Here is a 57671-nt window from a genome sequence, read left to right as displayed (position 1 = left end):
ACTGGACTGTGACAAGAGTCCCAGTCCAGTTTTAATTCGAAGATTAATTTTTTTTTGTATATAATTGGCAATTAATACCAGCCATTAGAACCACAGCAAGCAACAGTGTAACTGCCGCAACCGCCGCAAGAAGAGGTCCCACAACACCCACAACTTGAGAGAAGAACAGTAGAGCCAACAATTAACAACAAAAATACTATTTTTTTCATGATAGCATCCTTGCATAGATGATATAAGTTATACAGTTAGTGTTAATATTCAGCATGTTAATAATGATGTCTCACTTTCAGAGTAGTAGGTGAAAGCTATTTATTCAAGTTTTAAGACAATCAAGAAATTATTTTGTCACTATGTAATTACTGGAAACAGCTTTGTTGAATACATTTATATTTAGCTGCCACAATAGAGCTTGCTATAGAAAGAAGGCTCCTGCTGTGAGAATGACCTCACATTTTGCATATAATCCTATGGATAATTTTGCCTGTAATTCTGGGTAAGATTTCTGGATTAATCAGCGTTATATTATATGCTTATCTATAGGTGCTTGCTGTTAAAAGGATTTAAAGATGAAAACATCGCACTTAACTGCAGAGAAAATTATGGATACAGCTCTTTATTTAGCTGAAAGAAGTTCATGGGAGGATTTAAGATTATTCGATATTGCGCAGTTTTTAAATGTTAAATTGACGGATATTTATCCCCACTTTCGCGAAAAGAATGCGTTAATTCCTGCTTTTTTCGAACGTGCAGATAAAGCAATGCTGGAAGTAGCAGCAAAACCTGAAATTCTGAATCTCAGTAGCGAAGATCGCTTGGCACAAGTACTTATTTCATGGTTTAGCAGCATACAGAATCATCACCAGGTTGCGAAGGAGATGATCTGGGGACAATTAGAACCTGGTCATTTGCACGTCCAGCTAAGGGCGCTTTTGCGAGTTAGTAGAACGGTACAGTGGTGGCGAGAAGCAGCACAGCGCTCAACGGTTAATTTTCAACGTGCAATAGAAGAAACAGGCCTAACCGCCATTTATATCGCAACGTTAATGCATTGGTTATACGATAATTCAGAAAAAGCAGTGGAGACTAACCGTTTTCTTGAAAGGCAATTAAAAAGAGCCCATTGGTTTGCAGTATTTTGCAAAAAACTTTGTAAATGCAATAAGGTAGCTTCCTAGGATGTAGTCTAACAGTTCTTACTCGACTCAAAATAGTATAATAATTTTTTTTAACACGGCGGTCCTATCAAAAATGTGACGTCTTTCCGAACGCTGCGAGGAATCTCCTGTCAGTGGCATGATACTATTGGAATGCTACCATTAGGGTCATAGTGAAAGGAGGTGTTTCCGAAAGATAATTTTTTTTATCAATCCTTGGGTCTATAGCATAAAAATCCGGGTGTATCTTCTGACATCAAACTGCTTGTAAAAAACAAAACGTTTAAAGCTAGCGTTAGTCGATGCACTAATAAGGAATCTGCCGCTTAGCGAGAGACTTCTCGCTGCATTTGGAAAGAAGCCCCTTAATAATAGGGAAATTATACATTTTTTAACGTTATCAATTGTGATTTCCTATAATTGTTTGTATAATGTTCGGTTAATTAAATTTCGTAGGGGTGAGGTATGTCACTTTCTGTCGTGCAACAAGCTCTGACTTTCGATGATGTGTTGTTGGTTCCTGCCCACTCGACTGTTTTACCTAAAGAAGTTTCTTTAAAAACCTACCTGACTCGTGAAATAAAATTGAATCTTCCTCTTCTTTCTGCAGCCATGGATACAGTCACTGAGGCTCGCCTTGCCATTGCTTTAGCCCAAGAAGGGGGTATAGGAATTATTCATAAAAATATGAGTATTAGCGCTCAGGCTGAAGAAGTGCGAAAAGTGAAAAAATTTGAAAGTGGTATGGTTAAAGATCCTATTTCAGTTTCACCTCATATTACGGTTAAAGAATTACTTGAAGTCATGGCCAAGCATAACTTCTCTGGTATGCCTGTTGTTGATGGTGATTTGCTAGTGGGTATTGTGACCAGCAGAGACATTCGCTTTGAAACCAATTTTACTTTGCCTGTAAGTGCGGTAATGACACCAAAAGAACGCTTAGTTACTGTGAGGGAGGGGGCTGGAAGAGAAGAAGTCCGCAGCCTGTTGCATAAGCATCGTATTGAAAAACTGCTCGTAGTTAATGAAATGTTTAATTTGCGTGGCTTAATTACTGTTAAAGATATCCAAAAAGCTAAAGAAAATCCTTTTGCCTGTAAAGATGATGCTGAGCAATTACGTGTTGGTGCGGCTGTAGGGGTTGGTGAGGGTACAGATGAACGCGTGGCTGCTTTAGTTGAAGCTGGTGCTGATGTTCTTGTCGTAGATACTGCACATGGCCATTCACAAGGCGTGTTAAATCGTGTCGCCTGGATAAAGAAAAATTTTCCCGATGTACAGATTATTGGTGGTAATATTGCTACAGCTGCTGCAGCACTTGATCTCGTTGAAGCTGGTGTGGATGCGGTTAAAGTGGGAATTGGCCCAGGTTCAATTTGTACTACCCGTATTGTTACCGGAGTTGGCGTACCACAAATCACAGCAATAGCTAATGTGGCTGAAGGACTTAAAGGCCGAGCCCCTCGAATACCTGTGATTGCCGATGGAGGTATTCGATTTTCTGGCGATGTCTGCAAGGCATTAGCTGCTGGCGCTGATACGGTCATGTTGGGTGGAATGTTTGCAGGTACTGAAGAGTCCCCGGGCGAGATTGAACTTTACCAGGGAAGAACTTACAAAAGCTACCGTGGTATGGGTTCTATAGGAGCCATGTCACAAGCCCAAGGTTCAAGCGATCGTTATTTTCAGGATGCCAGTCAAGGCAGCGATAAATTAGTTCCCGAGGGAATAGAAGGGCGTGTGCCTTATAAAGGCCCGGTGCAGACGATTATTCATCAGTTAATGGGAGGATTACGATCCTGCATGGGATATACGGGATGCAATACGATAGAAATGTTGCATGATAAAGCAAAATTCGTCCAAGTCACGAGTGCTGGAATGCATGAGTCCCATGTGCATGATGTGAGTATTACTAAACAAGCTCCCAACTATCAAATTGACAATTAATTATGAGAAATATTAAACAAAAACCTTTAATTATTCTTGATTTCGGTTCGCAATACACGCAATTAATTGCAAGAAGGGTGAGGGAGATTGGGGTTTATTGCGAAATCCATCCTTATAATCTTGACGTTGAAATGCTACAAAGTTTAAATCCTTGTGGGGTTATCTTGTCTGGTGGACCTTCTACCGTAACTCATGAAGCAAATCCCAGAGCACCTGAATGGTTGTTTAAGTCAGGGTTACCGTTACTCGGAATTTGCTATGGCATGCAAACGATGGCTGTGCAGCTTGGTGGTGAAGTGCAGTCGTCTAATATTCGTGAATTTGGTTATGCTGAGTTGCGTTTACATAGCCATAGTCCTTTATTGGAGAATATTGAGGATAGAACAACAGACGCAGGTGAGGCCTTACTTGATGTATGGATGAGTCATGGTGATAAAGTGACTCGTTTACCTCCAGAGTTTGACGTAATTTGTGAAACTCGAAACGCTCCTATTGCAGGAATGGCACATAAATCTCAACATTGGTATGGTTTACAATTTCATCCTGAAGTGACTCATACATTACAAGGACTCCGTATTTTACAACGCTTTGTCGTTGATATTTGTCAGGCGCAAACAAATTGGACTGCAGATAACATCATTGAACAAGCGATTCAAACTATTCGCCAACAAATTGGCGAAGACAAAGTACTGCTTGGGCTTTCTGGTGGTGTGGACTCTTCCGTGGTAGCTGCATTGCTACACAAAGCTATTGGCGACCAACTGATTTGTGTATTTGTTGATACAGGCTTATTACGCTTAAATGAAGCAGAACAAGTCATGACCATGTTTAGTGAGCATATGGGAATACATATTATTACTGTTAACGCAGAGGGGAAATTTTTAAATGCATTAGCAGGTGTGGATTGCCCTGAGAAGAAAAGAAAAATTATTGGTCATACATTTATTGAGATATTTGACGAAGAAGCACTGCGTTTAACCGATATTAAATGGTTGGCGCAAGGAACGATTTATCCTGATGTTATTGAATCAGCAGCCACGCAAAACAACGGTGCTTCAATGGTTATCAAATCACACCATAATGTCGGTGGTCTGCCAGAAACATTGAAATTAAAATTATTAGAACCTATTCGTGAGTTATTTAAAGACGAGGTACGAAAGATTGGTCTTGAACTAGGCTTACCTTATGACATGGTTTATCGCCACCCATTTCCAGGCCCTGGATTGGGAGTGCGCATTTTAGGCGAGGTTAAAAAAGAGTACGCTGATATTTTGCGTCAGGCTGATGCTATTTTTATTGAGGAATTAAAGGAAACGGGTTTATATCATAAGGTAAGCCAGGCTTTTGCTGTTTTTTTACCCATTAAAAGCGTTGGAGTAATGGGAGATGGCCGTCGTTATGATTATGTGATTTGTCTCCGGGCTGTTGAAACTGTTGATTTTATGACAGCTCATTGGGCCCATTTGCCATGGGACTTTTTAGCTAACGTTTCCAATCGCATCATTAATGAGGTTGCTAATGTGTCTCGAGTCACCTATGACATATCTGGAAAACCACCTGCGACGATTGAATGGGAATAAATGACTCTTTTTGGATGGCGAAAGCCTATAAACTTGCATTAATTGCCAAAGAGCAAAATGAGGTTCCTGTTGGTGCTGTTCTAATCGATGCAAATAATAATCTACTAGGTAGTGGATGGAATCAAGTATTACAGAAAAATGACCCTTGCGCGCACGCTGAACTTATAGCAATCCGAGAAGCGGCAAAGAACTGCTGCAATTATCGCTTATTGAATACAACCCTCTATGTTACGCTGGAGCCCTGTGTTATGTGCGCAGGAGCTCTTGTTCATGCACGTGTAAAACGTATTGTTTTTGCAACACGCGATTTTAAAGCTGGAGCCGCAGGGTCAGTTTACAATTTATTACAGGGCTACCCTTTAAACCACCAGATTCACATTGATGAAGGCGTTATGCAGCAAGAATGCGCAAGCTTATTAACGGATTTTTTTAAAGAGAAACGAGAATAAGTATTAGATTACTTCTTCGCTAAATAATTCACAAATCAGCATTTGCTTTAATTTGGCTTTATCTTCTTTATCTAACAGCTGGCCTGTTTTTGTAGTAATAAAAAACATGTCTTCCACACGTTCACCAAAAGTTGCAATTTTAGCATTATGCAGGGTGATATTTAGAGTTAGGAAAACACGGCTGATAGTGGCAAGTAAGCCGGGGCGATCGGTGGTAATAAGAAATAGACGAGTGTGATGAAGTTGACTGTCATCACTAAAACTTATTTGAGGTCTTAAATTAAAATGAGCTTGAGTACGAGAAACTCGACGTCTTGTTATATTAGGTAAGTCTTTCGTATTTGCTAATTGTTTAATAAGTGCTTCTTGAATTGTAACAATGCGTTCTTCATCAAAAAAAGCTTGATGTTGCTCATCAAGAATAATGTAAGTGTCTAAGTCATAATTATTATCACAAGTTAAAATCGTTGCTTCTTGAATAGTTGTATAATAATTACTTAAAACTGTCGTTGTAATAGTAAAACGCTCATCCCTATGAGGCATATAAATAAATACCTCCGTGCCGCCTTGGCTGTGATGAGGCATAATAAGCACCAGGGGATATTTTTTACAATTGAAAATAGCTTTTGTATGCCTTGCGATAACTTCTGCAGGTTCATGTAAAAAATATTTGCTTTTGAAGTTAATCCATAATGCTTCAATATTTTCTTGAGAATAGCCTGCTTTAAGAAGGATGCTCATGGCCTGTTTTTTCCGAGAAATTATAACGGCGGTTTCATCAACCAAATCTTTTTCTTGTAGTGCTAACTTTGTTGCCTGGTATAATTCTTTTAATAGCGAATCTTTCCAGGTATTCCAAAGTTTTTGGTTTGTAGCACAAATGTCTGCAACGGTAAGTAAATAAAGATACTCAAGGTATTCTGCGTGAGGTAAGAGACTACAAAATTGTTGAATAGTTTTAGGATCATAAATGTCTTGTCGTTGTGCAGTCTGTGACATTAATAGATGATTTCGCACGAGCCATACTAATAATTCTCGCTCATGATTATTGAGGTTATGACGATAGGCGAATTGGCTGGCTTCCTCTGCACCTAATTCGGAATGATCGCCTCCTCGTCCTTTAGCTATATCATGGAAAAGTGCAGCTAAATAGAGAATTTCACGTTGTTTGATCGTAGGCATTAATTGTGCTGCCAAGGGGAATTGTTCTGCATATTCCGGTTTAAGGAAGCGAGCAAGGTTACGAATAACAAACAGCGTATGTTGGTCAACGGTATAGACATGAAATAAATCATATTGCATTTGACCGGTTACAGCAGCAAAACAATCCAGATAATGACCTAAAACCCCATAGCGATTCATGTGATGCAATGCTTCATAAGGATCTTCTGCTGTTTTGAAAATGGAAATAAAGCAACTGGTAGCAGTTTTTGAGGTACAAAATCTTTTATTAAATAAATAAAGATTTTGACGTATTAAACGAATTGTACTTGCGCGGACACCTTCAATATGAGGTTGTTTAGCTATCCATAAAAATAGTTCAAGTAAGGTGAGAGGTCTTTGGGAAAATAATTTCGAATGTTTCACCTCAATGTAATTATTTGCCAATTGAAAATTATTATCTAAGGGAGTAATTCGTTGTTTTTGATGGTAAACGATGGCTTCAGCAAACCATTGCAATAACATTTCGTTTAGTTCGCGAATCCGCTTAATAATTTTAAAGTAGGTTTTCATAAATTGTTCAATGGCTAAAGAATGCTCTTTATCCGTAAAACCGAACAATTTGGCTAATTTAACCTGATAATCAAACAATAATCGCTCTTCTTGTTTTTCGGCAAGCATATGCAAGGCAAAACGGACTCGCCAGAGAAAATGCTGACAAAGGATTAGTTCTTCATATTCTTTATCGGTAATAAAACCACTCCCAATTCCCTCGGCTAGTTTATTAATATTGAAATGACGCTTACCAATACTCACTAAAATATGCAGATCACGCAAGCCACCAGGACCATTCTTTACATTGGGCTCCAAATTGTAAGCAGTTTCTCCATATTTGGCATACCGTTGGGTTTGCTCCTCTTTTTTGGCAAAAAAATAAGTGGAACTGGGCCACATGTGTAAAGGATGAGTTTTATATAATAACTCCTCCATTAAAGCTCCGCGGCCGCCAATTAAATGCATATCGAGGATGCTTGAAATGACACTTAAATCGCTACTGGCGAGCTCTGCACACGCATCAACAGTAGTAATTTGGTGGCTAATATCCAGACCAATGTCCCAGCAGTCTTGAATAAAAGCTTGGGCACGTTGAGAGTGCATTTTAGAAATAGATTCTGAATGGAGTAAAAGCAAATCAATGTCTGAATGAAGTTGGAGTTCCCGACGTCCATAACCCCCTAAAGCCAATAGACAAAATTTATTACCAAGATGTAGACTGTTCTGATGAAAGAGAGTGAGAAGTATATTATCAATAAAATTAACCAGTTTATTGGTCACTGTGGTAATGCTGGCGTTCTGACAAAATTCCTTGCACAGATCTTCCTTGAACTGCTTAATTGATTGTTTTAAGGCACGATTATCGTTCTTCATTACGTAAAGTCAAAATTTCCACACCATCATCGGTTACTAATAAAGTATGTTCCCATTGTGCGGAAAGACTATGATCTTTAGTAACTACCGTCCAATTATCGGGAAGTAGTCGAGTATGATGTTTTCCCACATTGATCATAGGTTCAATAGTAAAGGTCATACCTGTTCTTAGAATTTCTCCTGTCCCGGGGACACCATAATGCAAGACTTGAGGATCTTCATGAAAAATCCGACCAATTCCATGTCCACAATATTCGCGAACAACGGAACAACGGTTTTTTTCAGCAAATTGCTGAATGGCATGACCAATATCACCTAAACGAACACCTGGTTTGACCATGTTAATGCCAATCCATAAACATTCATGAGCAACGCTAACTACATGTTTTGCCTTAATTGATGGCGAGCCGACAAAAAACATTTTGCTCGTGTCACCATGATAGTCATCTTTAATCACTGTGACATCAATATTAATAATATCACCATCTTTCAATGCTTTTTTACTGGGAATTCCATGACAAACAACATGATTGATAGAAGTGCAAATCGATTTAGGGAATCCGTTGTAGTTTAAAGGGGCAGGAATAGCTTTTTGTTCATTAACTATGTAGTCATGACAAATTGTATTTAGTTCGTCAGTAGTAACCCCTTCTTTAACGTAGGGGCCTATCATTTCTAGAACTTCAGCCGCAAGTTTGCCTGCGACACGCATTTTTTCAATTTCTTCCGGGGTTTTAATTGTTACTGCCATGGTTTAATCCGCAAAAGTATTAATAGTAACACAAGCGTTCTTAGTCGAACATAATTACAGAGATTCTATTAATTATAAAAGAAAAATAACAACTTCCCCATAAATGCTAAAGCAAATGTGAATTTAAATTTGTAAAACTATTTTAGAAACGCATCAGGAGCACATCAAATAAAAAAAGCCCCCACCAGGGGGCTTAAATATTAGCATTGATGGTGCATGCGTTTTTCTTCCCATTGTTGCATCATTTGCTTAAACTGTGACTTTTGTTGTGTATTAAGAAGGCTATAAATTTGTTGTTTTGCTTTAATTTTAGCTTTCATCATTTGTGCTAAAAGTTCTTTCTTTTGATCTATTAAGCTATTTAATTTTGAATCATCCATGGTATCAGATGTAACCAATTCATGAATTTGGCTGCGAATAGATTTCATTTGATCCCAGTTTGACTTTAAAGTTTCTTTCAATTGGCTTTTGATGGCATTGATTTTAGTTTGTTGAGTAGCATCAAGATTTAAGGAACTCATCATCTTATGCATACGATCAGCACAACCACAACCTGATGCCTTATCAGAAGAGCTTGTAGATGAGGTAGTCTGTGTTGATGTAGCTGAGTCTTGGCTTGTAGCTGTAGCGAAAGCAGCCTGACCCATGACAAATGATAAAACTAATGCGACTAGCGATAATCTTTTCATTTTACTATCCTTAGTTAAGTTATTATTAGAACCTTCCAGCACGATTATAGACACTGATTTTTATTTTTTCCTCAAAATCAGGTGCAAATATAATAAAAAAAAATGAAATAAAGTCAATGTCATTGCTGATTTAGCTGCATTGTGGTATAAATACCGCGCTTTTAACGACACACACGTTTCGTCACATGCGGTGGGGTCCCAAAAGGGTACTGTATGGGAAACGTGGAGGCTTAACCCTGGAGAAATTTATATGAACGTTAGTATGCGTGAACTTTTAGAAGCGGGGGCTCATTTTGGCCACAGAACCCGTTTTTGGAATCCAAAAATGGCTCAATACATCTTTGGATCAAGAAATAAGATTCATATCATCAACTTAGAAAAAACATTACCTATGCTGAATGATGTAGTGAACTACGTAGGTCGCTTAGCATCAAACAAAGCAAAGATTTTATTTGTTGGCACTAAGAGAGCAGCACAAGACAGCATTCGCGAACATGCAACGCGTTGTGGTATGCCTTATGTAGACCATCGCTGGTTGGGTGGTATGTTGACCAACTGGAAAACAGTTCGTCAATCAATTTTCCGTCTGAAAGAATTGAAAGAAATGCGAGATAAAGGCGCATTCAGCTTGATGATTAAAAAAGAAGCTTTAATGCTAACTCGTGAGTTGGAAAAATTAGAGCGTGGTTTAGGTGGTATCGAAGATATGGGCGGATTACCAGATGCCCTTTTTGTAGTTGACGTTGGTTTTGAACACATTGCTGTTGAAGAAGCTCGCCGCTTAAAAATTCCCGTCATTGGTATCGTTGATACAAACAATAGCCCAGATAACATTGATTACGTTATCCCTGGTAATGATGATTCTATGCGTGCAGTCGATATTTATGTTCGTTGTGTTGCAGATGCTATTCTTGATGCAAAACAAGGTAACACAGTCGGTGGTGTGCCATCAGATGCTGAATTTGTTGAAGTCCCTGCTAATAATAAAGAAGAAGAAAAAGCTGCAGGTGAGTAATTAACTTTTAAAGAGGAGGGGGGCGTTGATTTATTAACGTACCCCCTTTTTGCTATATGGAGGGGTAAATATGTCAATTAGTGCTGCATTAGTAATGCAATTACGTGAGCGCACAGGCGCCGGTATGATGGAATGTAAAAAATTCTTGATTGCTACAAACGGCGATATTGAACAGGCTATCATTGAAATGCGTAAAGCTGGACAAGCTAAAGCGGATAAGAAAGCTGATCGCGTAGCTGCAGAAGGTATTATTGTAATTGCTCGTTCCACAGATGGTCGTTCTGCTGTTATGCTGGAAATCAATAGCGAAACTGATTTCGTCGCCCGGGATGAGAACTTTACTAACTTTGCTGGCAAAGTCAGCGAAACAGCATTGGCTTCTTCTGTTAAGAGTATTGAAGAATTGTCAAATCAAAACTTGATTGGCAGCAACATAACGGTTGAACAAGCTAGACAAGAGTTAGTTTCTAAGATTGGTGAAAATATTAAACTTCGTCGTATTGAAAGAATGTCTACTGATGGCGTAGTTGGCCATTATTTGCATGGCACGCGTATTGGTGTCATCGTTAACATGAAAAATGGTGATGAAACATTGGCGAAAGATATCGCTATGCATATCGCTGCCAGCCGTCCAATGGTTGTCAATCGTGACCAGGTTTCAGCTGACGCAATTGAAAATGAGCGTGAAATCTTTACTGCTCAAGCGCGTGAAAGCGGTAAGCCACAAGAAATTATTGATAAAATGATTGAAGGTCGCATCAATAAGTTTGTTGATGAAGTGAGCTTATTAGGGCAACCTTATGTCAAAGATCCTAATAAGAAAGTAAGCCAATTGTTAAAAGAAAAAAATGCTGAAGTAATTTCTTTTACACGCTTTGAAGTTGGCGAAGGTATTGAGAAGAAAGAAGATAATTTCGTTGAAGAAGTAATGGCTCAGGTTCGTGATTAATGATGAATTCCAATCAATCGCAATTAAAATATAAACGTATCCTGCTTAAATACAGTGGTGAGGCGTTGATGGGAACGGCTCAGTCTGGAATAGATCCATCAATTCTTGATCGCATGGCTAAAGATGTAGCCGAACTGATAAGCATGGGTGTTGAAGTCGGTATTGTAATTGGCGGCGGCAATCTGTTTCGCGGTAAAGCTTTGTCGAAAGCAGGTCTTGGTCGCGTAACTGGTGATCATATGGGCATGCTTGCCACTGTTATGAATGCTTTGGCTTTGCGTGATGCTTTAGAGCGTATTGATTTGCCAGCACGCATTATGTCTGCAATCCCTATGTTAGGGGTTGTAGACCCTTACCATAGACGTAAGGCAATTACTCATCTGCGCAACGGACATGTAGTAATTTTTGCTGCTGGTACTGGAAATCCATTCTTCACTACTGATTCTGCTGCTTGTTTAAGAGCAATTGAAGTGGGTGCGGACGTTGTGTTGAAAGCCACTAAAGTGGATGGAATTTACTCAGCAGATCCACTTAAAAATCCAGACGCTATTCGTTATGATTATCTAACTTATAAGCAAGTTTTAAGTGAAGGACTTGAGGTAATGGACTCTACGGCCATTTGCTTATGCCAGGATCATGGTATGCCTTTACAGGTATTCGATATGGCAGCCCCAAATGCGCTAAAGAAAATTGTTCTCGGTGAAAGGGTTGGGACCATAGTAGGAGCAAACCATGATCAATGATATCAAGCAGGACGCTGAAAAGCGGATGAAGAAAACTATTGAAACTTTACAACATGATCTGACTAAAATTCGCACTGGGCGTGCTAATGTTAGTCTTTTAGATCATGTCCATGTTGATTATTACGGTAATTCTACACCATTGAATCAAGTCGCTAATGTTACCGTTAGTGATTCACGTACACTATTGGTAACTCCTTGGGAAAAATCAATGGTTGCTGCTGTCGAAAAGGCGATTCTAACCTCTGATTTAGGGTTAAATCCTGCAACTGCTGGAAATGCCATTCGTGTTCCTATGCCTCCTTTAACAGAAGAGCGACGCAAGGAAATGATTAAAGTTGTAAGGGGTGAAGGTGAGCAGGGACGTGTAGCGATTCGTAATATCCGTCGTGATGCAAATCACCAGCTTAAAGAATTAGTTAAATCTAAAGATATCTCTGAGGATGATGAGCGTCGTGCTGGAGATGTTATTCAAAAATTAACTGATAAATACATCGCTGACGTTGATGCGTTATTAGTTATCAAAGAAAAAGATTTAATGGAAATTTAATAAGTCGTGGAAGTCTTGATAAATCAAGACTTCCAATTTACCCGTAGTTACATCCATATTCCGCCGAGCTTACCTCACTATTTTTTCTTGTAGCCAATTTATCAGGTATTCTTGAGTTTCAGAGGGTGCTTGATCAATACTTTGCATGCAGACGAAGGTGACATTGCGCTTATTCTGTGCATGATTCAAGCGAGATTTTATTTTTTTTAAAGAATGACAAGCGCCATTGACCATTATAGTTTGATGATAATTTGAATCGTAGAGAACATGATTGTTCTTAATATCTAAATGAACCATGAGTGGAATACTGGATACCTGATCGGGATGACGGAAGGGATAGCGAATGTTTTTATGAAATAGTTCAGGATTTTGCGCGATGTAATCATTAAAAGTTTTTTTAATTAGAGGAAATGGGGCGTGAGGTAAAAGATAAAATTGCCTATTGCACCCAGCTAATTTCGCGCTATTTTCTTGCCAGGCTCTGTGGGGATTGTTTTGAGGTTTTTCTACGGTCTTTCCCAGCAAGAAAGATAGACGTTTTTTAATTAAATAGTGCCATTTCTGTTCAAGTTGAACCTTCCATTTTCCGCGCAGAATCATGCGATTATTTTTAAAAAAGTCATCGGGAGTAACATCACGAATGATAAAGAAATCATCGTTTAAATAGAGAAATTGATTAGATAATCCTTTTATCTGCCAGATTAACCATTCGATGCTGAGGCTATTAAATACAGGAGTGGTTGAGCCAAACTCAAGCAGCAAATCATTTTGGTCAATAATTTTAATTTTGCCTCCCAGTGCTGTGCCTTGCAAAGCCGCTACGGTAGGAGGTGTTTGCTGATTAGTGATTATGTAAATAGTTCGTAGCCAGGGAGCAAAGCGTCCTAATGCGTGCAAGCAATAATGAATTTCATTGTGCTGCTGAATACGTGTTGGTTCTACAGCAATATTTTGCTCAATTCCTTGTTGGTTACAGTATGCTTTTAATTTTTGTTGATATACGGGATCATAACCATCAACCCACGAAATAACCGCGTCAATAGGCTCCATTATTTATTCCAGTTAATCAAAAAATCGTTAATACTAGCCCTAAATTGTTTAAAATTAAAGTTAGATGAATATTCTTCTATTTTATGAAATTAAATTCTTAATGGAACATAATCAGGGAAACAAAATAAAATAATGATAATTCCCAATGTCATGGCAAATTTTCATACAACCCCTAGGAATCCTCAACGCAGTGAGGGGCTCTGCAGTGCAAATATTAGAGGTGCTAACTCTGAAAAGGCGGAAAATTTTAATAAAAGGTTAAGGCTATTGCTGTAAAATAATTCAAATATTTATCAGTTCGCCTCTAATATGCCATTCAAATTTTTTAATAAAGACTATCTCAAAACACCTCTTGGCATGAGTGGTACAATTAAAGTCATAAATAATTCTCCACGTATAGTGAAGGCTAATGAAATTCACCAATTACTGCAAGATAAAAATTGTCCATCCAGAAAAGGGGTGAAGGTTCTTCGCTTTTTGCTAAGAACAGATGGCGAGCTTGTGTTTGCTTTTGAAGGCTTTCCGTCCGGACCTGTTCCAGCTCACTGGCAAATGACAGAGGTTAATACTCCATGGGAGGCAAAATGTATAACGGCGGGTAATGCATTTTTTGATGAAAACAATGTTTTACAACGTATCAATCATAAAAGTGGAGATTTTAGGCCACCTTTTGACTCGTTGCAATTTGTTTTTCCGAAGCTGGTTAAAGATAAGCTCCCATTAGCTAACACCCTGGTGATTCAAGAGTTAGACAATGCGGGTGCTACAAAAAATAAGTATAAAGTTTCAAGGGAAGATATTTTCACTTTTTGGGGATTGCAATCGTCAATAGAACAGGAAAATATTGATTTAAAACTTTTAGAAGAGTTTCGTAATAAAAAATTAGCACTTAATAAAAAAAATCAATTTGGTACTGATTATAATGATTCTATTCTGAATTTTTACACAAAAGCAGTTGAAATACGAAAATCAGGCTCCTCCATAAAAGATATATCACAACAGTTAAAGCAGCTTGCACATGACCAGTTTCATCATCGGCACAGTACAAGACGTTTGATTGCGGATACATTAATGATAATTGGCTTTATGTTTGGCGGTTTAGGTTTATTGGTGGGGCTAAGTCGGGTAGCTACAGGTCGTTCTTTCTTTTTTAGTGGCGCAATGACAGCACGAGAAAAAGATTTTGCCCAAAACTGGCTTAATAAGGAGATTGCGCATAAAGGAGATGACGCGCAATTATTCAATTCTCTTATTTTGTCCGGCTCCTTATAATTTATAAAAAATTATACAAGAGGTGTTGGCTTTTTTTGCAAGAAAGAGAAACTTACCCGAAATAATAAAACTTCAAGAATCTTATCTGGCCTTACAAATATTAATTAGGTTCTCAATGTTTAACTTTAGCGACATATCCCCACTTAGCATCCCACAAGAGCTTTTTCAGCTTGTTGTGTTGCTTAAGAATATCTAATAAAGGATTTATTGATTCATGCTTGGTTGCAAATATAATAAGATTCGCTGATTTTTTAACAGGCACAGCTATAATAGAGTTTGGGAAATTTTTTTTAATAAGCTGAAAGATAGGCCACTGTTCATGAAGATTTGCCAAATTAACCGCTAATATCCCATCCGGTAGTAAAATACGCTTACAATGATTAAAAAATTCTTCAGTATTACAATGAGCAGGAAAGGTATCATCGGTAAACAAATCAATGAGAAGATGTTGAAAAAACCGATTGGTTTCCTGAACGAATAGTTGGGCATCTTGATGAATAATTTCGATATTAGATAGTTTATCAAGCATAAAAAAGCGGCGCGCAATATTAATGATATCGATACTGTATTCCACAACAGTAAGTTTAAGCTCTTTCTTGTATGAAAGTGCGTGAGCGGCTCCGGCACCGCCTAATCCAAACATGCAACAGTTAGTGGGCTTAAGCCTCACAAAAAGAGTGAGAGGATCAATATAGTAAAGGCCAGGTCGGTGTGGAAAATAACGATTTAACAGTGTTTGCAAAGCATTGCTATTAAACTTAAGCCAACGAAATAACAAATTTTGAAAGACCCGTATTCCCGTCGGAGACTTATAGATGCATTTACCATGAAACGTTTTCCACATAGCTAACCGCTTGTCTCTCGTTGGAAGGGATAAAGAGAATCTAACGCTAATAAACGGCTTAATTCATCTAAAGCAGTCAAACATTCATTCATAAATAATGGATCAGCTAAGTCATCAACATGAAGTTGGGTACGATAATGACGTGTAACCCAGGCTTCTAGATTAGCTAATAGTTTTTCATTAATCAGGATGCTTTGATGCATTGCCTGTAATTCGATTTCATTTAAAGGAACTCGCAAACGAAGGCATGCAGGACCTCCACCGTTACGCATACTTTGTTTAAGGTCGAGATAATGCACTGTTTTAATGGGGTTAGAATCGTCAGCAATAAGCTTATCAATCACTGATTTTGCATAATAATTTTGTTCGCATTCAGCAGGAGCAATTAACACCATTAATTTTTTACCCCCTTGATTGGGCAATGTGATGAGTTGGGAATTAAAAAGGTAGGTACTAACTGCTTCAGTGATGCTAAGTTGCTCGCGCTTAATTTCAATAATATTCAGAGGGAAATTCGCTTTTTCCTTTAGCTCTTGCAAAATCTCTGCCTGATTAATAAACGCATCCTCATGAATTAGTAATACCGATTCATTAGCAACACCGATGACATCATTATGAAAAACTCCTTGATCAATGGCTATGGGATTTTGACATGCAAAGACTACCTGCTCGGGCTTTAACAAATGATTTCTGGTAATCGCTTGGGATGCTTCCAAAGTTTGGCGTGCAGGATATTTGGATGGTCCGGTGTCATTGTGACCTCCCAAGGCTCGTCGGCCATAAACAAATAGATTAATTGCAGGACTTTCATGATTTGCACATAATCGGTTGTGATTAGCTGCGCCTTCATCGCCAATGATTGTCGTCCTGGGAAGTGGAATATGATGCTGGAAATAGTTGCTATCCTGAAATAAACGTTTTAACAAATAATACGAAAAATCTGCCTCCTGATGGCGATGCAGATTACTAATCAAGTTTGCAGCGGTGAAATGAATACGATTATCAATTGTATCAACACTTGCAGAAACTGTTGCTGCATTCGCAGCCCACATACTTGATGCGGAATAACAAGCGCTAAGTAGTTCGGGAGCATGACGATATACACTCTGGATTTGTTGAGCAGGGCTTCCCTTAAATCCCAACTGATAGAGTAAATGCAAATTAGGTCGTTGATGCGGGGGCAATAAAGCTTGTTTTATCCCTGCTTCATGCAATAGTCGCATTTTAGCAAGTCCTTGAAGCGCTGCGGCTTGTGGATTCGAAAGGCTCAAGGCATTCGTAGTTGAAGCAAGATTACCTGCCGATAAACCTGCATAATGGTGAGTAGGTCCAACTAAACCATCTAAATTTAATTCAAAAACTGCCATAATCTATTCCAATTGAATTCCTGGTACTAATTGCGCTGGTATGGCTAACTGAGACTGTTCCAAACTGGCAATAGGGTAAGCGCAGTAGTCTGCTGCAAAATAGGCGCTTGGGCGATGATTCCCGCTACATCCAACGCCACCAAAAGGCAAATTACTGACAGCACCCGTGGTGGGTCTATTCCAATTAATAAGCCCGGCACGGATTGTATGATAAAATTGCTGATAATTTTTTTCATTATTGCTTAGTAAGCCCGCAGCCAGACCGTAGCGAGTACTATTGGCCAAGGCTAATGCCTCATCGAAACTGTCATAACGATAAACCTGGCAGAGTGGAGCAAAAATTTCATCATCAGGTGCATTAATAACTTCAGTCATATCAATGATGCCCGGAGAGAGAAAACCTGTATTCTTTTCCAGTAGTGTCATCTTTAATAGAGATTGGCCACCCAGTTTAATTAATCCTTCCTGTGCCTTAAGGTGCATGAGAGCATGTTCATGGCTGATGACAGGGCCCATAAAGGGCTCAGGCTGTTGTGTGAAAGGAGCAATTTTAATTTGCTTACAGGCATTAATGAAATGCGCTAAAAAGGTGTCGCCTGCATTATTATTAGGGATAAAAACTCGTCTTGCACAGGTGCATCGCTGGCCAGAGGTTATCATGGTGGATAATAAAGTATGGTAGATTGCTGCATTAAGATTTTGAATTGTGTCAATGACCAATGGATTGTTTCCGCCCATCTCAAGAGCCAATATAACGTCAGGTCTGTCACTAAAGGATTGATGAATTTTTCTCCCGGCATGATAACTGCCGGTAAAATAGACCCCTTGTATATCGGTTGCTAATAAGGCTTGTCCACTGCTCACCCCTCCCTGAACACAATTAAGTACGCCCCGTGGTAAGCCACTCTCATGCCAGCACTGCATAATAAATTGTGCCACGGCAGGGGTTAATTCACTTGGTTTATAAATCACGGTATTGCCAGCTAAAAGAGCAGGTACGATATGACCATTACTTAAATGTGCAGGAAAATTAAAGGCGCCGAGCACTGCTACTACTCCATGAGGTTTGTAACGAAGCCAGGCTTTTGCATCAGCTGTATCAGACTGTTTTTCAGCGTTGCGCTCCTGATAGGCTTGAATAGAGATATTTATTTTGGCAATTACCGAATTAACTTCTGTTTTAGCTTCCCATAATGGTTTTCCTGTTTCTAAAGCAATGAGATAAGCCAGTTCATGCTGTTTGGCTTCGACTTCTTTCGCAAAATTCTGCAAATAAGTTACGCGATCAGCAAAACTTAGTGATGACCACCGAGGAAGAGCAAGATGTGCTGCTTCACAAGCTGCATTAACTTCCTCTATGGTTGCATGATTACCCTGCCAAACAAGACTATCATCCGCTGGATTTTTGGAAAAAAAAGCTTCTCCTTCTCCTTGTATCCAGTTACCGTCAATATAATGAATTGCTGTATTACTTTGATGGCTTTTTCTCATGTTTGGGCTCACTGTAAATGGTTTGTTCTTCAACCTGTAAAGGGGCTATGCGTACACAATCGCCACGTTTCACTTCTAGCAATTCAGCTGTTTTCCTGCTAATGATACAAGATTCCTGTTGTTCATTGAAAATTGCCTGGCTGATAGTGGCGCGAAAATCAAGTTTAGTGTTGGCCAACAGAAAACGTTTGGAACTTACTTCATCACTAATGCTTTTAACCGTCATAATGCGGCTGGTCACGATTGTGCGAATTTGATTACGCGGTGCTTCAATGGTAGGGCCGGCATCAAAAATATCGATATAAGAATTATAGCGAAAGCCTTCCCGCAATAAGATATTCATTGCAGGAACTGTGGATTGATGTGGTTTACCAATAACTGCTTGTGCTTCTGGAGCAAGAAGTTTCACGTAAATAGGATTTCTTGGCATTAAATCAGCAATAAACTGTTTGTTTGTTGAGATAGTTAAACGATCTGCTTCAGCAAAGGGCATATGAAAAAAATGCCTGCCTACATTATCCCAAAACGGTGAATGTCCCCATTCATCTGAGATTCCACGCATTTCTGCAATGACGATAGGTGCAAAACGATTTGGGTAATGTGCCATAAATAGAAACCGTGCACGTGACAATAACAAACCATTGCTACTATGTCGGTAACTGGGCTCTAAGAATAGAGTACAAATCTCACTTCTTCCCTGGTTATCATTGACGAGACTTAATACTTCATAATCACTACGAATATTAAGCGAATGGCTAATGCGCGTACGTTTGGAAACCTTGTAAGAATAAAAAGGTAAGTCGTGACCCGTAGCTGCCTCAATCCCCGATGTACCTACCACTTGGCCAGTTTCCAGATCTTCAAGAACAAATAAATAGTATTCGCTTATGGGATGATTAATCGTTTTTTGAAAAGAAGTGCAAGCCCAATGCAGCCGTTTGCGTAATAGCTCTTTATCCTTAGGTAGAGTAGTCATGCCGATCCCACAGTGTTCGGCTAAATGATGAATTGCATCGAGATCAGTGTCACGCGCACTGCGAAATAACATCATCGTTGTATTTCCTCAAGTCCACCTTGTGCCAAGTCAAAGAGTAGAAGAGCACTAAGTGCTGAACGTTCGACAAGGCTGTCTAATAAAATATATTCGTTGGGACTGTGAATGTTTCCACCCCGAACACCCAGGGTATCGATAACGGCCATGCCATGTTTCGCAAGATTATTGCCATCACAACAACCACCGCTGTCTTTCCAATTAATGGTTAAATTAAGCCGATGTCCTAATTTTTGGATTCGTGAAAATAGCTTTTGTGTTGCTGGGCAAACTCGTTTCACGGGTCGGCCGAAGGTTCCATGCAGGGTTAAAGAGTAATCTTCACGTTTCATTTGATTAATGATGCGATTCAATTGCTCTCTCACCCATGCTTCATCTTCAGGATGACCGATACGGACATCCATTTTAATAACTGCTTTGTCAGGGACGACATTTAATGCCCCGCCACCAGCGATTTTACCTATATTAATAGTCACATCGTCTCGTAATCCATTAAGTGCATGAATAGCAACAATAGCCTCCGCTAAATAAGAAATTGCATTCCGTCCTTGATAAAATGATCGTCCTGCATGTGCTGTTTTACCTGTAGCTACTAACGTTAGTTTGCCACTTCCACGGCGATTTTTTGCCAAAGTACCTTCGGGATCCATTGCTGGTTCATACAGAAGACCCGCTTGATAATTTTTAGCGATTGCCTCGTATAAAATACTGGATGCAGGAGAGCCAATTTCTTCATCCGCATTAATAACAACATCCCAACCTAATTCACGGGCGGCTGGCATTTCTTCAAAAGCTTGCAAAGCATGCAGTACAACGATTAAACCTCCCTTCATATCGGCCACACCAGGCCCATTAATATGGTTTTCATTAACATAAATTAATTGTTGAAAGGGATCGTTGACTGCATAAACTGTATCCATATGTCCTGCCAAGAGAATACGGCGTTTTAACTCGGGGCGTTTGCGAATTAAAAGAGCATCACCACATTGTTGCAATGAGGTTTCTCCTCTCATATTAATAGTATTAATGGTAGGAAATTGGTGGATTTGCATATCGTCAGCCAGAGGCTTAAATGTTTTTTCCAAGACCTTAAGCATAGTAGCTAAGCCTTGTAAATTTTCTGTACCTGAATTGATCTCACAAAATTGGTGTAATTGCTCTATCATGAGCTGTTTATGAGCATTCAAATAAGGTAGTAATCCATTTAAAGCTTGATCCATGTCGATATAACTCTTTTACAAAGCTTATGACATTAACGGAAAATTCCTGCCTTAGCAACCTTGTTACTACACTGGTGCGTAGGATGTTTAACTAATGGATCAAATGATATAAAAGAGAGTTTAATGGAACGCCTCAGCATCAGTTTCACTTTCGTCCTCAACAGGAGATGTTTTTACTTTCAAATGGTGAAGTTGTTCTTTCATATTATTTTGTATTTCTTTTCGTCGTTGAGATTGTGTCCCTGCTTTAAAAGTAGCGATCCCAGAATTTATCAATTCTTTTGAAAATCCTAAAGAGGGTAAAAATAAAATTGCACCAATTAAAGTTTTCATAATCCCAGCTAACATTTGTAGCTTGGGTGAATGAATGACAAGCTTATCTGCCAAAGCAGAATAAGCTTCTATGTTCTCTTCATTAGGGTTTAAGGTTATCTGGGGAGTACGTACCGCTGCCTCAAGTAATAATCGTTTTCCACTGACACCAATGTTTTTTTGTGACTTAATTTGCTCCAGAATATGAAGGCTCTTATTGATTAGCACTGCAGAAGGGTGCACTTCGTCAGGATAGTCAGCATTTGCCTTCCTTAGTTCTTGAATTCCTTGCTCAACCCTTAAATTTAATAAATCTTTAACGCGATGATGAGGGCAGTTAACGTCACGCCATTCAATAAGCCAAGCTTTATTTGTGTTTGTTTTAAGTTCGTCATAATTGGCATTTACATAATTATTAACCGCATTCCAAATAATTTTTAAGTGATGGTTCATACCGCGAGCTTTAACCATTGCAGGGGCTGCATGCAAAGCACATTCAAACTCTTCCCTCGTCATAGGGGCATTTATTTTAGGAGGTGTTTGTTCTTCAAATGATTTTAGTAGGTTGTAATAGGCTGAGGAAACACCGCCGCGGTCAATGGCATCTTTACAGGAAAAATTAATGCTCTGTGGTTGAAGCGCTTTAATAATATGATTAGTTAGCTCGAACTTAATAAAATGAAACCAGATAGCCTGTTTCTGAGCACTAGACATGGGTGTTCCTGGTGTAATACCCATGACCTTAAAACTCTTATCTAATAGTTTTTTGAGTTCGTCTTTTTCAATTTCCTTTGTGTACTCTCCATTGGCATTTTGAAATGCCAATTGCCGTACATTATCACTGATATAAAAATCTTTAATTGTTTGACCAGAGTTTGAATCCTGACTGGCAATCTTGAGAAACTCATCGTATACGACAGCATAGTCATGGCTGTCTCTGACTTTTCTATAGTGACCTCCAGACATTAAACCTTTATCTGCAGGCAAAGTAATAACTGCAATATTAGGATGCCGCTCTTCAAGCTGATGAAGTTTCCTTGTTAGCGCACTTTCTTTCCTGCCTTCTGCGTCTGTTCTGTCTAGACCAAGATTATTAAAATAGATATGAGTTATCTTAGAATCACTTGCTGCCCGCTCTGCTTTAACTTGTAACCATCTTTCAAATAGTGGGCTAACACGCTCAATGCCTTGATCACGCTGTCCTTGAGTACCAAAACGATATTCGCGAGGGCGAGAGTCATCCTGTGTATAACGATATTTACGCAGCGTTGCTAAGCTTGTGGTATGTTGTGGCTTAAAATTATCCGAGATCATGGCTGTAAAACGACCGAACAGTGAGCCGGCTTGTGCAGGAGATTGTGCGTATTTATTTATTTTCGTTCCCCTATCCTTTAATGCATTAGAAATAGAACCTTCAATTGCATTATTAACGGGAGTATGGCTTAGCGGAATATTCTTTATTACTTCAAAGGTTTCACTAAGGATGTCATTATCATTGTCATAGATAGAAAAAATAAAATCGTTCAGTTCTTTTAATTCAGGCAGGGGATCGCCTAAAGACTTTATATAAATTTGTAAAAAGCGCTCTGACTCGGAGATTTCTTGCGTATCAAGTGAAGCAAATTGTTCAATCTGGGCTTGTTTGCGAGCTAGCTCATATTTTGGAATATCATAAATTTTTTCAATATTAGTTTCTACTTCTGTGAAGAAATTCGTATAGACATCGGCATAAGCAAAATCAGGATTATAAGTGGTTTGATATTGTATTGTTTGCAGACTATTTGCTAAAGCAGGAGAGAGATTTGATAACACAATGTTGCTTAATTTTAATTGTTGTAAATAAGAGAAACAATTTTTATTATGTAAACTATCGCTAGTCATTTTTATTGTTTCTTCAATACCACGCGACATTATTGGCCCTCAATTTCTTTGTGTGCTTAATTTATGGTATAAGCCAGAATTTAATTATTGATTTTTAATTACCTATGGACAGACTTGTGCATTCATTAATAAAAAATACTCATCCTCAATGGCACCCTATATTAAGTAGTGCTTTGCAAATGGTCAATAAAGATTATTTGGTTAGTTTGCAGCAAAATCAGGATTGGTTGCCCGGTCTTAATAATTTATTTGCTGCATTTAGCTTGCCATTGCAAGATACGAAATATTTATTACTTGGCGAGTCGCCTTATCCCCGTCCTGAATCAGCCAATGGTTATGCATTTTGGGATAATTCGGTACAAAACTTGTGGAGTAAAACTGGCCTTAGTAAAGAGGTTAATCGGGCCACTTCATTAAGAAACTGGATTAAAATGCTCCTTGTGGCTCGGGGTGATTTAAAAAATGATTTGTCGCAACCAGCTATTGCCGCATTAGATACATCCCTTTTTTGCCAAACAGCGAGCGATTTTTTTACAACTTTAAAGAAAAAAGGTTTTTTATTATTGAATGCTTCTTTGGTTTTTAAAAAAGGGGAAGTACGTTTACACGCTCGTGCATGGAAGCCTTTTATGAATAGTTTGTTAGAGCAATTAGCAGCGCAGAATTCTTCTATAAAATTAATTTTATTTGGCAATATTGCCAAGGAAATTCCTCAGAACAAGATTTTTTCTTGCTTAATTGCAGAGCATCCTTACAATCTAAGTTTTATCAATAACCCACAAGTGTTGGAATTTTTTAAACCTTTGGACTTACTTAATCGCTATGAATAACAAATCAACAGTTGATCTGCAAGAAGTTGCAAAATTTTCGCAACATGCTGCGCATTGGTGGGATAAAGAAGGTCCTCTTAAAACCCTACATGATATTAATCCTTCTCGCCTTGAATTCATCACGCAAACCTGTGATTTAATGGATAAAAATGTTCTTGATGTAGGTTGTGGAGGCGGTGTTTTATCAGAAGCTATGGCAATGAAGGGCGCTCGTGTTACTGGGTTGGATGTAACAGTCGAGACACTAGAAGTCGCAAGAAATCATGCACAAACCAGTCAATTGGCTATTGATTATGTCTGCTGCCCGATTGAGGAGTATGAAATGACAGGGTTTGATGTAATTACTTGCATGGAAATGTTGGAGCACGTACCTGATCCACAGTTAATTATTACGCATTGTGCCCGTTTACTAAAACCTGGTGGTTACCTATTTCTTTCAACAATCAATAGAACACTTAAAGCGTATACAACAGCAATTTTAGCTGCTGAATATTTATTGGGGCTGTTGCCTAGGCAGACTCATGACTTTAACAAATTTATTAAACCAAGTGAATTAGCCAGCATGATAAGAGGTGCTGATATGGATTTATTAAATATTACAGGGATGACCTATAATCCATGGACCCGTACAGCCAAATTACATCACGCAGTTGATGTTAATTATTTGGTTTCTTGTTTTAAGTCTTGATTTTTCTTTTCGGCATAACGCTGTTGGTATCGCTGATGGGCATATTTTGCTTGTTCTTCAGTGACTACATCGACTTCATTACCAAAAAGATCAACGCGAGCAACGTTGGGTTTTTGACAATTTAAATAAGCAGGTGATGAACTGTAATAACTTAGAGCCTCTCTCAGCGCCTTTTTGCTGAAAGGTGGCGTGTCTAAGCGTTCGTAGAAATCAATAATCTCATCAAATATTCCAATTTGCAGTGGTTTAACCTGATTTCCCTTTTTGAAAAAAGCGCTAGGAAAATGCTCTATTAGCCAATCAATAATTTGCAATTTATCTTTTTTGACACTTTCAGGTTGCTGATTCATTGTAATCTCAGAAGGCAAATTAAGTGCAACTAAACTACCATAATTCATAGCTTTGGCAAGCGTGTTTAGTGATTTTAATAGTAAAAATTTAATTCAATAAGCAAAGTCCTTGCAAATATAATATTATTTAAAACAGATAATTGGATGCGCTGATTGTTCAATATGCCAATAGTATCTAGCGATTTAACTTATCTTAAGTAATTTTTGAGGGATTTCGAAATGGCAACTATCTCTAGAATAAGCAGGCGATATTTCATTTTATTTTTCTTTGCAATTAGTTTCAGCCACACTTGTGCTGCTTTGCAGAGTGCGCCGCCAAGATACGCTCCAGAAATTATATCAATCCTGCAATCCCATGCTTATATACAAGAACACAAAGCGCCACTTTATTGGAAGCTAAGTCCTTATTACATCCATCAACGTAATGATAGTTCTTGTTCTTTGGCCACAGCTGCGATGGTAATTAATGCTGCACTTTCCAATCAACTCTTTTCCAAAACAAAATTAGCAACCCAGGATGACATCTTGAATCGTGTAAAAGACAAGGATTGGGAAAAAGGAGTTCAAGTTGATGGAGATGGGGTTACATTAGAACAATTTAAATTGCTTCTAGCAAAAGCTTTTGAAGCTTATGGATTGCATGGTTTCACCATTCAATTGATTCATACACAAGATAGTAGCAAGTCAACCGAATCAGTACTGCATAAACATCTTATAGAGAGTGAAGCAGGACAGTCATTTATAATTGCTAATTTTAATCAGAAATTTTTCACCGGGGATGAAAGTGTCGGACATTTTGCCCCTATCGGTGCCTATGATATGGCAAAAAGACGTATTTTGATTATGGATCCCGACAGGACCTGGTACGAGCCCTATTGGGTTCCAGAAAAAACTCTGTTAGAAGCTATGGCGACTAAGGATATGGATGCTCAGCAGTACCGTGGTTATCTTGTTATTAAATTCAATGAAAATCGAAATCTTAAAGCTAGTCATTTAAGTTCAATTAGAAATCAAATGTCTTCTTACGAGAACAAAAAAGAATATTAGAGGACGATTTGGCTTGGGTTTTATCTTGTAGGAGTCCAAGAAATTTCTCAATCTATAGCGAGAAATTATCATGTTCAAAGTGTCTTAATAACTTGCATCTTTGATTAACTTATTGAAAAATAAGTATTTATTAAAACCGTGTAAGAAAAATATGCTCTCGTATTTAAAATAAGCACTCTTGCAGAGTAAAACGCCAATTGCTAAATTTTAATTATGACTTCAACGGATTTGGGGTCTGCTCAAAAGGATTTGTAATCATATGGAAATGATGGTCAGGGATGAAATATCAGGATAGGATATCTTGATTGGAAGACTGCTAAGCCAGGGCGATGCCCTGGCTTTATTTTTTATACAGTTACATAACCTGAGTGCGAGAGGTAGTAGCTGTCAGGATAATAGGCAAAAACCACGGAACCATTTTTAATGGTATTAATTACAGGTTTTGCCAGTGTTTTAGCGATTGAAGGACAACCCCAGCTTCGACCTGCACGGCCTGATTTTTTGATGAAGTCAGGTTCTACATACCATGCACCATGAATTACTACACGTCTATTATAGGCGTTATCATTAAAACCACGCTCCAAACCTTGTAAATTTAGAGAGTAACCTTTTGAGCCAATATAGGTATTGCGAGTAATATAAGTTCCCAGACTGCTTTCTTTGCTAGAAGTCTTATTGGAAAAATGATGAGGAATATTTCCGCCGGAATTTCTACCGTGGGCTACATAAGTGTTGTACAATAAGCGTTCTTTGCGAACATCAAATACCCACATACGTTGCTTATTTGAAGGCAAAGAATAATCAATAACGGTTAGAACGGGCTTTTTAACGGCACCTTTGTCGGCTGCTTTTTTATAAGCTGTTAGAGCGAGCTTTAAAACCCTTCTATTGAGTTGAGGTGCTTTTTGACTAAGGTGCTGCACCTCTTTGTTGACATCAAATCCAGTTTTAGCTGGAAGGGTTGTATGAGTCATACTGGTTGAAAAAAACGCGGCAGAAAGAAAGCTTAAAATTGTATTCATAACACTCCTTTTTTCTCTGTTTAACGCATGAAACGTGGTCTCAAAAAACTGGTAATTATATTTACAACTAAGGTAAATGTAAAATTAGACGAAAATTACTTGTTCATTTGGGGAAAATATTAATCAATTCAAAAGGTTAAAGATTAATGATAAGTTAATAATTGAATTAAAATTGAACATAAAGTGTAAAATTAGATTCAAAAAAGATGAAATTTAGTCAATTCACTGTTTAAAATTTATTCTTTTGTTACAAAATTAGATCTATTTTAAAGGCTAATTTTTCTAAATCACACGATAAAAAAAGGCTGATTTAAAGCGATTGTAGAGATAATTTTGGTCCTGATAGATTTCAATTCGCTATATTCTGAATTATCATCCTTTGATATTTTTTGACCTGTTACATTGGAGAATAACATGCTTGAGCGGTATTCAATACAACTTCCTCAGGGACCGCGTGCATTAATTAACAAAGCATATCGCGTTGATGAATTAACATTAATGACTGAGTTAATTGAAAAAGCTGCCTTAGACAATAGTCAGGTATCCTCTATAAAAAATAAAGCGACTGGTTTGGTTGAGCAAGTCCGTGCTGAGAGAAAAAAAAGCACAGGAATTGATTCGTTTCTTACGCAATACTCTCTCTCAAGTGATGAAGGTATAGCACTTATGTGTTTGGCGGAGGCATTACTGCGAGTGCCAGACAATGCAACAATTGATAGCTTAATCAAAGATAAGCTTAGCAATGCAGATTGGAAATCTCATCGTGGACAAAGTGAGTCTTTTTTTGTTAATGCCACAACCTGGGCATTAATGTTAACGGGTAAGGTCCTCACGCCTGAAAAAGCTGATTCGACTTTAAGTAAGGCATTATTTAAATTATTTAATCGTAGTGGTGAAGGCGTTGTGCGCAAAGCAGTGGATACTGCCATGCGTATTATGAGTAAACAATTCGTTACTGGTCGTACAATTAATGAAGCATTGTCGCGGGCAAAAAAGAAGGAAGCAAGAGGTTATCGTTATTCCTATGACATGCTTGGGGAAGCGGCCCTGACCGCTGCTGATGCCAATCGTTATTTTATTGCCTATAAGGATGCGATTGATGCAATTGGAGCAAGTGTTGATAAAAATGCTCATATTTATCAAAGACCTGGAATTTCTATTAAATTATCGGCTTTGTATCCACGATACCAAGAATCCCAACATGCGCGGGTTATGGAAGATTTACCTCCTAAATTATTGGAATTAGCACAGCTCGCTAAAAAATACGATATTGGATTGACAATCGATGCTGAAGAATCTGAGCGCCTAGAGCTTTCTCTAGACATTATTGAGCGAGTTTTCTGTGATGATAGCTTACATGGTTGGCACGGTTTTGGGATGGCGGTGCAATCATACCAAAAACGAGCATTTTATTTGCTGGATTGGGTTGCTAATTTGGCAAGAAGCAAACAACGTCGCATGATGGTCCGCCTGATCAAAGGTGCCTATTGGGATAGTGAGATTAAAAAAGCACAAATGCTCGGTTTGTCAGAATATCCTGTGTTTACTCGTAAGGTATTTACAGATGTATCTTTTCAAGCTTGTGCAAAAAAATTAATGACAATGACGGATGCTATTTATCCACAGTTTGCAACTCATAATGCTTATTCAGTTGCCATGATTTTAAATGTAGTGGGTGATTATAGGGATTTCGAATTCCAGTGTTTACATGGTATGGGCAATGAATTATATGAACAAATTGTTCCCGCAAACCGCTTAGGTATCCCTTGTCGTATTTATGCTCCTGTAGGTAGTCATGAGGATTTGTTACCCTATTTGGTACGTCGATTGTTAGAGAATGGTGCTAATTCTTCTTTTGTTAATCGTATTGTCGATGAAAAGGCTCCTATTAGTTCATTGGTCGAAGATCCGGTGAGTAAGGCGAATCATTTATTAGGTAAAATAAATCAGAATATTCCACTTCCAGCGTCTATTTTTTTACCAGAAAGAAAAAATTCAAGCGGTATTGATTTTTCTGATAGAGAGGTGGTTGCGAGACTGCAGCAACAATATAGCGAGATGGATTTGTCACGTTGGCAGGCTAAGCCACTATTAGCTGGTAAACAGGGTGGTGAAGTGGATAGAAGTGTTACTTCTCCGCAAAATTTTGATCGTCCTATTGGTCGGGTTAGTAATGCTACAGTAGAAGATGTTGATTGGGCTTTAATTCAGGCTGAGAAAGCTTTCTCTGCATGGAGTAACACGCCAGTTAGCGAACGCACAGCTTGCATCGAACGTTTTGCAGAGCTCTTAGAAGAGAATATGTCAGAGTTATTGGCCATGACCTGTCTTGAAGCTGGAAAAACCTGGAATGACGGCGTTGCTGAAATTCGTGAGGCCGTTGATTTCTGTCGCTATTATTCAATGATGGCCGATAAACTTATGGCGAAGCCAATGCGTCTCCATGGCTACACAGGTGAGTTAAATGAGCTCAGTTTACATGGCCGAGGGGTTATTGCCTGCATCAGTCCTTGGAATTTTCCTTTAGCAATTTTTACAGGACAAGTAGTTGCAGCCTTAGTGACAGGAAATTGTGTTGTTGCCAAACCTGCTGAGCAAACATCCATTATTGCCACGTTTGCTGTCCAGTTAATGCATCAAGCAGGGATTCCTGCTTCGGTTGTACAATTATTGCCGGGCAGTGGTGAAGTAGTAGGGGCTCACTTAGTTGCTGATCAACGTGTAAAAGGCGTAATTTTTACCGGGTCGACACAAACGGCCGCAAGTATTAATAGCACTTTGGCAACTCGTGGAGGAGAAATTATTCCTTTAATTGCTGAGACAGGTGGTCAGAATGCAATGATTGTGGACTCTTCTGCGTTATTAGAGCAAGTTACCGTAGACGTAATTACTTCCGCCTTTGGTAGCGCAGGTCAACGTTGTTCGGCTCTACGGGTTCTGTTTGTTCAAGAAGAAGTTTATCCTCGTATGATTACCCTGTTAAAAGGGGCAATGGCTGAGCTACAAGTTGGTGATCCTCGATGGTTAGCAACCGATTTAGGGCCTGTTATTGATGCTGATGCTTTGGCAGGATTAAGAGCTCATGTAGATACTATGCAAAAAGAACATGAAATTATCTATCAGTGCAAATTATCTGAAGAATGTAGCAATGGTTATTTCATGCCTCCTACTGCAATAGCTATTAAAAACATGTCTGCTCTTCAAAAAGAAGTGTTTGGTCCAGTTTTGCATGTAATTAGCTATAAGCGAAAAGCTTTAGACAGCGTTATTGAGCAAATTAATAATACGGGTTATGGCCTGACTTTAGGAATTCACAGTCGTATTAATCAAACTGTAGAATACATTCGTTCGCGTATTCATGCAGGAAACTGCTACGTGAATCGGAATATGATTGGTGCGGTGGTTGGATTGCAACCTTTCGGTGGAGAAGGACTTTCTGGAACTGGTCCTAAGGCTGGAGGCCCTTACTATTTATTGCGTCTATGCCATGAGCGTACCTATACCGTGGATACAACTGCAGCAGGTGGCAATGCAAGCTTAATGTCACTTCCTGAGGGTTATTAACCGGTATCATACTCTTGTGTTCCGCGCTTATGCGCGGAACCTACTTATTATTTGGATAGGCGCTTGTGCAGGTAGGAAGAGCTGTTGCTATTGTATCAATTAGGCGCTAAAGAGGCTTACAAGTGCAGAGGATTCGTAAGTCTTAAGCATTTGTCATCTTTTCTGAACAATTTATCGACTTTTTAATAGACATATTGTTTATATATGGTGTCATTCCCGCGTAGGCGGGAATCTATTTATCTATAAATTCTTAACTTGCAGGAGATGAATTCCCGGCTACACGGAATAACATTCAATTAGAAGGGTTAATTAAAGTTATTATTGATTTTGAGGAAGCCAGCATATTAATCTATATAATGATCTGGATGGGTTTTATCAAATACTTCTTCATGCTTTTTGGCAAACCACCAAGGTAAAACTACAAATAAGAATAAACCACCGATTAAAAAGCCTTCAAAGAAATAAATATTATCAATAGGAATTTGTGTTGGTGGAACAAAGCCAATGAGCATGGCTCCGATACAGCATAAGGTCCCAATGCCTGCAACCAGACACATTACTCCGTTTCCACCCGGTATCTTATAACTACGTGGTTGATTAGGTTTACTGTAGCGTAGTTTTATCGCAGCCGAGAACATAAACACATAAACTAATAAAGCCATTTGTGCACTTAAATCGCTAAGAATCCAATAGGCTGCATTAACTGAATCAAATAGAATAAAGACAGAACTTAAAAGGGAAAAGATAATTCCTTGAGTCATTAAGATAGCAACAGGGGCACCATGACGATTAACTTTAGAAAATATTTCTGGCAAAGAACCATCTTGGGCAGAAACCAGGAGACCTTTGGTCGGACCGATAATCCACGCCGATACGCCACTTAACCCACCAAGAATAATGAGAATTGCGATTATTGCAGTCATCCAGGGTGTCTGATAGGCAGCAAAAAATGTTGCATAAGCATCAATTAATCCTGAAACAACACTTAATTGTTGATTAGGGACCACAATAACAATCGCTAATGAACCTAACACAAGCGTTGCAAAGATAAGAATAGCTGAATAAAGAATGGCGCGGGGATAATCCCGTTGCGGATTTTTAACTTCTTCAGCATGCACGGCGGACATTTCCATGCCAAGCAACCCAAATAAAACAGCAGAAAAGAGTGATAAATTGCCAATTGAACTAAAGTCAGGCAGCCAGGTTGACGGCATGTCAACAGAAATCGGACGACCTTGAAGTAACCATATTGCTCCCAGAATACTAATACCAAGCATAGGTAAAATAGTTCCAAGAATCGCACCAATAGTGCTTACAATGCTGGAAACGCGCATACCAAAGCAGTTTAATAAAGTAAATATCCAAAACAGGCTCAGAGCTGTCCCTAATAAGTAAATTTTATTATTTGCTAATTGTGGAGCAAAAAGATAAGAGAGCGTTGCTGCAATAAAAGCGAGTATTGTGGGGTACCAAACTACATTGTAGATCCATTGCAGCCAGATGGTAATAAATCCGGCTCGTCGCCCAAATGCTTCACGAACCCAGACATATAATCCACCTGTGTTAGGGTATGCTGTTGCTAATTCGGCTGCAACCAGTGCCACAGGGATAAAAAAAGTAAAGGCTGCAACCAGGTAATAAGATACCAAGGGTAAACCTAATTTTGCACTCATTGGCAGTGTTCGCAAGCTATCAACGGCAATGACGTTGATCATAACCAGCGAAAAGACTGATAAAACTTTTTTGGGGTGCATGCGAAATCCTTAAGGGATGCTAGAGAAATTGATGGTGAATGACGGAAAGGCTTTATGAAAAATGCTAATTTTTTTACTAAAAATTATTTTTAACTCAGTCATTTACTATGCTTAACCTCTTTCATCATAATTTTAGCTTTTTCATATATCCTTGATGTCAGGCAGGGACAATCAAGCTAAATTGTAAGCGGCAAAATTTAGCAGTTTAACTATATAAAATCAATCAGTCTGGGATGTTGAAGAGAGCAAAATCAATAGCTTCCCAGCTCAAGACTGAGAAGCTATTGCAAGCTTACATTAGGTTGCGAAGTACATACTGTAAAATACCGCCATTACGGTAGTATTCCAGTTCATTCATAGTATCGATGCGGCAAAGCACATCTACTTTTTCCTGACTACCAGTTAATCGCTCAATAAGCATGGTTAATTTAGCACCAGGCCGTAAAGAGTCATTTACTTCAATGCTAATGCGTTCAGTACCGTCCAAGCCTAAAGTTAATCGACTAGTACCCTCCATAAACTGCAGTGGCAATACACCCATACCAATTAAATTAGAACGGTGTATACGTTCAAAGCTTTCAGTAATAACAGCTTTGACTCCCAGTAAATTAGTTCCTTTAGCTGCCCAATCCCGAGAAGAGCCCGTTCCATATTCCTTGCCAGCAATAATAACCAATTGCTCACCTTGTTCTTGATAAAGCATAGAGGCATCATAAATCGGCATCACTTCATTAGAGGGAATATGGCGTGTAATGCCACCCTCAATTCCTGGAGTCATTTCATTGCGAATACGAATGTTAGCGAAAGTACCTCGCATCATGACTTCATGGTTACCACGTCTTGAACCATAGGAGTTAAAATCAGCTTCACTGACTCCTTTTGATTTTAAATACAAACCGGCAGGGGAGTTTGTTTTAATGGAACCTGCAGGTGAAATATGATCCGTAGTAATCGAGTCACCCAACAACGCTAATACATAGGCTCTATTTATTGGTTTAATAGAGTCAGGTTTTCTTGAAAGATTGTCAAAGAAGGGTGGGTGTTGAATATAAGTAGAATCTTTATTCCAGCTGTAAGTTGAGTCGCTACCTGTTTGAATTGCTTGCCAGCTAGCGTCCCCTTTAAAAACTTCAGCATATTCTTTGCGGAACATTGTACCGCTTACTTTGGCCACTTCAAAAGCTACCTCAGCATTCGTTGGCCAGATATCTTTAAGGAATACATCGTTTCCATTGGGATCTTGACCAATAGGCTCCTTACTTAAATCAATGCAAGCAGTGCCGCATAATGCATAAGCGACAACTAATGGGGGTGAGGCTAACCAGTTAGCACGTACTTGGGGATGCACTCTGCCTTCAAAATTGCGGTTTCCAGAAAGTACAGAGCATACAACCAAATCGTTATCATTCACGCAGTCAGAAACGATATCAGGCAGCGGCCCAGAATTACCGATACAAGTCGTACAGCCATAGCCAACCAGATTAAATCCTAATTTATCAAGGTAAGGTTGCAAGCCCGCATGCTTTAAGTAGTCAGTTACTACTTTGGAGCCAGGAGCTAACGACGATTTAACCCAAGGCTTACGACTTAAACCTTTTTCAATTGCTTTTTTGGCAACTAAACCGGCCGCCATAAGAACACTTGGATTAGATGTGTTGGTGCAACTTGTTATCGCAGCAATAACGACATCACCATGACGCATTTCGTACTCATTATTTTTAACCGGGAATCTGTTTTCTTTCTCTAATCCTTTGCCAACGCTTGCTAAAAATGAATCGAAGGCTTCCGGGAGTGTTTGCAAATTCACTTTATCCTGGGGTCGTTTAGGACCTGCTAAAGAAGGTTCAACGGAAGTTAAATCGAGGCTTAATGTATCAGTGAACACAGGGTCCTCAATTGTACTGTCATACCATAAGCCTTGAGCTTTGCAGTAGGCTTCAACTAATGCAATTGTATGGGAATCACGGCCAGTTAATTCCAAGTAACGTAGGGTTTCTTTATCAACTGGAAAGAAACCACAAGTAGCACCGTACTCTGGTGCCATGTTAGAAATGGTAGCACGATCGGCTAATGGTAAATCGGCAAGACCAGGGCCATAAAACTCAACAAATTTACCAACTACACCTTTTTGACGAAGCATCTGCGTTACTGTTAAAACGAGATCCGTAGCGGTAATGCCTTCTCTCAGCTTTCCTGTTAACTTAAATCCGATTACCTCTGGAATTAACATGGAAACAGGTTGCCCTAACATGGCTGCCTCCGCTTCAATACCGCCAACTCCCCAACCTAATACGCCCAAGCCGTTGATCATTGTTGTATGCGAATCTGTACCGACCAGGGTATCTGGGTAAGCATAACGTTTACCGTTGACCTCGTTTGTCCAGACAGTTTTCCCTAAGTATTCTAAGTTGACTTGATGACAGATACCGGTGCCTGGAGGAACAACCTGGAAGTTGGCAAATGCTTTTTGTCCCCAGCGTAAAAATTCATAACGCTCTTTATTGCGTCTAATTTCAATTTCTGTATTAATTTCAAGTGCATCAGGACTGGCAAATTTATCGACCATAACTGAGTGGTCAATGACTAAATCAACAGGGGAAAGTGGAGAAATTTTCTCAGGATTGCCCCCCAGCTTTGCTAAAGCATCGCGCATTGCAGCTAAATCAACTACAGCGGGTACTCCAGTAAAATCCTGCATGAGAACTCGTGCGGGACGATAAGCAATTTCATGCTGCGAGGTTTTAGTCTTTAGCCATTCAGCAATTGCTTTTATATCAGCGGTTGTCACCGTAGTACCATCTTCAAAACGTAACAAATTTTCAAATAGTACTTTCAGAGAGTAGGGTAAACGATTAATTCCAGGGAAGTGATTTTTCTCTGCTTCTTTAAGACTGAAGTAATTATATGCTTTACCATCTACTGATAATTGAGATTCAGTTGAAAGACTGTTTTGACCAACTTTCATATGCACCAACTCCATTGAGTTTCAAAAACGCTAATAATAGCTGAAATAAAATAAGTTTTCATGAGGCGCAAATTCAAAATTTTATAAAAAAAGAAGAGGCACTACATGGAGTACCTCGCGAATGAGAATTATTATCATTTAGTTGGCGGATAACAGGCTTGCTTCTGACTCTATTGAAGGTGAATTTAAATCCTTTTGAGAAGTTAAATTTAAGTAGAGTTGATGAAACAATATATCTTCTTCTTTTTTTATTTTCATCTGATTGGGAAGTGTCTCGGCAGCTGCATAAAATCCAGTAGGAAGGAGAATCGAAATTGCAATTCCAAGGGCTATTAAACTAACGGGAATACTGAAAGGAAGCGTAATAAAACTTAAAACAAGCACGGCTAAACTGGTTTTCAAAAGAGCAGCATTAACTTCATCAAATAGCGTATAAGAGTAGCATCCATTTTCACCACCTACATGACAATAATAGGATGAGGTGTAGTAATGATCAATGAAGTCAGGAATATCACTGGGTGATTTAACGCAATTCATTAGTGTTTTAGCGAAAAGTGCATAACAAAGCAGAATGGATTCCTTTTCTGATGCGTGTTTTGACTGGATAATTTGCTGTTGGAAAATTGACTGTTTTTGCCTTATCAGTGTAATAATTTCTTCATCCGTAAAATAGTTAAGTGCATTTAAAAGTGCAGCATCAATTTGCTGCTTAGTTACTTTAGATTTTTGTCTAAAAAAAGTAAGCATAATCTTCATCCTTGATTAGTGTGCCTCAAATGAGATTATCATGCTCAAAAAAACGGACTATTAGTTTTACATCGGAGTAATAATTTTTAACGAAATAGTTAATCTAAGCGGGAACTAAAATAATATAAATACAGTATAACTGACGATGACAAAAGCAATTTTCTCGACATTTCTAATCTCGAATTCTTGATTAAAAATTTTTTATTTTTCCATTGAGTCATGTTTTTCTTGATTCTTTTTAAGCAAAACTTCTTGCTTTCTATATCATTTTTTTCTAGTTAAGGATAAAAAATTTAAGTGGAAAGGGTTGAGGATTGGGAGCATGAAGCGTATTTTGGAAATATAATCTAAAATTCTAAAAGCATCACAGCTTAATTTTAATTGGTATACATTTTGCAAGAAGCTGTCGATAACCAAGGAGTGTTTGATGCTTGATTTTATTCAATTAATGTCGATACAACAGAGTACGGAGATAAATAAAAAGTTGCAAATCGAGGAAATGGATCCCCAAGACCTTCAAGAAAATGCAACGTTTATAGCGCTCATGGCTGAATTTTTAGCGAATCAATCATCGGAAAATAATATTGAAATTACTCCAGTAGAATCTGCGAGTGAAGAGGTATTAAATAAAGAGTTAGAGAAGTTAGAGCTAGAAGTTCTTCCAATAGATATTTCAAATGAAATCCAGGCATTGCCGCTTGAGGCCCAAATTCAAACAGATGAAGGTACGTTTGCTGAGGAAGAAAAGGTTGATGATGATAGCCTTATCGAGAATAGTATGCCGCTTCTCTGGTTTAGCGCGACTTCTTTTGAACCACCCGCCAATATTACGAATATCACTGAAGCTGCTAATATCGTTGATTCACCTGTTAGTGACACAACAAGTACTGATTCCCTAACCACGAGTAACAAAAATAGTAATCCCGAGGTCAATGTAAATGCAGAGGTAATAATATCAACTCAGATTGACTCCACATTAAAGCAACTCAATATTGAAGATTCGAATGTTGTTGCGTTAGTCAATAAAAATATGAAAGAAAGTGATGCCAGAGTTAGTAATCAAGCTGCCATTAATGAAATAGGCCAAGACTCTCCCAAGTTAAAAATACCTCTGAAAATTATTGATACTTCTTTGGAGTCGCAAACTACTGAAGAAATAACAAGAGTACCTATAAAAGCAACAAACAACTTGCCAGAATCATTTGAAACTAAATCTTTACTTAATCAAATAACGAATGATAAAAATGGTACGACCACTATTAATTCACCCCAAACGCCAATGAACCAGGAGTATAAAGTAGTCACCACAAATGAAATTTCTCCGAAAATACTTAATTTGACGCAAAACATATCTAATCCGGATTGGAGCGATAACTTCAGCCAGCAAATTATGTGGCTTGGACAACAAAAAATTAAAACAGCAATTATAAAATTGAATCCTCAGGAATTAGGGCCTCTGGAGGTAAATATTAAGCTTGTGAAAGAGGCTGCTAGTGTCAATATAACAACTCATTCCAATCAAGTACGTGATTTAATTGAACAAACTATTCCTAGGCTTAAAGATATGTTGTCTGAGCAGGGAGTGAATCTCTCCCAAGTTAATATTGAGTCTAATGATCGTCAACGCTACGCTTCTTGGGAAAATAATGACCAACGGTTTAATAATAAAGAAGTGGGTGAGGAAGACATTGCGATAACACCTATAACCAGTCTTAAAAATAGAGGCATCGTTGATTATTTTGCATAAATTTCTTGACTAAAAATTTTTAACTATTCAATATGAATTAAACTCGTCAACAAGGATTGTTGCGTGTCAAAAAATAAACTTCTTGCCGATTGGATAAAAAAAAACAACTATCTTCTTAACCCTTTGGCCTCGCGTGAATGGGACGACCTTGTTGCTGAGAAAGAAGCGCAAATCGAAATAAAAAAAAGCAAAGGCCCCTTATTGTATTGTTACATTGAACAAAAATTTGCTTCTGATCATGCAAGAATAGTCGATGTTAAATTAAGAGAAGCATTTGCAAAACTTTCGATAGCGGATTTTTCAAATCCTTCTGGATTTGCTGAAAGAAAAAAGGCTAGCACAAGAGTAGAGAATTTTTTCAATGTTCGTAATGCATTAGCGTTTTTTATTAAAGACGATATTAAACAGCATGCTAAAAGAGATTCTCAGCTTAACGCCTTTCGTAGATGGATTACGGTTGCAGACCTCTTAAAAGAAAAGCATTGTTATGAAGGGTATTTTTTAGTCGTTAGTGTTCTGCTGCAGGTAGATATTGATTTTAAATATAACAAGGATTTACCCAAGTATTGCCGTAAAAAATTTGATAAGCAATGTATAACAATTTCTCCTACAAGTAATTTTGCCAATCTACGCCGAGAAATCAGCAACAATAATTCGGATAAAAAATTTACTCCAATTTGCATAAGATCTAAGGATATTACAGCATTAAATACTGTAATAAATGATAGTGATGATAGTGCGGTGAAACATTCCAAATATTCTTCTTATCAATTAAAACAAAAAATTTTAGTAGATATTCTTTGTGAACGAGAAAAACCTTTAACTAAGTTACCTCAAAATTTAAGTCAAAAATATGAAGGCATTGAAGAGCAATATAAGAAAGATATGGCTAAACAAAGTGAAGTGGAAGTTCCTGACGTTGTTAATGTTGCAGCAAAAGTTACAGGGGTTGCAAATGTCAAAGACAGTAAAACCGATAACGAGAATGTTGGCAGTGTATCAAATACAAGCAAAACGCCAACGGATTCAAATCTTTATCGTGACCTATTACCTTCATTTTGGCATCGTAAATGTTCTAAAAGAGAGTATTGGAAAAAGGCATTTGCTGCTCCTCATGACAGTCCTGCCGTGTCTAAACCTTGATAGAGATATAGAGTTACATAGCATACGCTTGTAAAATTTAGGTGAGATAGAAGTTAAGAAGAGACTAATAGCTTAATCCACAAGAAGTAAATAATACAGCTATTCAAGCAATGTTTGATAATCATGGGCCTATATACAACGTTTTACGCAACGAATGACCATACCATTCCAGGTGTTAACTAAACAGTTTCTTTGACATATGGTTCGATGCCCTAGATAAATGGTATTCCATCCAGTCCAATAAGCTCTAGGACGATGATAGTGTCTCCAAGGCCCCCAATAGCGACCTGGATATGTATCATAGACATAAAAATAAGCCAACTGAGTGGGTTGAAAATTTTTACTTACTGTGGATGGTTGTACTGTGGCTGCTTGCGCTGTGGTTGTATACCCTATAGCTATAAAAATCAGAAAAAAAGCAGTTAAAATGGGTAGTAGCTTAAATTCTTTAACGGAATAATTGTTCATATCCTTTGTACTCAGTGTAGTTTGTCCTTATATAAATTATAGGATATTGAGCAATTTTAAAACAAATCCTCATGGTTGCTGAATAGCAAAAAAATGATAAATTGGAAGCAACCAATAATAATCAAGACTCATATGAATCAGAAATTGCAAAAATTTGTTTTGATAACGACGCTTATCTATAATTCTCAATTATTTTCGGCATCTATTGATTTGCCTGCTTGCCCAGCTAAGATTAATGTTAAGGAAAATTTGACTAGTCTTCCTACAGATTGGGAGTTATTGCCTGCCACCTCTAATCATTTCCTCGTCGCTATTTCTATCTATTCTGGTCATCCAGATGAGTTGGCAAGTCTTAAGCCTGATTTTATAAGCAAGAAAAAAGCAAAATGGTCATTTTCTGCCAATGAGAGCGTTTATATAGTATGTGAATACAATAAAACCAGCATTCGACTGACTAGTCGATTACCAGCAAATTTGAGTTCATGTGAAGTCAATTTTGACCCATCGACTAGAAGTGAAAGCGGGTTTCTTCCTAAACAAGTTAATTGCTATAAGAGACATTAATGAATATACGCATGAAATGAGTTCATGCGTATAAGATTTATCCTGCTGCTATGACAAGTTCTGCCTTTCTACTTTCTTCAACAAACTCAGTGCCTCTGGTTTGTCGATTAAAAAAGTAGGGAAGAGTATTTCCTGAATATTTTGAATAAGCAAACAAGGCAATGACACCGGGGATAACACCCGTAGCTACAATAGCAATGACTGTTAAACTGGCACGTAAAAATCTCTTCCAAGGGGCATCACGGTGGAAATTAAGATCGTCCTCAATAGCAGCAAGAGACTCTTTAAACTTCTCCAGGCGCTGGCTTGCTAAAGGCACATTTTCTGTGTCAGCTAAGCCTTGTTTAAGTTGATGAACAGCATTAAATTTGCTTGTTATTCTTGTATACGCTACCTGAGTTTTTTCGTCCGCAAAAGTATGATTAGGCAGTGGATCATTGGGGTTATGTGTTTTTAATTCAGGCAGTAGAATTTTGGCCCCTGCTAGCAAATAGTCTAAATACTCATCTGTTAAAGGAATGAGTCGTTTATTGATTACCCAGGCTTTTTCCACCTCTGTAAGCGATTGCAGATTACTCACCAAATCCTTTTGATTTTCAGTTTCCGCCTCTAACGTTTGTACCTTTTCTTTTAACTCTTTATTGTCATCTGTAGCTTGTTTAAGTTGGCCACGTAGCTTTTCTTCTTTCCCTTTTAATTCTGCAATTTCACTCGCCTGTTCTTGAGAGTTGTTAGTTAAATCATCTAGTTCAGGTGAGGAGGCGCCAAGAGCTATGGCTTCGTTTTTAATCAGTGCAAAAAAAGAAGCACTTATATTATGAGGCTTATTGCGTAAATCAACTTGCTTTTCTTTAAGCAATTTTGCACCCATCTTGATGAGAGCTTCGCAGCGAAAGCCAAGCTGCTGGCTATCAATTTGCAATTTTTGTGGGAAAATAAGTTCAGTTATTTTTATGTAATCATTCTGTAAATTGACTGCTAAATTATAAAGCTGCTCAATATCATTTAGATAGGTCTCAACAGATAATTGTTGAGCTTCAAAGAAATCTTGTAGTCGTGATGTTTTTTCACTCGCGATAATACCATTGATTTGCTCTTTTTGTTCGAGTGATAAACTATCATTCGCTCCCACTTGTAGAAGCTCATGAACTAATGCTTCTTTTACTTTTTCAACAGTGACCGGCATAACTTTTCTTAAATTTTCTCTTACTGTGGTCAGTGTGCCAGTAGGATCATTTTCAACCTCTAAATTTTCCAAAAACTTTTGAAAAATAGCCTGTTCAAAGTATTCTGGAGAGGCTAAGAAAAATTCTATTTGCATATTCAAGCTGATAAATTGCTCTAGAATGGATTGATAATGAGTTTCTGCGGTACGTTTTAAACCATTTTGTAGAAAAGTATTGCATTTTTCGAGGATTGCACGGTTGCCTTTTGAAATTTTTTCGTCGCCAAGATTAACGGCGTCCTTTAATATGCTAAAAGGTTTTGTAATGACTTCCCGCAATTTCTGAGTTTCTTCAGCGGATAAATGATTTCTCAAGTATTTTTGACTAATCTGATCAACGAGTATAGATAAGCCCTCAAAAAAGATATCTTGGCCTTTGGTTTGTTTTAGTAACTCTAATAGCTTCGATTCCGAGGTGTCGCTGGACATCATTTGAGAGATTAATTCTTCAAGCGCCTTTGCTATTGCAGTGACTAAAACATCAGGGGTTGCGTCAGCAAGATTATCAAATTGTACATACTCTCTTAAGTAAAGCATTGCATGCTCAGGATTAATAAATCCACCTTGCATTTCTGGAGAAACATCTTTCATGCTTTTATGGTTATGACCGCGAAAATGCACAAATCGAGTGCGATCTTCTGCGTACTGTGCCCCTAAATAAGCATACGAACCATTTGAAAAAGAGCGATAAGCCGCATCGTTTTCTTTTATAATAAGATACTTTTGTAATAAAAGTTGATATCTTTTAGGTTCTTCTGCCGCTAAAAATTCATTTAAAGCCGGATCAAGGCTATTATGTCCCAGGTCAAGATCGTAATTGTTGCTGGGAAAGATGCCTGATGTACGATGGAGAAAATGAAATAATTTATATAAGACAAGGTCTTGGACTGCTGTGGTATCGCGGTTTTCAATTTCCTTAGAAACTTCTACTAACTGTTGATTATAACGATTACCACTACCTGTACCATGATGACCGGGTATTACAATAGGTTGCAGGCCTTCAGGAACAATTGGGGTAAAGCAGCGGGTGCGTTCATCACGATATAATAATAACTCATAATCATTGCAAGAAGGTTGTTCAAAGAATCGCTCGTCATACCAACCCACAGGCAGTTTCAGAAAGCCGCCACCGGGCACAGGATCAATTAAGAATGGATTAATTTTCATCTCGTTCAAGCGATTTAATAATTCTTTTCTTAAAGCCAGGGTGTCTTCAGCCGCTTGATTTTTAAAAAAAGTCTGGGCTGCTTTGCAAGTATAGCTGCATGGACTTGCTGCAAGGATTTCGTGTAAGGGTTTGTTAGGCTCCTCCTGCAGTGCTTTCTTAATACGAGCTAATTCACTCATCACTAATATTGTTTCAACAGCACCTCTACTGTGGGCAGGAATTTGCAATGTTTTTTTGCCATTTGCTGCAGCGCGTAAGGCTAAAAAAACGCCTTGAGCAATACGTTCACCCACTTCAGATCCCAGGGTCGTAGGACCATTTAACACATCAACTGATGGCGAAGAGTAGGATAGCGGTTCACCCGGTTTTCCAGTCTCTGCTTCCTCGCCTAAAATGTTTACAACAACTTGCGCGGCATAAGAAAGTGTTTCTCCACGTTCGTAGGATTTCTGTTCTGTTAGATTGGGTAGCGTAATGGTGGGTTTTGCGGTAAAGACCGTATCCGTGCCTAAAAAAAATAAAAAGTGATTTTCTTGAGCAGCTTTTTCTTTCCCAAGGAGCGAAAAAATCTCGTTTAAATCATTTGGCTTAGGCATGTGTACTCCAATAGGCTTTTAGTTAAATCAGTCCTTTGGAATTAAGCACAATCCTTCGTTTTGTGTGGTCGCCGTATTTAGATAAATTGCTTATGCTAAAAAATAGCGATTAAATGTACCGATTGTACTTAAATTGATCTTAAATGTCAATGAATATGTGCCTCTAAAACTAGTAAAAATCTATAAATTAACGGTAATTAGAGTTTTACCTTACGCAAAAAAATCTTAATCTGTATACTAATGATTATCATTTCTCATTTCCTATAATCTATGAACTCACTTCATATAACGAATGGTGATTTTTCTGCAGAATTAATAAAGACGGCTTGTAAAACGGAAGACGTTATTGCCTGGCGCGATATTCTTTACGAAGGACCTGTTCGGGGTGATTTAAGTTTTTCTGTATTAGGTGAAGAACGTGCAAAATACCTTGCCACAGCAGGTTATGGCGACGTGGAAAGTAATCTTTACTCTTTTCAAGAGCTGGAAGCGCAGTTATTAAATTTAAAAAATTTTAAAGAAATTATCCTTTGGTTTGAACATGATACCTATGATCAATTGCAATTGCTGCAGGTATTGACATACCTTGCAGATACTAAAGTGAGGGCTGAGCTTTCTTTAATTTGTATTAATCATTATCCAGGAGTGAGTCCTTTTTTAGGGTTAGGGCAATTGGATGAACAACAGATCCATGCGTTATTTCCATGTCGCCAAAAAATAACCAATATACAATTGCAACTGGCGCAAAAATTATGGAATGGATTTACTGCTAATGAGCCCACACAGTTGGTGCAACTGGTAAAAGGCGATTTATCTGCGTTAACTTTCATGAAAAATGCATTGCTAAGATATTTTAGGGAATTTCCCTCAAACCACAATGGTTTAACCTGGACTGAGCAATATATTCTGGATTCCATTATTGCTGGTGTTGACAATGTTGCTGAATTATTTCGACGACTTCCTTTAGTAGAAAAAGAATATTTCCTCGGCATGGGGGATATTACATTCAAACATGTAGTTCGCAATTTGGCAGAAGCTGTAAATCCTTTAGTGGTAATAAAACAAACAGTTGCCGAGTTTGAAGAGTCCGAACTTGAATTAAGTAATCTGGGGGAGCGTGTCGCTAATGGCGACGCGGATTGGATTATACTTAATGGTATTGATTGTTGGCGTGGTGGAGTTCATTTAACTTTGGAGAATGTCTGGCGCTATTCTTTAGCGACTAATGAAATGATTGGCCCATTCAATCTTAAATCCTGATTTGTACTTATAAGGATACCTATAGATAGATGGGCAAATAAGTTAACTATTTAGTCAACATACTGATGTTGTTCTACTTGAAAAGCAGGTCTACATGAAATGGAGAGTTCCATAGTGCCTTCCCAAAAATATTTTTCACCTGCTTCGATTAAGACAACATCACCCGCATTAAAAGAATATTCTTGATCTTCAACAACAACTTTGCCACTGCCTGCCTGGATATAAACGATTTCCTGGCAAATTAAATTAGTTGCTCTTCGTGTTTCAGGATAGCGGCCGTTGATTTTAACAACCGCGAAGTCAATGGTTTGATCTTCAATAGGATATTCAGTCACTATACAATTTGAGCTGTTTTTTCGTTCTATTGTTTGATGTTTTCGAGCAATTTTCATTGTTTTCCTTATTATGGTCGCCTTAATTATTTTTCTAGCAATAAGCTGTATTTAGCTAAAGAGGGAATATGGCTCATCAGAATTTTGATCATCATCAAAAAAGGAATAGAAAGTAATGCTCCACCGATGCCCCATAGCCATGCCCAAAAAACGATGCTAAAAAAAACAATGAGCGGATTTAAATTTAAGCGATTACCCAGCAAAATGGGGGTAATAATTTGTCCTTCTATATTCACGGTTATCCAATATAGAAATGGCGGTAACATAATTTGCAAAAGTGAATCAAAAGTAATTAATGAAACAAAAAAGACCACACCAATACCTATTGCTGGACCAATATAGGGAATAAAATTAAGGAAGGCAGCCATGACACCCCAAAGTATTGCATTGGGGACAGACAAGAGCCATAAAATCAAAGCGATTACCCCGCCCAGGCAGATACAAATCATGGTGAATGTAAATAAATAGATTGAGAGATCTTGTTCAATACTGGAAAGAAAATTAGTTGCGATTTTTTTCTGGCGAGTTGTGATAATTTTTTGCAAGTTTTCAAAAATTACATCAGCATAAATTAATAAAAAGAATAAGTATGCCAATACCAGAAAAATTAATAAAATTGCATTGGTAGTAAGATCAAATAATGAATAGCCAATATTGCCCACTTCAGCTTTTACTTCAACTTTTTTTTCGGGGTTCGCTTCAGTAATCGTTTGGGCTGTTTTCAAAGCATTACTAAGTTTTATAAGGGGTTTTTTAATAGATGAAAATTTTTTTTCGATAACAGACATATTTTCAGGCGCTTTATCTATCCAATGTGCAGCCGGTGCAGCAAGAAAAGAAACGCCAAAGCTGATAATACCTAAAATTACAGTTGTAATCAGAATTGAAGCAAGAAATTTTGGGAATTTTAACTTTTGAAGAAAAACTCTGAATGGCCTTAATAATAAGTAGAGAAAAAAAGAAAGCATTAAGGGAAACAAAATAAATTGCCCAATATAAGCCACACAAAGAATGGCAAGTAAAGCCAAAACTTTTAATTCCCACATTGACTGAGCGTGATTATTCATTGGTTGATTCATGACTTAATACTTTTGACTCCATGATATTTTATAAAATAAAAAATTACGAGGTATAGCAAATATAATAAATTAAGTCATTTTGAGCGAAGTCCTTTGTTCTTGCTGTTCTAATTTCAAAGCTCGTTTTCTAATGGCTTCTTGTAATTCAATAAAAAATTTAGTTTGACCTGTAGTGTTTAGGGGGGCGGATGTCCTTTCTTCATCGTCTATTTCTTCATCCAGCGATTCATCTGCATCGTAAGCCCCTTCTACAAGAAAATTCAGGGAATTTGTTTTCTTTTCATAACGTTTTAAAAATTCTTTTAAGCAGGTAGCAAAATGTGGATTATCATGCATAAAAACAATAGCGGAACTAGATAGTCTGACTATAAGTTCTTGATCATTATATAGTTCAGGTTGTGTGCTGATTTCCTTGGAAATGGCAATTAATTTAGGGTAAATTTGATGGTGTGCTTTGTCACTTGAAATTTTGTAGGATTGAATTAACTTTTCAAAAAGTGAGTGACATTCCTTGCTAATAGACATTCGCATCCCTTACTTATCTTTTTGATTTATTAGATATCAATTAGAGTGAATTGGCAACAAGTAAATTTTAAAAGTTTAACAGTCGCAATTAGGTACTAGCTTTGTTTTGACTGACTAGTTATGATTAATTGCGAAAATTTGTATGCTTTGTAAAATGGTCAAAACATCATTTTGCTATAGTTATATTAATGAAGGGAAATTAAGGAGAAAAGTCATGGCTGATAGAAATGATAATGGAGTCGGTATTATAACGATTATAGTTATAATAATTTTAGCAGGTATTGCGTTATGGTATTTCTTTGGCGCGCCACGCATGGGAACAACACCAGCAAATACCAATGTCACGGTAGAAACACCTGCAACCCCAAGTAGCACAACGGTTACACCTGCTAATAATACTGGGACACCTGGTGCAGCAGGAACTACTAATACAACAACACCGACTAATACAACTACCACTACCACACCAGATAATAGTGGAACAACTACTAATCCAAGCAATAATAAAACTACCGATTAATTAGTAGGTATAATTTGCTCAGCTCAACTGATAATTCAGTTGAGCTATTTTCAATATAATATGTAATTTCATATCATTCTTGATGATGCGGCACGCTAGCTATGGGGCGACCATGTTGCTAATCATGGTTGATATAAGTTACTTAAAGGCGACATTTCAAAATGTACAGGAAGACAAATTCTGCCAGAGAGCTTGTAATTAAGCTTTTAGATTTGGCGGGAATTACTATCAATGGAAATGCACTGTGGGATTTACAAATTCATAATGACCAATTTTATGCACGCGTGTTACGTGATGCTGACTTGGGACTTGGTGAGTCCTATATGGATGGGTGGTGGGATTGCAAACGTATTGATATGTTAATTGAACATATAGTGAATGCTAATATCGAAAGCAAAGTAAAATTAAATCCCAAACTCGCATTGCGTTTATTACTTTCCCGGGTTTTTAATTTTCAGTCAAAAAAACGCGCCTTACAAGTTGGACAACGCCACTATGATCTGGGAAATGAACTTTTCCAGGCAATGTTAGATAGCAATATGAATTATACCTGCGGCTATTGGAAAGAGGCATTGACTTTAGATGAGGCACAACTTGCTAAATTGGATTTAACATGCAGAAAATTATTACTAAAACCAGGTATGCGTCTTTTAGATATTGGCTGTGGTTGGGGTAGTTTGGCTAAATATGCTGCGGAAAACTATGGGGTGAATGTTGTTGGTATTACAATTTCAAAACAACAATATGAACTCGCTAAAGAACGTTGTAAAAATTTACCAATCGAAATTCGCTTTCAGGATTATCGAGAGGTTAATGAAAAATTCGATCGTATTGCCTCTCTGGGAATGTTTGAACATGTTGGCTATCTAAATTATCGAAAATATATGCAAGTTGCCCATCGGTGTTTAGCTGATGATGGTTTATTTTTATTACACACGATAGGAAATAATGAAAGTACAACTCAGGCAATGCCCTGGATTGCCAAATATATTTTTCCTAATGGGATGTTGCCTTCTATTGCTCAACTGGGCAAAGCTACAGAAAAGCTATTTATCATGGAGGATTGGCAAAATTTTGGTATGGACTATCAAAAAACATTGATAGCCTGGCATCAAAATTTTAATGCCAACTGGAATCAACTAAAAACAATGTATGATGAACGATTTTTTCGTATGTGGAATTACTATTTGTTAAGTTGTGCGGGTGGTTTTAACACAAGAATGCTACAGTTATGGCAAATTGTTTTTTCAAAAGGGCTTAAATCAAGATACGATGCACCAAGATAAGCCTGTATGAAAATGAATTAGGCATAAGGATGTCAATTTGATTTAACTGTCATCTTTGATACTTAGGAAATTGGTCTTTCCCGCGTAGCGGAATCCATTTCTACAGCAAATTCTATTGTGTCTTGCCTAATAGATTCCCGCCTACGCGGAATGACACAAATTTTACCAATTAAGGTATGATTTTGTCTTGTTATAATTAATCATTGCGCGCCTGTAAAAGCTCTCTTAATTCAACCGGTAATATTGATTGAGCTTTTTCCGTTAGGGTCGCTTCATGTTTTTGCCATAATGTTCCCAAGTAAATAATTACTAAGCCAATTAAAGCCAGAGCAATTGGGAATAAGATGCTATTTTTAAATACCTCGGCCGCAAGATGACCAAGATAAAAAGCACAGCCAATAGCACCAAAGATTACAAAGACTTTTCTTGTTAGCAAAACCCCAATACCAATCATTAATAAATTAATGCATAAATAAAAGAATTTTGATAATTCGCTTTCAGAATGCTGGCAAGTCAATCCCCCCCAAAAAGCTATCACACCAAATAAGTATAACCAAAATGCATAATCTAAGGTTTTTCTTGAACGTAAATCTACCCAAAAGGCGATTAAGGTTATAATCAGTCCAAAATACATAGAAATCATGGCGCTAAGTTGAAAAGTTGCGTATTGATCAGTCAGCATATAAGTGACATCCATCGATAGATACCATAATGTGACAGCTATTGGCATGATCATGAAGGGATAGCGGTAAATCCATGCCAGAATGATTCCCACAATGAGAGTGCCTAACTCCATGAAAATCCAGTGCCACTGGGCATAGTAATGATATTCTTGATACTTGGTATCATCATCTGGCCACCAACCCATCGCCAATTGTAAACCATAAATAGCCAAAGGTGTCAGGGCAATGACGAAGGTGGCGCATATTCCGGCAGGAATAGTATAATCATGTTTGTCAAATAGATGAGTCAAGTAAAGGCCAATGGCTGCATAAAGTAGACAAAGATAAAAAATTCCCCATCCACCAAATTTTTCCCAGCCCAAATTCATAAATAGAGTCATGGCACCGATAGCAATTAAACCACCAAAATAATATAAAACATTGGTGAGATTAAAGTTAGGCGTTTGTTCTGGTTGGCTTTTAAGAAATTTAAGTAACTGATCCGCCTGTTGAGAATTAATAATATTAGCATCCACAGCCTTATCAAGAGTAGCGCGAGAAATCTTCATTGTGTTTCTCCCAAATATTCCTACAATTGGATTCAGTGGTACTTTTCTAAAGTATAGAATTATTGCGATAAATTTGTTTGGTATTTGATCGACTGTTGGGCTAAAAAATTTGCCAGGATAAATTTTTAATAGTCACATAACTGGTGTGGAATTTGGTGCTTGGTTTTTGTACCGCCACACCAAACTCTTCGTCTGGATTAATTTTGATAAAGTTTAATAAAATCATTAAGTTGAGCTATGCGTTTTTTATTAAGCGAAGTATAGCATTCAAGCAATGAGAGTGGTTGCAGGGTTCCTTCCTCATTCTGCAAGCTTTCAAAATCACATTCTTTTTTACGATAAACCAGCCAGGCTTTTTGTGTATCAATTAGTAAATTTTGTTTAGTTTGCGATAATAGACCCAGTAAGGTGTTGTATCGCTTATTTAACATATTGTCATAAAAAGTATATTCATTATTTGCGCAAGTTCTTAGTTCGGCAGGTGATGCTACTTTGTCATAACATGCTTTTATTCTTTCTAATGCTTCATTAGAGTTGGAATTTAGATTTACGCCACCTCTAGATGCTCTTTTGTTTACTGAAGGAATATCCCCTGGGAAAAATTCTCTGTTGTCAGGGTCTAGAGGAATTTTCAAATCTTCTAACTCTTGTGGAGTAATTTGAGAAACAGGTTGATGGTTGCAGGAGAAATAGGAAACAAAATTTGCATCCTTTAATACAATTAATCCATTAACCTCCCACCCTTTGCCAATACCAGTGTATAAAATATAGTCATAGTCATTTTTATTAAAGCGTAAATAAGTACCGCCACCGCCACTAAACATCTGCGCACGTCCCGTAAACGCTTTATTGGCAGGCACTTTACTGGAGGGATAAGACATTTCGATATTATCCTTTTGACCAAAACGGTATTGCATGTAACCAGAAGTCGCTGACAGGTTTTTAGAAGCACAAACAGAAATGGTTTTATTGTTTTTGGTAAGACAAGTAAATAAAATTTGCTCATCGTTTTGACACAGAGAATTATTTTCTGCAAAACTCACTAATGGAAGAAAAAACGCGAGGAAAGTTGAGAGTAGTGTATTTTTCTTATTCATAATACCTAGTCCTTAAGAGATATATTCCAATGAATTGTCATTTCATGGAGAAAATATTTGAACTATTTTGACAGCAAAATTCTAATAGATAACAGACCTTATTTGCTAGAAAGATTATAAAATTTCTAACATCAATGGGTTGGGTTATATCCTAGATGTTCATAAATGATGAGAAGTGAGTAATAACATGGTTAATTTTAAAGAGTTTAGTGTACAAAAATTTTTAACCGATTATTGGCAAAAAAAGCCGGTGATAATTCGGCAAGCATTACCTTCTTTTAAGAATCCGCTCAGTCCTGATGAACTTGCTGGATTGGCAATGGAGGAAGAGGTTGAAAGTCGAATAGTATTAGAAACACCCGAAAAAAGTCCCTACTGGCATTTAAAACGTGGACCATTCTCTCCCAAGGATTTCAAAAGTTTACCCAGAACACACTGGACTTTATTGGTACAAGCAGTTGACCGTTTTATCCCTGAGGTGGCTCTTATGCTTAACGACTTTAACTTTCTTCCCCAGTGGCGAGTTGATGATGTAATGATAAGTTATGCGGTAAATAAAGGAAGTGTAGGACCTCATTATGATAATTATGATGTTTTTCTATATCAGGCAATAGGCTCTAGGAAATGGTCATTAACCACCAAAAATTGCTGCGTCGAAAATAGCCTATCTGGAATTGAATTAAGAATTATGGAGGATTTTCAGGTAGAAGAAGAATATATTCTTGAAGAAGGCGATATGCTTTATTTACCTCCTCATGTGGGTCATTATGGGATAGCTATTTCAAAGGACTGCATGACCTATTCTTTTGGCTATCGCAGCTATCAGGGACAAGAATTATGGGATAGTTTTGGTGAGTATTTAGCTGAAAAAAAACAAGCAGTCACTCTTTATAAAGATCCAAATTGGGGTTTAATAAATGCTACCTCTGAATTACCACAACAGGCTTGGGAAAATGCTCGTGAATTAATGCAGGAATTACTTTCGAATGAATCGCAATTTAAATCATGGTTCGGTTGTTTTGCAACAAACCTTGATCAACACGCACAAGAACTTTTGCCTGAGCCAATGCCACAAGATGTTCGCCAAGAATTTTTTTTACAAGCGTTACGTGGTAGTAGAGGATTGATGCGTAATTCTCTCTGTCGTTTTGCTTATCAAGAGTCTGATGATAATGCTATCTTTTTATTCATTAATGGCTATGAGTGGAATGTCAAAGGAGTTTCCATTGCTTTAGTTAAATTGATTGCTAATTGTCGTCTACTGCTAACAGAGGAATTGAATGCTTTTTTAGAGAGAGAGGAAGATCGTTTCTTTCTTTTTGAATTATGGAAACTACAATGGCTTGAGATAGTGGAAGAGTTATTTTCCTAGATTCGCATTTATAAATACTCATTAAATTTGGTATAAAATTTGCTGATTGAAAGTATTCATTTCTAGCAGAATTATTTGATGAGGGATTGTCAAATGTTAAAAAAATATCTTCTCTGTCTTGTTTTGGGCCTCTTTTTTGCAAGTTTAGCCTTTGCGCAAGATCGCGAAATTGCAATCACAATTGATGATTTGCCCTTCGTGGGATCGAGTAATAATAATCCTGCAAAATTGCAACGCGAACATGATCGCTTTATGAAAATTTTGCAGACTTTAATTGAAAAGAATGTCCCAGCAACAGGATTTGTCATTGCAGGTTCTATAGAGAAAGGTCAATGGGAGCTTCTGGAGCAATTTCGCCAAGCTGGTTTCATTTTGGGGAATCATACCTACTCCCACAGAAGTTTAAATAGTGTTACAGCAGAAAAATATATCGATGATGTAGATAGAGCTGATAAAGTTTTGACCCCATTATTCCCTGATCGAAAATATTTTCGTTATCCTTATTTAGCTGAAAGTTCAGGACAGAAAAAGCAAACAGTGTACGATTATTTGGCAGCACACAATTATATTGTTGCTCCAGTAACCATCGATAGTAAAGATTTTGTGTTTAATCAACAGCTTTTTGCTATTCCTTATCGCTTGCGTGAGAAAAATTTAAATCAATTAAGAAAGCGATACCTTGCTTTTATTTGGAATCAGACATTGAAGGCAGAAAGCAAAGCTGCCAAAGCTAATCCTGATAAACCAGTAAAACAAATTTTATTAATTCATGCCAATTTGCTAAATAGCCATTTTTTGGGGGATATTATTGATCTTTATAGACAAAATGGTTATCGCTTTATCAGCTTAGATGAGGCTTTAACGGCGCCGGCTGAAACTATAACCACGGATGCCGGAGAAAATGAACGTTATGAAATGTTTTTTGATGATAAAGTGCTTAGAACACTCTTTAATCAAAAAAGTTAAGCACGTCTGAAAAAACTAGATAATCCTTAAGATTATCTAGTTTTTTTATTGTCAGCGATGGTTAATTCCTGACTTGCGAATTCTTTTTGCAGGCGTTCGACAGCATGTTGAGGCAGTAATAGCCAATAATGTCCTTCATTTTTCATATGACCTGCTATATAAGTTGCCTTTTTACCTGCTCCCCAAAAGACATCTCCTCGGACCAGCCCACGAATTGCGCCACCGGTATCTTGAGCAATCATTAAACGCTGAAAAGGACGTTGATTATCACTGTGCGCATCTGGCCTTGTTGTTGTTAACCAAAGTGGAGTGCCGATTGGAATCCATTTTAAATCAACAGCTAAGGAATAACCTGGGGTCAAAGCCACGCCTTGTGTACCTAGAGCTGCAGTTTGTGGAAGTTTATCAAAGAAGACAAAAGACTTATTTTGATTTAAAACTTTATCCATTTCCTTGGGGTGCTCAGTTAAATAGCGTTTAATACCTTGCATTGAAGCTGTGTGCTTTGTCATCACGCCTTTATCAATGAGTACTTTTGCAATTGCTGTGTAAGGGGCACCATTCTGGGCTGCATATCCAAGGTAAACTAATTCACCATCCGGCAGTTCAACAATACCAGAACCTTGGATCTCTAAAAAAACGCGATCAATTGGATTATCAATCCATACCAGAACCTTGGCTTTGTTCTTAATCGCTCCCTTATTAATTTCTGCGCGTGTATAATAGGGCACAACACGATGTCCCGTCACACGGCCTACTAATTTTCGATGTTTAAAAGAAGGATCAAATTGACCGAGATTAATCGTTACCAAGTCCGAAGGTGTAGCATATATAGGGACATTGTATTTATTTGTTTTAGTGCGGCTCCCATAGAGAAGTGGCATATAGTAGCCTGTGAAAAGACCGCGAACGGGCTGATTGTCATAAAATTCTACCGGAGAGAACCATTTTTCAAAAAATTCTCTTGCCTGTTTATTAGTGCCAGGGGAAATTGCCAGTGCTATTTGACAAGCTGGTTGCCAATCTTTAGCTTTCAACTCTAAGAGATGGCTTCCTACTGATTTCTCAGGATCTTGTCTTAAAAAAGTTTTGCATGAAACTTTAAATGCTTCTAATGATTGTTGCAAATCAGCCGTCTTCCAGCCGGGAAGCTGAGAAAAAGAGCCTTGTCTTAAAGTTAGGGGTTTGATTTTTGGTCTCTGCCACCACCACCAGGCATAATAACCGGAGGCAATTAGAACAGCGACAAGAAATAAATAAAGTAATTTTCTTTTCATTGGGCAAATTTTACACTAATTTGGATTTAATGCAACTTTAAGTAAAGGGTAGCCAGTTATGTCCTATATAAATTTATCAGAGAATGGCAAAACGTCTTTTGAAAAAATTTTAGAGTATGTTCCTGAAATTTCTTACAATGGGGCCAACTTGAAAATGTTTTTTTGCAAGCAAAACATTTACTCCAGAGTTTCTTGAGGCAAATTAGACGAGCATTAGCTTTTGACAATCAGTGTTACCAGTGTATGGCAAAAGCTGGGAGCCCTGATGAACAACCGCGCACAGCAAAGCTTGCGCAAGCGTTAAGATTTGCCAACCATTTTGCTATTAACCATCATACAATTGATGCAAAAATATATTGAAACACTGAATCAATATTTTGCGGTGGCGGAATTGGTAGGAACTGATTGCTTTTTGGAGTTTTATTTCAGCATCGCAAAAAATAGGTGCTTCTTAGGGTTTAAAGCCTCGTGAATATTATGTGGGGATGCCAAGGGTTTAATTGACTTTAGAACTGGAGGCGCAAAATTTAGCGATAGATATGAGCTATTACAATTTGTAGCCCTGCAGCTGTCAAATTTAGAAAATTATAGCCAGGATCAATCGTTGTGCGCTCCAGCCATTCATTTGCTATGCAGATATCTGTTAATTTATGCAATTGCTCAAGAGTAATGGTACGCCCATATTTTTTTGTCAATTGCTCAACAGCATTTTCATCCATGTTTAAAAAGACTTTATCTCGGCTCGTTCCTTGAGCTTTCATTTCGTCATAAAAAAGTAATAAAACATCCAATTCATTCATAATAATAAATCCTTTATTGATCCTCTGTTAAATATAGCTAAGTATTTTGTTTAATTTCTTTTCTTTTAAAAAATTGATTAGATTTTACGGCGTAATAAATCGTGGGTAAAATGAAAAGAGTTAATAGCGTTCCCATACTTAAACCACCTAAAAGAACAAAGCCAATGGCGTGTCGGGATTCTGCACCGGCGTCATGTGAAAGTATAAGTGGAATAATCCCAAAAATCATGGCTCCAGTGGTCATTAAAATAGGGCGTAGGCGTAAAACGGCCGCTTTTTGAATAGCCTCTAGTATAGAGAATCCTTGTTCTCTTAATTGATTGGCGAATTCGACAATTAAGATACCGTGTTTGCTAATTAGACCAATTAACGTTATTAAACCCACCTGTGTATAAATATTAAATGATTGTTTAAATAAATAAGCAAAAAACAGGGCACCGCAGCTCGCTAAAGGAACTGTAAACATGATGATCAATGGGTCAATGAAATTTTCAAACTGAATTGATAAGATAGCAAAAATAAAGAAAAGGGATAAAACAAATAAAATCAGCATAATATTGGAAGATTGAGTATAGGCTTTCGCAGCACCTTCCCAGGTCATTTTGTAGTGCTTAGGTAATTCATTTTTGGCTATATCCCCAAGCATGCCCATTCCCTTTTTAATTGAGTCACCAGAACGTAATTTAACGTGCAGAGTAGTTGAGCGCATTTGGTTATGATGATCCAGCGTTGGCGGTTGCGCTTTGGTTTTCATGGTAGTTATTGCGCCTAAGGAAACGTGTTTGCCCACAGGTGTCGTGAGATATAATTCATTTAAAGTCCAGGGGGAATTTATTCCTTTGAGGGTTAAATTATAAATTATGCCATCTTTTTGGAAATTCAGTGATTTATCACCGCTGAAAAATACTTCAATTGTTTTTGCCACCTGTTTGGGCGATAGCCCAAGTTGCGAAAGTGCGTTATTGTCAACATCGATGCTATAACCCATGGAGTCCAGCCGTAAGTCGTAGTGGCTAGATTCAAATTGTTTATTTTCATCTAGCGACGCTTTTAATTTTTCTACTTCATTGAGTAATTGACGAAAATTATCAGTTGTTGAAATAACCAAGGTTAATTCTGAACCGCTTCCTGCATCATCAATTCCCGGTAATGCGGTGTCCCAGCTCCAAACATAGGAATCCATTGACGGAAAACTATTCATTTGTGGCTGTAAATTTGTAACTAACTGCTCAGCTGAGTGTGTTCTTTGGGCATGAGGCTTTAAAGGAAGGACAATACTAGCCCCCCAATCACCAATAAATGTGAGTTGATTATTGATTTCTGGCAAATTTTTTACCTTATTCTCAATTGGCGGGATTTTGCTATCCAGCGTTTGAACATTATCGCCGACAAGTAAAGGCGTGTAGATACCAATTAATCCACGGTCTTCTTTGGGTGCAGTTTCTCTAGGCAATAAATGATAAAAAAATAGGCTACAACCTATAAAGCAAGCTACACCTGCAAAAAGATATTTTTTCTTTCCAATCCCTCTGTTTAAAATTTTGGCATATTGTTGGTCAAGTTTATGTAAAAACGTATCAACGGCTGGCCATAATTGTTTGTTATTCCTATTTAAAAATTTGGCACACATTAAAGGGGATAATGTTAAAGAGACAATTCCAGAAATAACAACACTTCCTGCCAAAGCAACAGCGAATTCAATAAAGATTTGTCCAAGCATTCCTGGAATAAAAGCGACAGGTGCATAAACGCTAGCTAAGGTAAGAGTCATTGCGACAATTGCAAAACCAATTTCTCTTGAGCCTTTCATTGCAGCATCAATTGACGACATACCTTCTTCAATGTGACGCCAAATATTTTCTAAAACAATAATGGCATCATCCACTACTAAGCCAACGGCAAGAACCATAGCTAAAAGCGTCATAAGGTTAATAGAAAAGCCAAATACTTTTAAAAAAATTAATGCCCCTAGTAAAGAGACGGGGATAGTAATTAATGGAATAAAAGTGGCACGTCCATTTCTCAGAAATAGAAAGACGATGATAAGTACCAGGATAATTGCCTCTAAAATAGAAGACTGAATATTTTTTAGAGAGGCATTAATAAAATCGGATTGATCGATGATAGTTTTGACTTTTATATCTTCAGGCAAATTTTGTTTTATCGAATTAAGTTCATGACGAACGAGTTTGGACACCTCAAGTGGATTCGCATCGTCTGCACGATTAATGGATAAAACAAGACCAGGATGACCGTTTACTCTTACTCGCATACGATCATTATCTGTTGTTAATTTTACAGCGGCTATGGATTTTAAGAAAATAGGGTGATAGTTGTTGCTTTTAATTAATAGATTTTCATAGTCTGCGACTGTTTTTAATTCAAAATTTAGGGTGCTGGGAATTTTATTCTGAAAGTTACCAGCAGGAAGAGAGATGCTACTTTTCGCAATAGCATCGAATACTTCATCTACATTAATACCAAAAGAAAATAATTTTTTAGGATCAAGTCGAATCTCATAGGTATAGGGTTGTCCCCAAACCTCCACAGATGAAACACCTTTTAAGCTACGAAAGGAATTTTTTAAATTAAGATTGGCAAAATGAGTTAACTCACCAAAACCAAGGGAAGATGATTCTAAAGAAATCCCTACAAAAGGAAGGCCACTTGATTTTTTTTGTCTTTCAATGGCTGGGGCTCTGACGTCAATAGGTAATAAGGGTTTTGCTAAAGCAACCGCATCTTGGGTTGCACTCAAGGCCCTGTCCATCGATGAGCCTGAACGGAAAGATAAGGTGATGTAAGAGGAGCCTGAGCTTGATTGTGAGGTAATAGTTTCCAGGCCCTCAACCCCAGCCAAGCGTTCTTCCAGAATATTTGTAACGGCTGATTCGACCAGTTCTGAGCTGGCATTGGGATAAGATGTTGTAACAGTAATTGTAGGGAAGCTAATATTTGGATACTCTCGAATAGGTAATGAATGCAAGCAGAGCAAGCCTAAGACGACAAGCACGCAGTTAAAGATAACGGTGATAACTGGGTGTTTAATAAAATAATTGGGTAGTTTCATAGTATTAGCTATCAGAG

At 37.8% G+C, this 57671-nt stretch carries 48 protein-coding genes (1 of these 48 running past the window's edge); 21 read left to right on the top strand and 27 right to left on the bottom strand.

Features of this window, described 5'->3' with window-relative positions; translation table 11 throughout:
- Positions 1 to 71: 71 nt before the first annotated feature.
- Complete coding sequence (locus PXX05_RS06915) at positions 72 to 209, bottom strand: hypothetical protein (protein ID WP_275090330.1); 138 nt, start codon at positions 207 to 209, stop codon at positions 72 to 74.
- A 357-nt stretch (positions 210 to 566) separates the two neighbouring features.
- Here PXX05_RS06915 and PXX05_RS06910 point away from each other — a divergent pair, with 357 nt between their 5' ends.
- The 4 genes from PXX05_RS06910 (at position 567) to tadA (ending at position 5130) form a co-directional block, all read left to right on the top strand.
- Positions 567 to 1175, top strand: a complete 609-nt coding sequence (locus PXX05_RS06910; RefSeq protein WP_275090329.1) for a TetR/AcrR family transcriptional regulator — start codon at positions 567 to 569, stop codon at positions 1173 to 1175.
- A 444-nt stretch (positions 1176 to 1619) separates the two neighbouring features.
- Positions 1620 to 3101, top strand: a complete 1482-nt coding sequence (guaB, locus tag PXX05_RS06905) for an IMP dehydrogenase (protein ID WP_275090328.1) — start codon at positions 1620 to 1622, stop codon at positions 3099 to 3101.
- Positions 3102 to 3103: 2 nt separating this feature from the next.
- Positions 3104 to 4681, top strand: coding sequence for a glutamine-hydrolyzing GMP synthase (guaA, locus tag PXX05_RS06900; protein WP_275090327.1), 1578 nt, complete (start codon positions 3104 to 3106; stop codon positions 4679 to 4681).
- Entirely contained in the window at positions 4672 to 5130 is a 459-nt protein-coding gene (tadA, locus tag PXX05_RS06895; RefSeq protein WP_275090326.1) for a tRNA adenosine(34) deaminase TadA, read from the top strand. Before guaA ends, tadA begins: the two co-directional genes overlap by 10 nt.
- 3 nt (positions 5131 to 5133) lie before the next feature.
- On the opposite strand, the gene glnD is transcribed toward tadA, so the two are convergent.
- The 3 genes from glnD to PXX05_RS06880 all read right to left on the bottom strand — a co-directional run bounded on the left by glnD (position 5134) and on the right by PXX05_RS06880 (position 9159).
- Positions 5134 to 7719: a [protein-PII] uridylyltransferase gene (gene glnD / locus PXX05_RS06890; protein WP_275090325.1), complete on the bottom strand. Its 2586-nt coding sequence runs from the start codon at positions 7717 to 7719 to the stop codon at positions 5134 to 5136.
- Positions 7706 to 8470, bottom strand: a complete 765-nt coding sequence (gene map / locus PXX05_RS06885; protein WP_275090324.1) for a type I methionyl aminopeptidase — start codon at positions 8468 to 8470, stop codon at positions 7706 to 7708. The genes glnD and map overlap by 14 nt, the downstream gene beginning before the upstream one ends.
- 200 nt (positions 8471 to 8670) lie before the next feature.
- Entirely contained in the window at positions 8671 to 9159 is a 489-nt protein-coding gene (locus PXX05_RS06880; RefSeq protein WP_275090323.1) for a Spy/CpxP family protein refolding chaperone, read from the bottom strand.
- Positions 9160 to 9409: 250 nt separating this feature from the next.
- Between PXX05_RS06880 and rpsB the strand changes: the two genes are divergently transcribed.
- The 4 genes from rpsB to frr all read left to right on the top strand — a co-directional run bounded on the left by rpsB (position 9410) and on the right by frr (position 12413).
- Positions 9410 to 10174 (top strand): 30S ribosomal protein S2, encoded by a 765-nt coding sequence (gene rpsB, locus PXX05_RS06875; protein ID WP_275090322.1) that lies wholly within the window; start codon positions 9410 to 9412, stop codon positions 10172 to 10174.
- A 70-nt stretch (positions 10175 to 10244) separates the two neighbouring features.
- Positions 10245 to 11123, top strand: a complete 879-nt coding sequence (gene tsf, locus PXX05_RS06870) for a translation elongation factor Ts (protein WP_275090321.1) — start codon at positions 10245 to 10247, stop codon at positions 11121 to 11123.
- Complete coding sequence (pyrH, locus tag PXX05_RS06865) at positions 11123 to 11866, top strand: UMP kinase (RefSeq protein ID WP_275090320.1); 744 nt, start codon at positions 11123 to 11125, stop codon at positions 11864 to 11866. The genes tsf and pyrH overlap by 1 nt, the downstream gene beginning before the upstream one ends.
- Positions 11856 to 12413, top strand: a complete 558-nt coding sequence (gene frr, locus PXX05_RS06860; RefSeq protein ID WP_275090319.1) for a ribosome recycling factor — start codon at positions 11856 to 11858, stop codon at positions 12411 to 12413. Before pyrH ends, frr begins: the two co-directional genes overlap by 11 nt.
- 69 nt (positions 12414 to 12482) lie before the next feature.
- On the opposite strand, the gene PXX05_RS06855 is transcribed toward frr, so the two are convergent.
- Positions 12483 to 13463, bottom strand: coding sequence for a Stealth CR1 domain-containing protein (locus tag PXX05_RS06855; RefSeq protein WP_275090318.1), 981 nt, complete (start codon positions 13461 to 13463; stop codon positions 12483 to 12485).
- Positions 13464 to 13772: 309 nt separating this feature from the next.
- Here PXX05_RS06855 and PXX05_RS06850 point away from each other — a divergent pair, with 309 nt between their 5' ends.
- A complete protein-coding gene (locus PXX05_RS06850) occupies positions 13773 to 14735 on the top strand; it encodes a hypothetical protein (protein ID WP_275090317.1) in 963 nt (320 codons plus the stop codon).
- A 112-nt stretch (positions 14736 to 14847) separates the two neighbouring features.
- Here PXX05_RS06850 and PXX05_RS06845 read toward each other — a convergent pair whose 3' ends face one another.
- The 6 genes from PXX05_RS06845 to PXX05_RS06820 all read right to left on the bottom strand — a co-directional run bounded on the left by PXX05_RS06845 (position 14848) and on the right by PXX05_RS06820 (position 22931).
- Positions 14848 to 15579: a spermidine synthase gene (locus tag PXX05_RS06845; RefSeq protein ID WP_275090316.1), complete on the bottom strand. Its 732-nt coding sequence runs from the start codon at positions 15577 to 15579 to the stop codon at positions 14848 to 14850.
- A gap of 2 nt (positions 15580 to 15581) precedes the next feature.
- Positions 15582 to 16946, bottom strand: a complete 1365-nt coding sequence (gene astB / locus PXX05_RS06840; RefSeq protein ID WP_275090315.1) for an N-succinylarginine dihydrolase — start codon at positions 16944 to 16946, stop codon at positions 15582 to 15584.
- 3 nt (positions 16947 to 16949) lie between these two features.
- Positions 16950 to 18437 (bottom strand): succinylglutamate-semialdehyde dehydrogenase, encoded by a 1488-nt coding sequence (gene astD, locus PXX05_RS06835; protein ID WP_275090314.1) that lies wholly within the window; start codon positions 18435 to 18437, stop codon positions 16950 to 16952.
- A complete protein-coding gene (gene astA, locus PXX05_RS06830) occupies positions 18415 to 19488 on the bottom strand; it encodes an arginine N-succinyltransferase (protein WP_275090312.1) in 1074 nt (357 codons plus the stop codon). Before astA ends, astD begins: the two co-directional genes overlap by 23 nt.
- Positions 19485 to 20708 carry a hydrolase gene (locus PXX05_RS06825; protein ID WP_275090311.1) on the bottom strand — a complete coding sequence of 408 codons (1224 nt, stop codon included), beginning with the start codon at positions 20706 to 20708 and terminating at the stop codon, positions 19485 to 19487. The genes astA and PXX05_RS06825 overlap by 4 nt, the downstream gene beginning before the upstream one ends.
- A 120-nt stretch (positions 20709 to 20828) precedes the next feature.
- Positions 20829 to 22931, bottom strand: a complete 2103-nt coding sequence (locus PXX05_RS06820) for a hypothetical protein (RefSeq protein ID WP_275090310.1) — start codon at positions 22929 to 22931, stop codon at positions 20829 to 20831.
- A 74-nt stretch (positions 22932 to 23005) separates the two neighbouring features.
- On the opposite strand from PXX05_RS06820, the gene PXX05_RS06815 reads away from it, so the two are divergent.
- Complete coding sequence (locus tag PXX05_RS06815; RefSeq protein ID WP_275090309.1) at positions 23006 to 23731, top strand: uracil-DNA glycosylase family protein; 726 nt, start codon at positions 23006 to 23008, stop codon at positions 23729 to 23731.
- Positions 23724 to 24419, top strand: coding sequence for a bifunctional 2-polyprenyl-6-hydroxyphenol methylase/3-demethylubiquinol 3-O-methyltransferase UbiG (gene ubiG / locus PXX05_RS06810; protein WP_275090308.1), 696 nt, complete (start codon positions 23724 to 23726; stop codon positions 24417 to 24419). The genes PXX05_RS06815 and ubiG overlap by 8 nt, the downstream gene beginning before the upstream one ends.
- Here the strand turns inward: ubiG and PXX05_RS06805 are convergent.
- On the bottom strand, positions 24392 to 24769 hold the full coding sequence (locus PXX05_RS06805) for a ProQ/FinO family protein (RefSeq protein WP_275090479.1): 378 nt from the start codon (positions 24767 to 24769) through the stop codon (positions 24392 to 24394). The genes ubiG and PXX05_RS06805 overlap by 28 nt on opposite strands.
- A 219-nt stretch (positions 24770 to 24988) precedes the next feature.
- Here PXX05_RS06805 and PXX05_RS06800 point away from each other — a divergent pair, with 219 nt between their 5' ends.
- On the top strand, positions 24989 to 25816 hold the full coding sequence (locus PXX05_RS06800; RefSeq protein ID WP_275090307.1) for a phytochelatin synthase family protein: 828 nt from the start codon (positions 24989 to 24991) through the stop codon (positions 25814 to 25816).
- 347 nt (positions 25817 to 26163) lie between these two features.
- On the opposite strand, the gene PXX05_RS06795 is transcribed toward PXX05_RS06800, so the two are convergent.
- On the bottom strand, positions 26164 to 26838 hold the full coding sequence (locus PXX05_RS06795; protein ID WP_275090306.1) for a murein L,D-transpeptidase catalytic domain family protein: 675 nt from the start codon (positions 26836 to 26838) through the stop codon (positions 26164 to 26166).
- 414 nt (positions 26839 to 27252) lie between these two features.
- Between PXX05_RS06795 and putA the strand changes: the two genes are divergently transcribed.
- Positions 27253 to 30402 (top strand): bifunctional proline dehydrogenase/L-glutamate gamma-semialdehyde dehydrogenase PutA, encoded by a 3150-nt coding sequence (gene putA / locus PXX05_RS06790; RefSeq protein WP_275090305.1) that lies wholly within the window; start codon positions 27253 to 27255, stop codon positions 30400 to 30402.
- 344 nt (positions 30403 to 30746) lie between these two features.
- Here the strand turns inward: putA and PXX05_RS06785 are convergent, their stop codons facing one another.
- The 3 genes from PXX05_RS06785 to PXX05_RS06775 all read right to left on the bottom strand — a co-directional run bounded on the left by PXX05_RS06785 (position 30747) and on the right by PXX05_RS06775 (position 35868).
- Entirely contained in the window at positions 30747 to 32156 is a 1410-nt protein-coding gene (locus PXX05_RS06785; RefSeq protein WP_275090304.1) for an APC family permease, read from the bottom strand.
- A gap of 292 nt (positions 32157 to 32448) precedes the next feature.
- Complete coding sequence (gene acnA / locus PXX05_RS06780) at positions 32449 to 35121, bottom strand: aconitate hydratase AcnA (protein ID WP_275090303.1); 2673 nt, start codon at positions 35119 to 35121, stop codon at positions 32449 to 32451.
- 138 nt (positions 35122 to 35259) lie between these two features.
- Positions 35260 to 35868, bottom strand: coding sequence for a lpg1689 family Dot/Icm T4SS effector (locus tag PXX05_RS06775; RefSeq protein WP_275090302.1), 609 nt, complete (start codon positions 35866 to 35868; stop codon positions 35260 to 35262).
- A 427-nt stretch (positions 35869 to 36295) separates the two neighbouring features.
- Between PXX05_RS06775 and PXX05_RS06770 the strand changes: the two genes are divergently transcribed.
- Positions 36296 to 37615 carry a flagellar hook-length control protein FliK gene (locus PXX05_RS06770; protein WP_275090301.1) on the top strand — a complete coding sequence of 440 codons (1320 nt, stop codon included), beginning with the start codon at positions 36296 to 36298 and terminating at the stop codon, positions 37613 to 37615.
- 63 nt (positions 37616 to 37678) lie between these two features.
- Positions 37679 to 38758: a RasGEF domain-containing protein gene (locus PXX05_RS06765; protein WP_275090300.1), complete on the top strand. Its 1080-nt coding sequence runs from the start codon at positions 37679 to 37681 to the stop codon at positions 38756 to 38758.
- A 129-nt stretch (positions 38759 to 38887) separates the two neighbouring features.
- Here the strand turns inward: PXX05_RS06765 and PXX05_RS06760 are convergent, their stop codons facing one another.
- Positions 38888 to 39226 carry a hypothetical protein gene (locus PXX05_RS06760; protein ID WP_275090299.1) on the bottom strand — a complete coding sequence of 113 codons (339 nt, stop codon included), beginning with the start codon at positions 39224 to 39226 and terminating at the stop codon, positions 38888 to 38890.
- A gap of 132 nt (positions 39227 to 39358) precedes the next feature.
- Between PXX05_RS06760 and PXX05_RS06755 the strand changes: the two genes are divergently transcribed.
- Entirely contained in the window at positions 39359 to 39790 is a 432-nt protein-coding gene (locus PXX05_RS06755) for an STY0301 family protein (RefSeq protein ID WP_275090298.1), read from the top strand.
- Between the two features lie 37 nt (positions 39791 to 39827).
- Here the strand turns inward: PXX05_RS06755 and PXX05_RS06750 are convergent, their stop codons facing one another.
- A complete protein-coding gene (locus PXX05_RS06750; protein WP_275090297.1) occupies positions 39828 to 42779 on the bottom strand; it encodes a hypothetical protein in 2952 nt (983 codons plus the stop codon).
- A gap of 270 nt (positions 42780 to 43049) precedes the next feature.
- On the opposite strand from PXX05_RS06750, the gene PXX05_RS06745 reads away from it, so the two are divergent.
- Positions 43050 to 44039: a DUF1835 domain-containing protein gene (locus PXX05_RS06745; protein ID WP_275090296.1), complete on the top strand. Its 990-nt coding sequence runs from the start codon at positions 43050 to 43052 to the stop codon at positions 44037 to 44039.
- Between the two features lie 50 nt (positions 44040 to 44089).
- On the opposite strand, the gene PXX05_RS06740 is transcribed toward PXX05_RS06745, so the two are convergent.
- The 3 genes from PXX05_RS06740 to PXX05_RS06730 form a co-directional block, all read right to left on the bottom strand.
- A complete protein-coding gene (locus tag PXX05_RS06740) occupies positions 44090 to 44431 on the bottom strand; it encodes an AraC family ligand binding domain-containing protein (RefSeq protein ID WP_275090295.1) in 342 nt (113 codons plus the stop codon).
- Between the two features lie 26 nt (positions 44432 to 44457).
- Entirely contained in the window at positions 44458 to 45510 is a 1053-nt protein-coding gene (locus PXX05_RS06735; RefSeq protein ID WP_275090294.1) for an AI-2E family transporter, read from the bottom strand.
- Between the two features lie 69 nt (positions 45511 to 45579).
- Positions 45580 to 46035, bottom strand: a complete 456-nt coding sequence (locus PXX05_RS06730) for a hypothetical protein (protein WP_275090293.1) — start codon at positions 46033 to 46035, stop codon at positions 45580 to 45582.
- A 214-nt stretch (positions 46036 to 46249) separates the two neighbouring features.
- On the opposite strand from PXX05_RS06730, the gene PXX05_RS06725 reads away from it, so the two are divergent.
- Positions 46250 to 46555, top strand: a complete 306-nt coding sequence (locus PXX05_RS06725) for a hypothetical protein (protein ID WP_275090292.1) — start codon at positions 46250 to 46252, stop codon at positions 46553 to 46555.
- 161 nt (positions 46556 to 46716) lie between these two features.
- Positions 46717 to 47841, top strand: coding sequence for a cyclopropane fatty acyl phospholipid synthase (cfa, locus tag PXX05_RS06720; RefSeq protein WP_275090291.1), 1125 nt, complete (start codon positions 46717 to 46719; stop codon positions 47839 to 47841).
- Between the two features lie 196 nt (positions 47842 to 48037).
- On the opposite strand, the gene PXX05_RS06715 is transcribed toward cfa, so the two are convergent.
- Positions 48038 to 49072, bottom strand: coding sequence for a DUF2157 domain-containing protein (locus PXX05_RS06715; protein ID WP_275090290.1), 1035 nt, complete (start codon positions 49070 to 49072; stop codon positions 48038 to 48040).
- Positions 49073 to 49269: 197 nt separating this feature from the next.
- Positions 49270 to 50169 carry a lysozyme inhibitor LprI family protein gene (locus tag PXX05_RS06710; protein ID WP_275090289.1) on the bottom strand — a complete coding sequence of 300 codons (900 nt, stop codon included), beginning with the start codon at positions 50167 to 50169 and terminating at the stop codon, positions 49270 to 49272.
- A 187-nt stretch (positions 50170 to 50356) separates the two neighbouring features.
- Here PXX05_RS06710 and PXX05_RS06705 point away from each other — a divergent pair, with 187 nt between their 5' ends.
- On the top strand, positions 50357 to 51541 hold the full coding sequence (locus PXX05_RS06705) for a cupin domain-containing protein (RefSeq protein ID WP_275090288.1): 1185 nt from the start codon (positions 50357 to 50359) through the stop codon (positions 51539 to 51541).
- Between the two features lie 93 nt (positions 51542 to 51634).
- A complete protein-coding gene (locus PXX05_RS06700) occupies positions 51635 to 52507 on the top strand; it encodes a polysaccharide deacetylase family protein (protein WP_275090287.1) in 873 nt (290 codons plus the stop codon).
- A 32-nt stretch (positions 52508 to 52539) separates the two neighbouring features.
- On the opposite strand, the gene mltA is transcribed toward PXX05_RS06700, so the two are convergent.
- The 4 genes from mltA to PXX05_RS06680 all read right to left on the bottom strand — a co-directional run.
- Positions 52540 to 53784, bottom strand: coding sequence for a murein transglycosylase A (gene mltA, locus PXX05_RS06695; protein WP_275090286.1), 1245 nt, complete (start codon positions 53782 to 53784; stop codon positions 52540 to 52542).
- A 527-nt stretch (positions 53785 to 54311) separates the two neighbouring features.
- On the bottom strand, positions 54312 to 54584 hold the full coding sequence (locus PXX05_RS06690) for a hypothetical protein (protein WP_275090284.1): 273 nt from the start codon (positions 54582 to 54584) through the stop codon (positions 54312 to 54314).
- Between the two features lie 37 nt (positions 54585 to 54621).
- Positions 54622 to 57654 (bottom strand): efflux RND transporter permease subunit, encoded by a 3033-nt coding sequence (locus tag PXX05_RS06685; protein ID WP_275090283.1) that lies wholly within the window; start codon positions 57652 to 57654, stop codon positions 54622 to 54624.
- Between the two features lie 4 nt (positions 57655 to 57658).
- On the bottom strand, positions 57659 to 57671 hold the 3' end of the coding sequence (locus tag PXX05_RS06680) for an efflux RND transporter periplasmic adaptor subunit (protein WP_275090282.1). The gene runs 1055 nt beyond the window's last position; the window shows 13 of its 1068 coding nt (coding positions 1056-1068); its start codon lies off the right edge, out of view; the stop codon is at positions 57659 to 57661.

The organism is Legionella cardiaca (assembly GCF_029026145.1).
Classification (GTDB): domain Bacteria; phylum Pseudomonadota; class Gammaproteobacteria; order Legionellales; family Legionellaceae; genus Tatlockia; species Tatlockia cardiaca.
This window is presented reverse-complemented; position numbering and strand designations above follow the sequence as displayed.

Excerpts from the sequence above, each read along its gene's own strand:
- putA (WP_275090305.1), top strand. The coding sequence starts at position 27,253 with ATGCTTGAGCGGTATTCAATACAACTTCCTCAGGGACCGCGTGCATTA.
- astB (WP_275090315.1), bottom strand. The coding sequence starts at position 16,946 with ATGGCAGTTTTTGAATTAAATTTAGATGGTTTAGTTGGACCTACTCAC.
- guaA (WP_275090327.1), top strand. The coding sequence starts at position 3,104 with ATGAGAAATATTAAACAAAAACCTTTAATTATTCTTGATTTCGGTTCG.
- PXX05_RS06910 (WP_275090329.1), top strand. The coding sequence starts at position 567 with ATGAAAACATCGCACTTAACTGCAGAGAAAATTATGGATACAGCTCTT.
- pyrH (WP_275090320.1), top strand. The coding sequence starts at position 11,123 with ATGATGAATTCCAATCAATCGCAATTAAAATATAAACGTATCCTGCTT.
- PXX05_RS06740 (WP_275090295.1), bottom strand. The coding sequence starts at position 44,431 with ATGAAAATTGCTCGAAAACATCAAACAATAGAACGAAAAAACAGCTCA.
- tsf (WP_275090321.1), top strand. The coding sequence starts at position 10,245 with ATGTCAATTAGTGCTGCATTAGTAATGCAATTACGTGAGCGCACAGGC.
- PXX05_RS06770 (WP_275090301.1), top strand. The coding sequence starts at position 36,296 with ATGCTTGATTTTATTCAATTAATGTCGATACAACAGAGTACGGAGATA.
- tadA (WP_275090326.1), top strand. The coding sequence starts at position 4,672 with ATGGGAATAAATGACTCTTTTTGGATGGCGAAAGCCTATAAACTTGCA.
- map (WP_275090324.1), bottom strand. The coding sequence starts at position 8,470 with ATGGCAGTAACAATTAAAACCCCGGAAGAAATTGAAAAAATGCGTGTC.
- astA (WP_275090312.1), bottom strand. The coding sequence starts at position 19,488 with ATGATGTTATTTCGCAGTGCGCGTGACACTGATCTCGATGCAATTCAT.
- PXX05_RS06730 (WP_275090293.1), bottom strand. The coding sequence starts at position 46,035 with ATGTCTATTAGCAAGGAATGTCACTCACTTTTTGAAAAGTTAATTCAA.
- PXX05_RS06690 (WP_275090284.1), bottom strand. The coding sequence starts at position 54,584 with ATGAATGAATTGGATGTTTTATTACTTTTTTATGACGAAATGAAAGCT.
- PXX05_RS06710 (WP_275090289.1), bottom strand. The coding sequence starts at position 50,169 with ATGAATAAGAAAAATACACTACTCTCAACTTTCCTCGCGTTTTTTCTT.
- rpsB (WP_275090322.1), top strand. The coding sequence starts at position 9,410 with ATGAACGTTAGTATGCGTGAACTTTTAGAAGCGGGGGCTCATTTTGGC.
- PXX05_RS06825 (WP_275090311.1), bottom strand. The coding sequence starts at position 20,708 with ATGGATCAAGCTTTAAATGGATTACTACCTTATTTGAATGCTCATAAA.
- PXX05_RS06785 (WP_275090304.1), bottom strand. The coding sequence starts at position 32,156 with ATGCACCCCAAAAAAGTTTTATCAGTCTTTTCGCTGGTTATGATCAAC.
- PXX05_RS06855 (WP_275090318.1), bottom strand. The coding sequence starts at position 13,463 with ATGGAGCCTATTGACGCGGTTATTTCGTGGGTTGATGGTTATGATCCC.
- PXX05_RS06750 (WP_275090297.1), bottom strand. The coding sequence starts at position 42,779 with ATGCCTAAGCCAAATGATTTAAACGAGATTTTTTCGCTCCTTGGGAAA.
- PXX05_RS06880 (WP_275090323.1), bottom strand. The coding sequence starts at position 9,159 with ATGAAAAGATTATCGCTAGTCGCATTAGTTTTATCATTTGTCATGGGT.
- PXX05_RS06915 (WP_275090330.1), bottom strand. The coding sequence starts at position 209 with ATGAAAAAAATAGTATTTTTGTTGTTAATTGTTGGCTCTACTGTTCTT.
- PXX05_RS06725 (WP_275090292.1), top strand. The coding sequence starts at position 46,250 with ATGGCTGATAGAAATGATAATGGAGTCGGTATTATAACGATTATAGTT.
- PXX05_RS06735 (WP_275090294.1), bottom strand. The coding sequence starts at position 45,510 with ATGAATCAACCAATGAATAATCACGCTCAGTCAATGTGGGAATTAAAA.
- PXX05_RS06820 (WP_275090310.1), bottom strand. The coding sequence starts at position 22,931 with ATGTCGCGTGGTATTGAAGAAACAATAAAAATGACTAGCGATAGTTTA.
- PXX05_RS06760 (WP_275090299.1), bottom strand. The coding sequence starts at position 39,226 with ATGAACAATTATTCCGTTAAAGAATTTAAGCTACTACCCATTTTAACT.
- PXX05_RS06685 (WP_275090283.1), bottom strand. The coding sequence starts at position 57,654 with ATGAAACTACCCAATTATTTTATTAAACACCCAGTTATCACCGTTATC.
- cfa (WP_275090291.1), top strand. The coding sequence starts at position 46,717 with ATGTACAGGAAGACAAATTCTGCCAGAGAGCTTGTAATTAAGCTTTTA.
- PXX05_RS06850 (WP_275090317.1), top strand. The coding sequence starts at position 13,773 with ATGCCATTCAAATTTTTTAATAAAGACTATCTCAAAACACCTCTTGGC.
- PXX05_RS06800 (WP_275090307.1), top strand. The coding sequence starts at position 24,989 with ATGGCAACTATCTCTAGAATAAGCAGGCGATATTTCATTTTATTTTTC.
- frr (WP_275090319.1), top strand. The coding sequence starts at position 11,856 with ATGATCAATGATATCAAGCAGGACGCTGAAAAGCGGATGAAGAAAACT.
- PXX05_RS06775 (WP_275090302.1), bottom strand. The coding sequence starts at position 35,868 with ATGCTTACTTTTTTTAGACAAAAATCTAAAGTAACTAAGCAGCAAATT.
- PXX05_RS06795 (WP_275090306.1), bottom strand. The coding sequence starts at position 26,838 with ATGAATACAATTTTAAGCTTTCTTTCTGCCGCGTTTTTTTCAACCAGT.
- glnD (WP_275090325.1), bottom strand. The coding sequence starts at position 7,719 with ATGAAGAACGATAATCGTGCCTTAAAACAATCAATTAAGCAGTTCAAG.
- acnA (WP_275090303.1), bottom strand. The coding sequence starts at position 35,121 with ATGAAAGTTGGTCAAAACAGTCTTTCAACTGAATCTCAATTATCAGTA.
- PXX05_RS06805 (WP_275090479.1), bottom strand. The coding sequence starts at position 24,769 with ATGAATCAGCAACCTGAAAGTGTCAAAAAAGATAAATTGCAAATTATT.
- PXX05_RS06845 (WP_275090316.1), bottom strand. The coding sequence starts at position 15,579 with ATGTGGAAAACGTTTCATGGTAAATGCATCTATAAGTCTCCGACGGGA.
- astD (WP_275090314.1), bottom strand. The coding sequence starts at position 18,437 with ATGAGAAAAAGCCATCAAAGTAATACAGCAATTCATTATATTGACGGT.
- PXX05_RS06700 (WP_275090287.1), top strand. The coding sequence starts at position 51,635 with ATGTTAAAAAAATATCTTCTCTGTCTTGTTTTGGGCCTCTTTTTTGCA.
- PXX05_RS06755 (WP_275090298.1), top strand. The coding sequence starts at position 39,359 with ATGAATCAGAAATTGCAAAAATTTGTTTTGATAACGACGCTTATCTAT.
- mltA (WP_275090286.1), bottom strand. The coding sequence starts at position 53,784 with ATGAAAAGAAAATTACTTTATTTATTTCTTGTCGCTGTTCTAATTGCC.
- PXX05_RS06815 (WP_275090309.1), top strand. The coding sequence starts at position 23,006 with ATGGACAGACTTGTGCATTCATTAATAAAAAATACTCATCCTCAATGG.
- PXX05_RS06715 (WP_275090290.1), bottom strand. The coding sequence starts at position 49,072 with ATGAAGATTTCTCGCGCTACTCTTGATAAGGCTGTGGATGCTAATATT.
- PXX05_RS06705 (WP_275090288.1), top strand. The coding sequence starts at position 50,357 with ATGGTTAATTTTAAAGAGTTTAGTGTACAAAAATTTTTAACCGATTAT.
- PXX05_RS06745 (WP_275090296.1), top strand. The coding sequence starts at position 43,050 with ATGAACTCACTTCATATAACGAATGGTGATTTTTCTGCAGAATTAATA.
- guaB (WP_275090328.1), top strand. The coding sequence starts at position 1,620 with ATGTCACTTTCTGTCGTGCAACAAGCTCTGACTTTCGATGATGTGTTG.
- ubiG (WP_275090308.1), top strand. The coding sequence starts at position 23,724 with ATGAATAACAAATCAACAGTTGATCTGCAAGAAGTTGCAAAATTTTCG.